Annotated in this window: 51 protein-coding genes (2 of these 51 only partly in view); 27 read left to right on the top strand and 24 right to left on the bottom strand. The window is 65.4% G+C overall.

Features of this window, described 5'->3' with window-relative positions; genetic code table 11:
- From fliI to ACVJ5M_RS39995, 6 genes are all read left to right on the top strand, one after another.
- Window positions 1-501, top strand: partial view of a flagellar protein export ATPase FliI gene (gene fliI, locus ACVJ5M_RS40020; RefSeq protein ID WP_038936482.1) — the end only. Its footprint begins 825 nt before the window's first position; the window shows 501 of its 1,326 coding nt (coding positions 826-1,326); its start codon lies off the left edge, out of view; it ends in the stop codon at window positions 499-501.
- A gap of 121 nt (window positions 502-622) precedes the next feature.
- Window positions 623-1,042: a flagellar export protein FliJ gene (fliJ, locus tag ACVJ5M_RS40015; RefSeq protein ID WP_008138882.1), complete on the top strand. Its 420-nt coding sequence runs from the start codon at window positions 623-625 to the stop codon at window positions 1,040-1,042.
- A 180-nt stretch (window positions 1,043-1,222) separates the two neighbouring features.
- Entirely contained in the window at window positions 1,223-1,768 is a 546-nt protein-coding gene (locus ACVJ5M_RS40010) for a sigma-70 family RNA polymerase sigma factor (protein WP_063985397.1), read from the top strand.
- A gap of 37 nt (window positions 1,769-1,805) precedes the next feature.
- Entirely contained in the window at window positions 1,806-2,867 is a 1,062-nt protein-coding gene (locus ACVJ5M_RS40005; protein WP_063985396.1) for an anti-sigma factor, read from the top strand.
- Between the two features lie 195 nt (window positions 2,868-3,062).
- Complete coding sequence (locus tag ACVJ5M_RS40000) at window positions 3,063-4,022, top strand: helix-turn-helix transcriptional regulator (RefSeq protein WP_063985395.1); 960 nt, start codon at window positions 3,063-3,065, stop codon at window positions 4,020-4,022.
- Window positions 4,023-4,137: 115 nt separating this feature from the next.
- Window positions 4,138-5,358, top strand: a complete 1,221-nt coding sequence (locus ACVJ5M_RS39995; RefSeq protein WP_231144259.1) for an NAD(P)/FAD-dependent oxidoreductase — start codon at window positions 4,138-4,140, stop codon at window positions 5,356-5,358.
- Between the two features lie 270 nt (window positions 5,359-5,628).
- On the opposite strand, the gene ACVJ5M_RS39990 is transcribed toward ACVJ5M_RS39995, so the two are convergent.
- From ACVJ5M_RS39990 to ACVJ5M_RS39955, 8 genes are all read right to left on the bottom strand, one after another.
- The gene (locus tag ACVJ5M_RS39990) at window positions 5,629-5,832 is read right to left on the bottom strand and encodes a hypothetical protein (RefSeq protein ID WP_014497685.1); all 204 of its coding nucleotides are present in this window, start codon (window positions 5,830-5,832) and stop codon (window positions 5,629-5,631) included.
- Window positions 5,833-6,127: 295 nt separating this feature from the next.
- Complete coding sequence (gene flhA / locus ACVJ5M_RS39985; protein ID WP_063985393.1) at window positions 6,128-8,269, bottom strand: flagellar biosynthesis protein FlhA; 2,142 nt, start codon at window positions 8,267-8,269, stop codon at window positions 6,128-6,130.
- A gap of 358 nt (window positions 8,270-8,627) precedes the next feature.
- Complete coding sequence (locus ACVJ5M_RS39980; protein ID WP_028158911.1) at window positions 8,628-8,930, bottom strand: copper-binding protein; 303 nt, start codon at window positions 8,928-8,930, stop codon at window positions 8,628-8,630.
- 14 nt (window positions 8,931-8,944) lie between these two features.
- Window positions 8,945-9,400: a cupredoxin domain-containing protein gene (locus tag ACVJ5M_RS39975; protein WP_063986677.1), complete on the bottom strand. Its 456-nt coding sequence runs from the start codon at window positions 9,398-9,400 to the stop codon at window positions 8,945-8,947.
- A 32-nt stretch (window positions 9,401-9,432) separates the two neighbouring features.
- On the bottom strand, window positions 9,433-10,764 hold the full coding sequence (locus ACVJ5M_RS39970; protein ID WP_283018465.1) for a copper oxidase: 1,332 nt from the start codon (window positions 10,762-10,764) through the stop codon (window positions 9,433-9,435).
- 13 nt (window positions 10,765-10,777) lie between these two features.
- Entirely contained in the window at window positions 10,778-12,202 is a 1,425-nt protein-coding gene (locus tag ACVJ5M_RS39965) for a TolC family protein (RefSeq protein WP_063985392.1), read from the bottom strand.
- Window positions 12,203-12,211: 9 nt separating this feature from the next.
- Window positions 12,212-12,496, bottom strand: a complete 285-nt coding sequence (locus ACVJ5M_RS39960) for a hypothetical protein (RefSeq protein WP_063985391.1) — start codon at window positions 12,494-12,496, stop codon at window positions 12,212-12,214.
- Window positions 12,497-12,575: 79 nt separating this feature from the next.
- Window positions 12,576-13,013, bottom strand: coding sequence for a hypothetical protein (locus ACVJ5M_RS39955; protein WP_354099884.1), 438 nt, complete (start codon window positions 13,011-13,013; stop codon window positions 12,576-12,578).
- A gap of 150 nt (window positions 13,014-13,163) precedes the next feature.
- Here ACVJ5M_RS39955 and ACVJ5M_RS39950 point away from each other — a divergent pair, with 150 nt between their 5' ends.
- Window positions 13,164-14,429, top strand: coding sequence for an MFS transporter (locus ACVJ5M_RS39950; RefSeq protein WP_063985389.1), 1,266 nt, complete (start codon window positions 13,164-13,166; stop codon window positions 14,427-14,429).
- Here ACVJ5M_RS39950 and ACVJ5M_RS39945 read toward each other — a convergent pair.
- Together ACVJ5M_RS39945 and ACVJ5M_RS39940 are read right to left on the bottom strand one after the other, a co-directional pair.
- Entirely contained in the window at window positions 14,426-14,833 is a 408-nt protein-coding gene (locus tag ACVJ5M_RS39945; protein WP_063985388.1) for a DUF4864 domain-containing protein, read from the bottom strand. The genes ACVJ5M_RS39950 and ACVJ5M_RS39945 overlap by 4 nt on opposite strands.
- Window positions 14,834-14,898: 65 nt before the next feature.
- A complete protein-coding gene (locus tag ACVJ5M_RS39940; protein WP_187388096.1) occupies window positions 14,899-15,549 on the bottom strand; it encodes a TetR/AcrR family transcriptional regulator in 651 nt (216 codons plus the stop codon).
- Window positions 15,550-15,788: 239 nt separating this feature from the next.
- Here ACVJ5M_RS39940 and ACVJ5M_RS39935 point away from each other — a divergent pair, with 239 nt between their 5' ends.
- The 3 genes from ACVJ5M_RS39935 to ACVJ5M_RS39925 are packed head-to-tail and all read left to right on the top strand — an operon-like array spanning window position 15,789 to window position 19,592.
- Window positions 15,789-16,286 (top strand): (2Fe-2S)-binding protein, encoded by a 498-nt coding sequence (locus ACVJ5M_RS39935; RefSeq protein ID WP_354099883.1) that lies wholly within the window; start codon window positions 15,789-15,791, stop codon window positions 16,284-16,286.
- Window positions 16,283-17,338 (top strand): FAD binding domain-containing protein, encoded by a 1,056-nt coding sequence (locus ACVJ5M_RS39930; protein ID WP_063985386.1) that lies wholly within the window; start codon window positions 16,283-16,285, stop codon window positions 17,336-17,338. Before ACVJ5M_RS39935 ends, ACVJ5M_RS39930 begins: the two co-directional genes overlap by 4 nt.
- Window positions 17,331-19,592, top strand: a complete 2,262-nt coding sequence (locus ACVJ5M_RS39925) for a xanthine dehydrogenase family protein molybdopterin-binding subunit (RefSeq protein WP_456679609.1) — start codon at window positions 17,331-17,333, stop codon at window positions 19,590-19,592. The genes ACVJ5M_RS39930 and ACVJ5M_RS39925 overlap by 8 nt, the downstream gene beginning before the upstream one ends.
- 43 nt (window positions 19,593-19,635) lie before the next feature.
- Here the strand turns inward: ACVJ5M_RS39925 and ACVJ5M_RS39920 are convergent, their stop codons facing one another.
- The gene (locus ACVJ5M_RS39920) at window positions 19,636-19,788 is read right to left on the bottom strand and encodes a hypothetical protein (protein ID WP_166082130.1); all 153 of its coding nucleotides are present in this window, start codon (window positions 19,786-19,788) and stop codon (window positions 19,636-19,638) included.
- Between the two features lie 146 nt (window positions 19,789-19,934).
- Window positions 19,935-20,483, bottom strand: a complete 549-nt coding sequence (locus tag ACVJ5M_RS39915; protein WP_231144261.1) for a cupin domain-containing protein — start codon at window positions 20,481-20,483, stop codon at window positions 19,935-19,937.
- A 149-nt stretch (window positions 20,484-20,632) separates the two neighbouring features.
- On the opposite strand from ACVJ5M_RS39915, the gene ACVJ5M_RS39910 reads away from it, so the two are divergent.
- The gene (locus ACVJ5M_RS39910) at window positions 20,633-21,961 is read left to right on the top strand and encodes an aspartate aminotransferase family protein (RefSeq protein WP_063986675.1); all 1,329 of its coding nucleotides are present in this window, start codon (window positions 20,633-20,635) and stop codon (window positions 21,959-21,961) included.
- A gap of 70 nt (window positions 21,962-22,031) precedes the next feature.
- Window positions 22,032-23,297: a D-amino acid dehydrogenase gene (locus ACVJ5M_RS39905; RefSeq protein WP_063985383.1), complete on the top strand. Its 1,266-nt coding sequence runs from the start codon at window positions 22,032-22,034 to the stop codon at window positions 23,295-23,297.
- A 159-nt stretch (window positions 23,298-23,456) separates the two neighbouring features.
- Here the strand turns inward: ACVJ5M_RS39905 and ACVJ5M_RS39900 are convergent, their stop codons facing one another.
- Entirely contained in the window at window positions 23,457-24,098 is a 642-nt protein-coding gene (locus ACVJ5M_RS39900) for a helix-turn-helix domain-containing protein (protein WP_063985382.1), read from the bottom strand.
- Window positions 24,099-24,277: 179 nt separating this feature from the next.
- Between ACVJ5M_RS39900 and ACVJ5M_RS39895 the strand changes: the two genes are divergently transcribed.
- Genes ACVJ5M_RS39895 through ACVJ5M_RS39880 form a run of 4 tightly spaced genes read left to right on the top strand, consistent with a single transcriptional unit; the run spans window position 24,278 to window position 27,743 of the window.
- A complete protein-coding gene (locus ACVJ5M_RS39895; protein WP_063985381.1) occupies window positions 24,278-25,036 on the top strand; it encodes an ABC transporter substrate-binding protein in 759 nt (252 codons plus the stop codon).
- Between the two features lie 26 nt (window positions 25,037-25,062).
- Window positions 25,063-25,716, top strand: a complete 654-nt coding sequence (locus ACVJ5M_RS39890; protein ID WP_014497665.1) for an amino acid ABC transporter permease — start codon at window positions 25,063-25,065, stop codon at window positions 25,714-25,716.
- Window positions 25,713-26,444 (top strand): amino acid ABC transporter ATP-binding protein, encoded by a 732-nt coding sequence (locus ACVJ5M_RS39885; RefSeq protein ID WP_063985380.1) that lies wholly within the window; start codon window positions 25,713-25,715, stop codon window positions 26,442-26,444. Before ACVJ5M_RS39890 ends, ACVJ5M_RS39885 begins: the two co-directional genes overlap by 4 nt.
- 12 nt (window positions 26,445-26,456) lie before the next feature.
- A complete protein-coding gene (locus tag ACVJ5M_RS39880; RefSeq protein WP_063985379.1) occupies window positions 26,457-27,743 on the top strand; it encodes an NAD(P)/FAD-dependent oxidoreductase in 1,287 nt (428 codons plus the stop codon).
- Between the two features lie 56 nt (window positions 27,744-27,799).
- On the opposite strand, the gene ACVJ5M_RS39875 is transcribed toward ACVJ5M_RS39880, so the two are convergent.
- Window positions 27,800-28,030, bottom strand: coding sequence for a hypothetical protein (locus ACVJ5M_RS39875; RefSeq protein WP_283018467.1), 231 nt, complete (start codon window positions 28,028-28,030; stop codon window positions 27,800-27,802).
- A gap of 91 nt (window positions 28,031-28,121) precedes the next feature.
- Window positions 28,122-29,711 carry a gamma-glutamyltransferase family protein gene (locus ACVJ5M_RS39870; RefSeq protein WP_283018468.1) on the bottom strand — a complete coding sequence of 530 codons (1,590 nt, stop codon included), beginning with the start codon at window positions 29,709-29,711 and terminating at the stop codon, window positions 28,122-28,124.
- A gap of 119 nt (window positions 29,712-29,830) precedes the next feature.
- Between ACVJ5M_RS39870 and ACVJ5M_RS39865 the strand changes: the two genes are divergently transcribed.
- Window positions 29,831-30,604: an enoyl-CoA hydratase-related protein gene (locus ACVJ5M_RS39865; RefSeq protein ID WP_063985377.1), complete on the top strand. Its 774-nt coding sequence runs from the start codon at window positions 29,831-29,833 to the stop codon at window positions 30,602-30,604.
- A gap of 21 nt (window positions 30,605-30,625) precedes the next feature.
- On the opposite strand, the gene ACVJ5M_RS39860 is transcribed toward ACVJ5M_RS39865, so the two are convergent.
- Together ACVJ5M_RS39860 and ACVJ5M_RS39855 are read right to left on the bottom strand one after the other, a co-directional pair.
- On the bottom strand, window positions 30,626-30,802 hold the full coding sequence (locus tag ACVJ5M_RS39860) for a hypothetical protein (protein ID WP_187387812.1): 177 nt from the start codon (window positions 30,800-30,802) through the stop codon (window positions 30,626-30,628).
- Window positions 30,803-30,811: 9 nt separating this feature from the next.
- Entirely contained in the window at window positions 30,812-31,045 is a 234-nt protein-coding gene (locus tag ACVJ5M_RS39855; protein ID WP_014497658.1) for a DUF6894 family protein, read from the bottom strand.
- A gap of 207 nt (window positions 31,046-31,252) precedes the next feature.
- Between ACVJ5M_RS39855 and ACVJ5M_RS39850 the strand changes: the two genes are divergently transcribed.
- The 3 genes from ACVJ5M_RS39850 (at window position 31,253) to ACVJ5M_RS39840 (ending at window position 35,371) form a co-directional block, all read left to right on the top strand.
- Window positions 31,253-33,319 (top strand): PQQ-dependent sugar dehydrogenase, encoded by a 2,067-nt coding sequence (locus ACVJ5M_RS39850; RefSeq protein ID WP_063986673.1) that lies wholly within the window; start codon window positions 31,253-31,255, stop codon window positions 33,317-33,319.
- Window positions 33,276-34,217, top strand: coding sequence for an SMP-30/gluconolactonase/LRE family protein (locus ACVJ5M_RS39845; RefSeq protein ID WP_063985376.1), 942 nt, complete (start codon window positions 33,276-33,278; stop codon window positions 34,215-34,217). The genes ACVJ5M_RS39850 and ACVJ5M_RS39845 overlap by 44 nt, the downstream gene beginning before the upstream one ends.
- 128 nt (window positions 34,218-34,345) lie before the next feature.
- The gene (locus tag ACVJ5M_RS39840; protein WP_063985375.1) at window positions 34,346-35,371 is read left to right on the top strand and encodes a histone deacetylase family protein; all 1,026 of its coding nucleotides are present in this window, start codon (window positions 34,346-34,348) and stop codon (window positions 35,369-35,371) included.
- Between the two features lie 116 nt (window positions 35,372-35,487).
- Here ACVJ5M_RS39840 and ACVJ5M_RS39835 read toward each other — a convergent pair whose 3' ends face one another.
- Entirely contained in the window at window positions 35,488-36,327 is an 840-nt protein-coding gene (locus ACVJ5M_RS39835) for a Crp/Fnr family transcriptional regulator (protein WP_371496430.1), read from the bottom strand.
- A gap of 87 nt (window positions 36,328-36,414) precedes the next feature.
- Window positions 36,415-36,669: a hypothetical protein gene (locus ACVJ5M_RS39830; protein ID WP_187387811.1), complete on the bottom strand. Its 255-nt coding sequence runs from the start codon at window positions 36,667-36,669 to the stop codon at window positions 36,415-36,417.
- Window positions 36,670-36,688: 19 nt separating this feature from the next.
- Between ACVJ5M_RS39830 and ACVJ5M_RS39825 the strand changes: the two genes are divergently transcribed.
- The 3 genes from ACVJ5M_RS39825 to ACVJ5M_RS39815 are packed head-to-tail and all read left to right on the top strand — an operon-like array spanning window position 36,689 to window position 39,694.
- The gene (locus ACVJ5M_RS39825; RefSeq protein WP_187388095.1) at window positions 36,689-38,053 is read left to right on the top strand and encodes an ABC transporter substrate-binding protein; all 1,365 of its coding nucleotides are present in this window, start codon (window positions 36,689-36,691) and stop codon (window positions 38,051-38,053) included.
- Window positions 38,054-38,057: 4 nt separating this feature from the next.
- Window positions 38,058-38,858, top strand: coding sequence for an ABC transporter permease (locus ACVJ5M_RS39820; protein ID WP_063985374.1), 801 nt, complete (start codon window positions 38,058-38,060; stop codon window positions 38,856-38,858).
- Window positions 38,855-39,694, top strand: a complete 840-nt coding sequence (locus tag ACVJ5M_RS39815; RefSeq protein ID WP_063985373.1) for an ABC transporter ATP-binding protein — start codon at window positions 38,855-38,857, stop codon at window positions 39,692-39,694. Before ACVJ5M_RS39820 ends, ACVJ5M_RS39815 begins: the two co-directional genes overlap by 4 nt.
- On the opposite strand, the gene ACVJ5M_RS39810 is transcribed toward ACVJ5M_RS39815, so the two are convergent.
- From ACVJ5M_RS39810 to ACVJ5M_RS39795, 4 genes are all read right to left on the bottom strand, one after another.
- Window positions 39,691-40,671 carry an LLM class flavin-dependent oxidoreductase gene (locus ACVJ5M_RS39810; RefSeq protein WP_063985372.1) on the bottom strand — a complete coding sequence of 327 codons (981 nt, stop codon included), beginning with the start codon at window positions 40,669-40,671 and terminating at the stop codon, window positions 39,691-39,693. The genes ACVJ5M_RS39815 and ACVJ5M_RS39810 overlap by 4 nt on opposite strands.
- Window positions 40,668-41,399 (bottom strand): 4'-phosphopantetheinyl transferase family protein, encoded by a 732-nt coding sequence (locus tag ACVJ5M_RS39805; RefSeq protein WP_014497649.1) that lies wholly within the window; start codon window positions 41,397-41,399, stop codon window positions 40,668-40,670. The genes ACVJ5M_RS39810 and ACVJ5M_RS39805 overlap by 4 nt, the downstream gene beginning before the upstream one ends.
- 233 nt (window positions 41,400-41,632) lie before the next feature.
- Window positions 41,633-41,803 (bottom strand): hypothetical protein, encoded by a 171-nt coding sequence (locus tag ACVJ5M_RS39800; RefSeq protein ID WP_014497648.1) that lies wholly within the window; start codon window positions 41,801-41,803, stop codon window positions 41,633-41,635.
- 142 nt (window positions 41,804-41,945) lie between these two features.
- On the bottom strand, window positions 41,946-48,389 hold the full coding sequence (locus tag ACVJ5M_RS39795; RefSeq protein ID WP_063985371.1) for a non-ribosomal peptide synthetase: 6,444 nt from the start codon (window positions 48,387-48,389) through the stop codon (window positions 41,946-41,948).
- Between the two features lie 135 nt (window positions 48,390-48,524).
- On the opposite strand from ACVJ5M_RS39795, the gene ACVJ5M_RS39790 reads away from it, so the two are divergent.
- The 3 genes from ACVJ5M_RS39790 (at window position 48,525) to ACVJ5M_RS39780 (ending at window position 53,835) form a co-directional block, all read left to right on the top strand.
- Entirely contained in the window at window positions 48,525-51,995 is a 3,471-nt protein-coding gene (locus ACVJ5M_RS39790) for an ATP-binding protein (RefSeq protein WP_063985370.1), read from the top strand.
- A complete protein-coding gene (locus tag ACVJ5M_RS39785) occupies window positions 51,992-52,786 on the top strand; it encodes a protein-L-isoaspartate O-methyltransferase family protein (protein ID WP_063985369.1) in 795 nt (264 codons plus the stop codon). Before ACVJ5M_RS39790 ends, ACVJ5M_RS39785 begins: the two co-directional genes overlap by 4 nt.
- 95 nt (window positions 52,787-52,881) lie before the next feature.
- Window positions 52,882-53,835, top strand: coding sequence for a DUF6492 family protein (locus ACVJ5M_RS39780; protein WP_063986670.1), 954 nt, complete (start codon window positions 52,882-52,884; stop codon window positions 53,833-53,835).
- A 9-nt stretch (window positions 53,836-53,844) separates the two neighbouring features.
- Here the strand turns inward: ACVJ5M_RS39780 and ACVJ5M_RS39775 are convergent, their stop codons facing one another.
- Window positions 53,845-54,912 (bottom strand): endo-1,4-beta-xylanase, encoded by a 1,068-nt coding sequence (locus tag ACVJ5M_RS39775; RefSeq protein ID WP_063985368.1) that lies wholly within the window; start codon window positions 54,910-54,912, stop codon window positions 53,845-53,847.
- A gap of 353 nt (window positions 54,913-55,265) precedes the next feature.
- On the opposite strand from ACVJ5M_RS39775, the gene ACVJ5M_RS39770 reads away from it, so the two are divergent.
- Window positions 55,266-56,288: the 5' portion of a lipopolysaccharide biosynthesis protein gene (locus tag ACVJ5M_RS39770; RefSeq protein WP_063985367.1), read on the top strand. The gene runs 414 nt beyond the window's last position; 1,023 of the gene's 1,437 nt are visible here — the first part of the coding sequence; its start codon is at window positions 55,266-55,268; its stop codon lies off the right edge, out of view.

The following is a 56,288-nucleotide window of genomic DNA, read 5'->3' as shown; positions in this document are numbered from 1 at the left end:
GCCAAGGGCTATACGCCGACCGTGTTCACCGAGCTGCCGAAGCTTCTGGAGCGCGCGGGGCCGGGCCTGGGCGAGGGGGCGATCACCGCGATCTTCACGGTGCTGGTCGACGGCGACGACCATAACGAGCCGATTGCGGATGCCGTCCGCGGCATCCTCGACGGCCATATCGTGATGCAGCGCTCGATCGCAGAGCGCGGCCGCTACCCCGCCATCAACATCCTCAAATCCGTCTCCCGCACCATGCCGAAATCGGCCGATCCGCAGTTCTGGCCGACCATCCAGCGGGCCCGCCAGGTGATGGCGACCTATGCCGACATGGAGGAATTGATCCGGCTCGGGGCCTACCGGGCCGGCTCCAGCCCCGAGGTGGACGAGGCGATCCGGCTGCACGAGCCGCTGGAGGCGTTCCTTCGCCAGCGCAAGGACGAAAATGCATCACTGGCGGACGGCTACCGCCAGTTGGCGCAAATCCTCGGTGATTTGGAAACGGAACGCTAACTTTGTCAGGTCATCATCCGCTCTCACAGAGTAGCAGAGCCGGTCTTGGCCTCAATCGGGCCTGTGGGGAGACCGGTGACGTCCCACGTGCAGCCAGGGGACTTCTGGGGAGTATGAGTCGATGAAGTCACGTGATACCCTCATCCGCCTGAAGAAATTTCAGGTCGACGAGAAGCGCCGCCGGGTCACCCAGATCGAGACCATGATCGCCGACTTCCAGCGGATGTCGACCGATCTTGAACGCGAGATCACGACCGAGCAGGAGCGTGCCGGGATCAACGATCCCTCGCACTTCGCTTATCCGACCTATGCCAAGGCCGCGATTCAGCGCCGTGAGAACCTGACCCGCTCGGCCGACGAACTGAAGGGCCAGCTCGACGAAGCCAAGGCCGCGCTGGCCGAAGCCTTCGAGGAACTGAAGAAGGTCGAGCTCCTCGACGAGCGTGACCAGGCCCGCGAGCGCGCCGAAGAAAACGCCCGCGAGCAGGCCGACCTCGACAGCATCGGCCTGATGCGCGCCCGCATCGGCGCCGTCGCCTGACGACGCAGCCAGCGGTCCAACAGCCGAGAATTCGTCGAACCCGGACCCGCAAGGTCCGGGTTTCGCGTTTGCTATCCACAGTGTGGCGCGCCGCCCCTTGGTGATGGGCTTTGCCGCGCGCTATGGTAGCGGAGTGCCAGGGCCTGCGCCGAACGCGACAGGCCGTGTGTGGGGGGCTGAATGCTGACGCCAGCAGAGCTGGTCGGGCTGATTGAGGCGGTCGCCAGGGGCGATCAGGCCGCGTTCGAGCGCCTCTACGTCGCCACGCGCGCGAAACTCTACGGCGTTGTGCTCCGTATCTTGCGCCGACAGGATCTCGCAGAGGAGGTCATTCAGGAGACCTACGTCAAGATCTGGAACGGCGCCGGCCAGTTCAATCCGGCCTTGTCGTCACCGATCACATGGATGGCATCGATCGCGCGCAACCGCGCCATCGACATCGTGCGCAAGAAGACGGAAGTCTCTATTGAGGAAGAGCCGCAGGCAATGGAAGTCGCTGCCGACAGCCCCGATCCGCTGGCGCGGAGGGAGATGACCGAGGAGTTGAAGCGGCTCCTGGAATGCATCGGCCGGCTCGAGCCGGATCGTCAGAGGCTCGTGCTTCTCGCCTATTACAACGGCTGGAGCCGCGAGCAATTGGCGGAAAAATTCGCCGCGCCCGTCAACACGGTGAAGACGTGGCTCCGGCGCAGCATGTTGGATATCCGCGAGTGCCTCGGACTATGAGGGCTCGCATTGTGAGGGTGGTTCTGGACTGGAAGTGATGGCCTACACGGAGGACCATATCGCGCTCGCCGCGGAATATGCGCTCGGTACGCTCGACGCCGATGAGCGCGCGCAGGTCGAGACCATGATGGCCGTGGACAAGGCGTTCGCCGATGTCGTGCAGGCCTGGGCTTACCGGCTCGGCGTCCTCAACCAGATGGTCGGCTCGGTCGAGCCGCGTCCGATCGTGTGGGAGAACATCCGGTCCGAGCTTGCGCGGACGGACTTTGCGCAGGAGACGCCTGCGCCGGAAGCTTCGCCGCCGCCGCCACCTGTGCCCGAGTCCTCCTCGATCGAAGCTGCACCGCCTGAGCTGGCGCCGGACGCCGTGCCGCAATCGGAGCTGCAGCCTTCCGAAGCAGAGCAGCCCGGGACGGCGCGGCCGGCACCCGATGCGCTTCCCGACATCGCGCCGATATTCATGCCGCAGGTCCATGCACCCGATCCTGACGTCGCGCGCGCGCCGCCGGCGCCGGTCGCCGACAACAGCAATGTCATCCGGCTCGAGGGCCGCGTGAAACGCTGGCGCACGATCGCCTCCGCGGTGGGCGCGCTTGCGGCTGCACTGCTGGTGACGCTGTCGCTTCAGATCTTCCAGCCCGATGCGCTGCCGGGCGGCTTGCGCCCGGCGCCGCGCATCCAGACGGTGGAAGTGAAGACGCCGGCGGCGCCGCTCACGGCTGCTGCGCAATATGTCGCGCTGTTGCAGGGCCAGGGCGGCGGTCCCGCCTTCATCCTCACCGTCGACGGCGCGACGCGGAATTTCACCGTGCGCAAGGTGGGCGCGACTCCGGAGGCCGGCAAGAGCTTCGAGCTCTGGCTGATCTCCGACAAGCTGCCGCGTCCGCGCTCGCTCGGCGTGATCGGCGCGGGCGATTTCACCGCGCGCCCGGTGCTCGGCTCCTTCGATCCCGAGGTCGTCAACGGTGCGACCTACGCCGTCACCGTCGAGCAGGCCGGCGGCTCGCCCAACGGCCAGCCGACCTCGGCTCCGGTGTTTTCCGGCAAGCTGATCGAGACCGTGCCGCCGTCTCAGCCGCAGGCGCCCGCGAAGAAGTAGGTGTCGTGGCGCCGTAGCCCGGATGGAGCGCACACGGCGCTCGACCGTCGCCAAGGTCCGTCCAGCCGTCGCACCCCGACAAGTCCCGCCGAATCCACTCCCGCGTTGAACCTCCCCGCAATCCACGGCGTCAAATGCCCGGAATTTGCAGTCGGCGTCGCACATCATGGCGCCGGAAAAGGGGCTAGAAGTCAGATGGATGCAGCTAAGACGCCGGGCATCTTCGTCCACCAATATGCGGGCCTTCCGCATGGTCCGGCCTTCGAACATTGGCGCGAGCGGGCCTTCGGTCCCTGCGGTCTCGACGTCGGGCCGAGCCATGGCGACAGCATCGATTGCCGGCTCCAGGTCAGCGTGGTCGACAATATCGCGTTGGCAATTCCCGAAGGTGCCTCCGCGCAATATTCGCGCACGCAGAGCCATCTTGCCGACGGCAGCGACGATCTGGTCCTGATCGCCGCGCATGCGGGTCTTGTCCGCGTCGGGCAGAACGGCCACACCGTCGAGCTTGCGCCCGCGCAGATGGTGCTCATCGACATGGGCGTCACCGGCACCGTCGGCCACACCCAGGAAGATCGCTTCACCAGCATCCGCATGCCGCGCCGCGCGCTGCTCGACATCAATCCGCGTGCCGAGGACAAGCTGTCGCAAGTGCTCTCGGATGGCGCGGTGGCCGAGACGATCTTCCGCTACCACGCACTCGCCGCCAATCACGCGCCGCATCTCGACGCCGTCGGCCAGCGCCTGACCGCGCAGCACGTGATCGATCTCGTCGGTCTGCTGCTCGGCACCGATGCGGAGCATGCAAGCCTCGCGCGCGGTCGCGGACATGCGGCGGCCCGTCTCGATCTCATGCGTGCCGACGTGATGGCCGCGCTCGGCCGCAACGATCTCTGCCTGTCCGAGATCGCGACGCGCTCAGGGCTCAGCCCGCGCCAGGCGCAACGCTTGTTCGAGCAGGCCGGCACGACCTTCACCGAATTCGTGCTGGAGCAGCGCCTGGTGCTGGCGCGCAAGCTGCTCGGCGATCCCCGCGCGAGGGCGCGCAAGATCAGTGACATCGCGCATTCCTCGGGTTTCTCCGACCTGTCCTATTTCAACCGCGCCTTCCGCAAGCGTTTCGGCGCGACGCCATCGGAGCTGCGCGAGACCTGAGCCGCGATTTTATGCAGCGGAGCGGCGCCGCCGCAGTTGGTCGATCCGGTCGAATGAGCTATATCTGCCTGCGCGGGCAGGCCGCCGGAATTCTTGGACAAAGCAGTAAACGGACATGGCGCGTATCGTCGTGCTCGGCGCGGGGTTTGCGGGTCTATGGGCGGCCATCGGCGCCGCGCGCAAGCGCGACGAGATCGGCGCGGCCGGCCGTGACGTCGAGATCCGTGTCGTCGATCGCAATCCCTATCACAACATCCGGGTGCGCAATTACGAGGCCGACCTTAGCGAGGTCGCACTGCCGTTGCCGCAACTGCTCGATCCGATCGGCGTCACTCATGGCATTGGCGAGGTCGAAGCCATCGACCCGGCACGGCGCGAGATTTCTCTCGTCACGAGCGGGGGCGAGGAGACGCTGAGCTACGACCGCCTGGTGCTGGCGCTCGGCAGCGAAGTGATGCGTCCCGCCATCCCCGGCCTTGCCGAGCATGCTTTCGATGTCGATACCTATGCCGCCGCGCTCATCCTCGAAAATCATCTCGTCTCGCTCGGACACAGCGCGCCCTCGCCGGGGCGCTCGACTGTCGTGGTGGTCGGCGCCGGATTCACCGGCATCGAGGTGGCGGCCGAGATGCCGGACAGGCTGGCGCGCGTCGGCATCACCGGCAGCCGCCGCATCGTCCTGGTCGATCCCAACCCTGCGGTCGGCGCCACCATCGGCGCGCATGCGCGTCCCGTCATCGAGACGGCATTGGCCTCGCTCGACGTCGAGACGCGGCTTGGCGTGCGCGTCGTGTCCGTCGAGGCCGCCGGCATGCACCTGAGCTCGGGCGAGTTCATCCCGGCGCAAACCGTGATCTGGTGCGCCGGGATGCGCGCGAGCCGGCTGGCCGAGAGCTTCGCGGGCGCGCGCGATCGCCTCGGCCGCCTGCTGGTCGATCCTTTCATGCGGGTGGCCGATGTGCCGGGCGTGTTCGCCGCCGGCGACGTCGCCTCGAGCGTGGTCGATGGACTGCACCCGACGGTGATGTCCTGCCAGTTCGCCCGTCCCATGGGCCGCTTCGCCGGTCACAACGTCGTAGCCGATCTGGCGGGCCTGCCGATGCTGCCGCTGCGCATCGATTGTTACGTGACCGTGCTCGACCTCGGCGGCTGGGGCGCGCTCTATACCGAAGGGTGGGATCGCGAGGTTCGCACCACTGGCGCGGCCGCAAAGGCGACCAAGCAGACCATCAACTGCAAGCGCATCTACCCGCCGCTCACCGGTAGCAAGGCCGAGCTCTTCGCTGCGGCAGCACCGACGGTCCAGGCGCCGCCGCCGACTTATGGGGCGCGGTAGATTTTGATCGGGGCTGGTTGGAGGATCGCGGCTGTGCCAATTGCTCCGTCATTGCGAGCGTAGCGAAGCAATCCAGAATCTTTCCGCGGCGACAGTCTGGATTGCTTCGCTACGCTCGCAATGACGAGGTACCCCAGACATGAGAAAGCGCCCGTGGGGGGCGGGCGCTTTCCGTAGTCGACTTGGGGTTGGGGTCGTCTACATATCCACGTGGCGACTTTGGGGGGCTGGTAAAGAGCCGCGTGAATTCACAAAACTCGTCAAATCTCCTTATCGAACGAGGGATGCGTTCGAGCTGGTGATAACAACCGGCTTGCCGGCCTTGATGACGCGGGCGGTCTGGGTCAGACCTTCGTCCGAACCCGTGCGCGCCGCCGTGATGCCGAAGCCTGCCACCGCGATGCCGGCGACGAGGGCTACGACCACGATTTTCAAGTGGGTCGAGCGATCGGCGCTGTAAATCGAGTGGTTCATGGAAGGCTCCTGCCGCCATCTACCCGAAGTAGTCGCTACCCTGTTGGGGGAGGTTCATGCTTCCGGTCCCCAACAACCTAGTATTGGGGGGATTCGTTCCCAAGGGGCGATCACAAGAGCGTGACAGGACGTGAAAGATCGCGATCGAAAGCGACCCCTCAATCGTGCGATTATATAATTATTTCAAAGGTGTAATGTGCTTGCGAGGCGCCTTGTTTGCATTTGGTCGACAAGGCGCCAGGAACTCAAAAACCATTTGCCTGTGGCCCAAAAACATACGGCTTCTTAAGGCAAATCAGATGCTTCCGACCGTTTTCAATCTCGCCCTGGGGTGGATTTCAGCCTGCGACAGCACCGTCGTCTGGGCCCGGAACCGCTCGACGAGGGAGCGTACGAAGGGACGAATTGCCGCAGACGTGACCAGCACCGGCGCCTCGCCTTCGCGCGCGGCGCGCTCGAAGGCCTCGCGCACGCCGGTCATGAATTCCGACAGCTTCGAGGGCTGCATCGCGAGGCTGCGTTCCTCGCCCTGGCCGATGATGGATTCGGCGAAGGCCTGTTCCCACCGCGCCGACAGCGCGATCAGCGGCAGATAGCCGCTGTAGGAGGTGTTCTGCGCGCAGATCTGCCGCGCGAGGCGGGCGCGGACATGCTCGACCATGGTCGCGGGATTGCGCGAGAAGGCGAGCGAGTCGGCGATGCCTTCCAGGATGGTCGAGAGGTCGCGGATCGAGATGCGCTCGGCGAGCAGCAGCTGCAGCACGCGCTGGATGCCGGAGACCGTGACCTGGCCCGGCACGATGTCCTTGACCAGTTCGCCCTGCTCCTTCGGCAGCTCCTTGAGCAGCTTCTGCACCTCGCCATAGGAGAGCAGGTCCGACATGTTGGCCTTGAGCAGCTCGGTGAGGTGGGTCGAGAGCACGGTCGCGGCGTCGACGACGGTGTAGCCCTTGAGCGAGGCTTCTTCCTTGAGGCTGGCATCGACCCAGGTTGCGGGCAGGCCGAAGGTCGGCTCGGTGGTGTGGATGCCGGGCACCTGCACCTGGCTGCCGCCGGGGTCCATGACCATGAACTGGTTCGGCCAGATCTTGCCGGTGCCGGCGTCGACCTCCTTGATCTTGATGATGTAGGTGTTGGCTTCGAGCTGGACGTTGTCGAGGATACGCACCGCGGGCATCACAAAGCCCATCTCGATGGCGAGCGAACGGCGCAGCGCCTTGATCTGCTCAGTGAGGCGGTCGGTGCCATCAGGCCCGTTGACGAGCGGCAGTAGCGCATAGCCGAGCTCGATCTTGAGATCGTCGATCTTGAGCGCGGCGGAGATCGGCTCTTCGGCCGCAGCGGCGCCAGGTGAACCCGGCGTTCCCGGAGCGGATGCGGTCTTTGCAACTTCGTCAGCCCTGGCAGTCGCCCGGTTGCGGTTGCGGGCGTGCCAGGCGAGCGCACCGGCGCCGCCGCCGAGCGCTAGGAAGGGGATGGTCGGGATACCCGGCAGCGCCGCCAGCACCAGCATGACCGCCGCGGACATCGCCAGCGCCTGCGGATAGCCGGAGAACTGTTTCATCAGCGCCTTGTCGGCGGCGCCGGACACGCCGGCCTTGGAGACGAGCAGGCCGGCCGCGGTCGAAACGATCAGCGCCGGCACCTGGGTGACGAGGCCGTCACCAACGGTCAGCAGCGTGTAGCTGCGCCCGGCATCGGCGAAGGAGAGGCCCTGCTGCGCGACACCGATGATCATGCCGCCGACGATGTTGATGAAGACGATCAAAAGGCCCGCGATGGCATCGCCGCGGACGAATTTGGAGGCACCGTCCATGGCGCCGAAGAAGCCGCTCTCGTCCTCGAGGTCCTTGCGCCGCTGCTTGGCGACCTTCTCGTCGATCAGGCCGGCGGAGAGATCGGCGTCGATCGCCATCTGCTTGCCGGGCATGGCGTCGAGGTGGAAGCGGGCGGCGACTTCGGCGATACGGCCCGAACCCTTGGTGATGACGACGAAGTTGACGATGATCAGGATGGCGAAGACGATGATACCGATGACGAAATTGCCGCCCATCACGAAGCTGCCGAAGGCTTCGATGACGTGACCGGCGGCATCCGTGCCCTCGTGCCCGTGCGACAGGATCAGGCGGGTCGAGGCCATGTTCAGCGACAGGCGCAGCATGGTCGAGATCAGGAGGACGGTCGGGAAGGCGGAGAATTCCAGCGGCGCCTGGATGAACAGCGACGTCATCAGGATCAGGATCGAGAGCGTGATCGAGATCGCTAGGAACAGGTCGAGCACGATCGCGGGCAGCGGCAGGATCAGCACCACCAGGATGGTGAGGACGCCGAGTGCCAGCGCGATATCGCCGCGCTTGAGGATGTTGCCGATCTCGGTGAGGGTCGGGAAGCCGGCGTTCGTGCTGCCTACGCCCTGTCCCGCGGTGACGTCGACCATGGTAGCTGCTCCCCCGCGCGACTGCCGTCCGCGCGCCCCAAATGTCTGCGCGGCGGCCGAAGGGCCGCCGTTTCGAAAGTGAGGCACCGCACTGGCGTCCACGGGGGACCTCCCGTTCTACGCGGCTGACGACACTCGACTTCACCCGGCAATTCTTGCCGGGTGTATGGTTAGCAAAGGGTTAACGCAGGGTGCGGCAGGAGGTCAGACCGGGGTGTTTCGGGCACCTGGCAGGGACGAAGTCGTCATGCCCGGGCTTGTCCCGCCTGCGCGGCCGAAGCCGTGGATGGCCGGGACGAGCCCGGCCATGACGCTGTGGAAGCGTTTGGCGCCGAAATCAGCTGCGGAGGACGTAGCCCTACTTCGCCTTCTGCATCGTCGTCACGGTATACCCCGAAGCCGCCTCCTCGGCCTCGAAGGTCACCTTGTCGCCGACCTTCACCTGCTTGAGCAAAGCGGGGTCCTTGACGCGATAGACCATGGTCATGGGCTCATCCATGCCGAGGCTTTTCGCCGGTCCGTGCTTGAGCGTGATCTTGCCGGCGCCCTCGTCGATCTTCTTGACCTCGCCGCTGATCGCGGCGCCCTGGGCCGCGAAGGCTTCGGCGGCAAGGCCGACGGTCAGCGCCAGCGCTGCGGCGATACGGATGGTGCGGTTCATGGGAGTCTTCCTTGTTACTTCACGGTGACGTGGCCGACCATGCCGTAGTCGCGGTGGTCGGGAATCAGGCAGGAGAATTCGAACGTGCCGGCCTTGCTGAACTTCCAGAGGATCTCGGCCGTCTTGTTCGGTGCGAGCCGGACACCGTTGGGATCGTCGTGCTCCATGTGCGGATGCTTCTTCATCTCCACGGCATGCGCGAGATTCTCCTTCGTCGTGGCGAGCAGGAATTCATGGTCCTCCTTGCCGACGTTGCGCAGCACGAAACGAATCTGCTCTCCGCGTTTGACCTCGATCCTGGCGGGCGCGTAGTCCATCTCGTTCAGCAGGACCTCGATCGTGCGCGCGGGCTTCCTGGGATCGCCGGGCTCGCCGGCCGAAAAGGTCCCGTGCCCGTGCTGGTCGTGGGCAAACGCCGGTGCGATCGAAAGTGCAGCCAGCGCAAGTCCGAGTTTGATCGTCTTCTTCATCTTGTTCTCCAGTTGGTGGTTCATCGAAACGCTCACATCTTCATGTTCTTCATCGGCGCGCCTTGCTGCCGCGCCGGCTCTGCGGCCGGCGGCGTGACCTCGTAGGCGACGGTGCCTTGCGGGAATTTGTAGGGGCCGGGATCGCGATAATCGTCGCGCGCGAGGTCCTCGCGGATCTTCATCACGGTGAACATGCCGCCCATCTCGATCGGCCCGAACTGACCGGTGCCGGTCATCATCGGCAGCGTGTTGTCGGGCGCGGGCATCTCCATGTTGCCCATGGCCATGCCGGTCGAGCCCATCGCCATGGCATCGGGCGCGAGCTTGCCGACCGCCCTGGCGAGATCCTTGCGCGACACGCCGATCAGGTTACGCACCTCGTGCCCCATTGCGTTCATGGTGTGATGTGACTTGTGGCAGTGGAACGCCCAGTCGCCGGGATTGTCGGCGAGCACGTCGAACACCCGTACCGCGCCCACGGGTACATCGGTGGTCGTCTCCGGATATTGCGCGCTCTCCGGAATCCAGCCGCCATCGGTGCAGGTCACCGCAAAGCTGTGGCCGTGCAGGTGGATCGGATGGTTGGTCATGCTGAGATTGCCGATGCGCACGCGCACCTTGTCGCCGAGCCTGACCGGCAAGGGATCGATGCCGGGAAACACCCGCGAATTCCAGGTCCACATGTTGAAGTCGGTCATCTCGTTGACCTGCGGCAGGTATGTGCCGGGATCGACGCGATAGGTGCTCATCACGAAGACGAAGTCGCGGTCGACCGGCCGGAAGCTTTGATCGCGCGGATGCACGACGACCATGCCCATCATGCCCATCGCCATCTGCACCATCTCGTCGGAATGCGGGTGGTACATGAAGGTCCCGCTCTTCTTCATCTCGAACTCGTAGACGAAGGTTTTTCCCGGCTGGATGTGCGGCTGCGTCAGTCCGCCGACACCGTCCATGCCGCTGGGAATGATCATGCCGTGCCAGTGCACGGTGGTGTATTCGGGCAGTCTGTTGGTGACGAAGACGCGGACCTTGTCGCCTTCGACCGTCTCGATGGTCGGACCCGGCGACTGGCCGTTATAGCCCCACAAATTCACTTTCATGCCTTCGGCGAACTCGCGCACCACGGGTTCGGCGACGAGGTGGAATTCCTTCCAGTCGCCGTTCATGCGGAACGGCAGCGACCAGCCGTTCAGCGTGACCACGGGGCGATAGTCCGGGCCGCTGATCGGATGCAGCGGCGGCTGCATCACCACCTTGTCCATGTGAGGCGCTTCCGGAATGGACGCGGCCTGCACACGGCCGCTGACGGCTGACGCGCTGGCAAGCGCGGCGGTGCCCAAAAATCCTCGGCGGGAATACATGTTGGCCTCCATCTCAGTGACCGCCATCGGCAGGCGCTGCCGCGGCGATGGTGGTTGAAGTGTCGCCGCCCGACGCAGGCGCGCCGCCGCCGTTGACGGCGGTCTGGAGGTCGGACTGGGCGAGGAAGAATTTTTGCTTGGCATCGATCGCGCCGCGCAGCGACGCCAGGCGCTGCCGCGCTTCGGTGAGCAGCGCGAAAATATCGACCTGCATGCTGGAGAAGCGCAGCTGCATCTCCTCCGTGATGATTTTTCGCAAGGGGAGGATTTCGCGCTGATAGTGGCTGGCGATGTCGTAGGTCGAGCGATAGACGCGATAAGCATCGCGCGCCTCGGAGCGGACGTTGACGGCGCGCTCGGTCAGGCGGTTGAAGGCGAGATTGTAGGTCTCCGCCGCTTGCCGCACCCGCACCTCGCCGCCGTCGAAGATCGGGATCTGGAACTGCACGTCAAAACCGCGTTCGCGGAACGGCGGGCCCTCGGGATCCTGGGTGCGGCGGGAGATGCCGGCGAGGTCGAGCAGCGTGACGAAGCGCGTCGCCTCGGTGAGGTTGAGTGACTTTGCCAGCGCCGTTAGCTCCAGCCGCGCGGTCTGAAGATCGATGCGATGGGCCACCGCATCGGCCTCGATCGAGGGCAGTGCCTGCGGCCGGCGCGGCAGCGGCGGCAGTTGATCGGGCAGACGGAAGTCGAGGCCGCCGTCCCACAGCCCCATCAGGCGCGCGAGCCTTTCGCGGACGCTCGTTGCCGCCTGCCGCGCGGTTGCGAGGTCGGCCGTGGTCTCGGCATAAAACACCTGCTCGCGGGCCTGGTCGAGCTTGTTGATCGAGCCGGTCTCGCCGAGTTTGACCGCGAGCTGCGCCGTCGATTCCGCCGTCGCCTTCGCGTCGGTGAGCAGCGCCACCATTTCGTTGCCGGCGACCGCACGGACATAGGCGCGCCGGACATCTGCGGCCAGCCGCAGCGTCGCCAACGCCGCGCGCAATTGCGCCTGACGGAAACGGTCGCGGGCGATGTCGGAGCGGAACGGCAGGGTGGCCAGCGCGAGGATGTCGCCAACTACCTGACGCTCTATCTCGCTCGCGCCATTGCCTGCGATGCGCGAGATCGAAAACACAGGATTGGGCGGCAGGCTCTGCTCGACCAACTCGGTCTCGGCCAGCGCCAGCTCGTTATAGGTCGCTTGCAGTCCCTTGTTGTTGAGCAGCGCGATCTGCACGGCCGTCTCGGTGGTCAGCGTGCGTGCCAGCAAGCGGCGGACGGCCGCGTTGACGGCCTCCGCGCCTTCGGCCGTTCGCACGAAGGCGACGTCCTTGTTGATGGTCTGGCTGGTGAGGTCCGAGACCGTCGTCATGCCTCCGTCCGGCGAGAATGCCATGCAGCCGGAGAGTCCCAGCGCAGTGAGCACGAGCAGGCCCCGCGCAAAATGATGCGTCATGGCGCGCCCCTACCGGTCTTGCTTCGGCTGCGGTGCGACAGCGTCGTTGCGGTCGCGCCATGGCCCCGGCGTCGCGGGCCGCAGGCTGGTGTAGGGCGCAATCGTCGAGCGATAGCCGACGCGTGCGACCTTTGCCGCAGGATCGGCAGGATCGGCGCCGGCAATTTGCGTCGTTGCTGGCATGCAGCCCGACAGCGCGAGTGCAAGCACGGCCAGCAGCGGCCATTTCAATGGAAAGTGTCGTCCACGCGCCGCGGATGCGGCGGCGAACTTCGCCCCGGAAAGCGTAAGCATGAGTCATCCTTGATCTGTCGTAGAGACCACAGGTTCGCGCGCGCGGATGCACGTGCGGCCCTGACGTCGTCGCGTCAGATCAGGCGATGGGAGGGCGGTAGTGCTGAGACGGCGCCGCGCTGTGCAGGCTGACCACGATCTCGGGCGCGCAGGCGGAAATCGGCTGCAGCGGCTTGGCGACGCCGGGCAGGTCGGCCGGCAGCGCGCTCACGCACATCATCGCGCAGCACGGGCCAGCCTTGCCGTCATGGTGATGTTGGGCGGGCGCATCCTGTGCGGCAGTCTGGTGATGCGCGTGCATGCCTGCGTGGTCATGCGGCACACCGTCATGCACGTCGCCGGCCTGCATCTGGTGATGCACCGGCACGAGATCGGCGAGGAGCGCGTCGTCGAGGCACGGCGCCGGGCCGCTGCCCCAGGCGAGGGCTGCTGCCGGAGCGAGCACGCAGAACAAATAGGCGAGGGCGATGATCCGCCCCACCCTGATCCGCATCGATCGCGTTAATCGCAACAGCATTCCGCCGACAGGCTCCTCGCGCGGCAATCTTGCACACGCAGATTGCAAACTAATGGCAAAGCGCGGCTTCGCCAAGCATCTTCTTACCGCAGTGCACCGCGCATGCCCAATATCGCGGCACGATGCTTGACCGCGCGGCGATCAGCGAACATGGTCCGGCCCGTGCACGCGCCAAATCTTCCAGAACAGAGACCGGCCTCATTCACCCCTGATTCGCGTCAGGCTTGGGTGCGGCTGTTGCTTGCGCTGCTGATCGGTTCGATCGGTGGCGTCGGCATGTGGGCGGTCGTCGTGGTGATTCCCGTCGTGCAGACCGAGTTCGCCGCCACGCGAGCAGCTGTGTCGCTGGCCTTCACACTGATGATGTTCGGTTTCGGCCTTGGCGGCGTGATCGCCGGCAAGATCACCGACAAGTTCGGCATCGTGCCGGCGATGGCGATCAGCATCGCTTTCATCGGCGTTGCCAACGTGCTGGCGGGGCTCTCGACCCAGCTCTGGCAGTTCGTCGCGGCCTATTTCCTGATCGGGCTCGGCACCTCGGCGACCTTCGCGCCGCTGATGGCGGAGGCCTCGCACTGGTTCGAACGCTATCGCGGACTTGCCGTGACCATCGTCGCGAGCGGCAATTACGTCGCGGGCACGATGTGGCCGCCGCTCATCAGCGAGGGCATGCAGACGATCGGCTGGCGCACCACGCATATCGGCATCGCCCTCGTTTGCGTGGTCCTGATGACGATCCTGGTGCTGGTCCTGCGCGCACAGATCGGCGACGACAAGGTCCGCAATCACGCCAATGCGCGGCCGCCGCAAGTCGATCTCAAGCTTTCGACCAATACGCTGACCGTGCTGCTTTCGATCGCCAGCATCTCCTGCTGCGTCGCCATGGCGATGCCGCAGGTGCACATCGTCGCCTATTGCGGCGATCTCGGTTACGGCGTGGCGCGTGGCGCCGAGATGCTGTCGCTGATGATGGCCTGCGGCATCGTCAGCCGCATCGGCTCGGGCTACCTTGCCGACAAGATCGGCGGCATCCGCACGCTGCTGGTCGGATCGCTGGCGCAGGGCTTTGCACTGGTGTTCTATCTGTTCTTCGACAGCCTGACTTCGCTCTATCTGATCTCCGCGATGTTCGGCCTGTTTCAGGGCGGCATCGTGCCGAGCTACGCCATCATCGTGCGCGAGGCGATGCCGGCGAGCGAGGCGGCAACCCGCGTCGGCATCGTGATCTTCGCCTCGGTGTTCGGCATGTCCTTCGGTGGTTGGGTGTCGGGCGTCATCTTCGACGCGACGGGCTCCTACGCTGCGGCGTTCGCGAACGGCGTGGCGTGGAATGCCCTCAATGTCGGTATCGTCTTGACGCTGCTGATCCGGTCGCGAATGAACGCGGTCAAGACGGGACCGGGTTTTGCGACCTAGACTTCTCGTCCCACCTTCAGCAGCGAGCAACCGGTGATCTTGTAGCTGCCGTCCGCCTGCTGCTCGAGCGTGTACAGCGCCTCCCAGGCTTCGCCATTGGCATCGATGATGTGGACGTGCTGGGAGATCCAGTTGCCTTCGCTCCTGCTCTCGCCAAATTCAAAACTCTTGTGCCGGTAGACCGGCGCGTAGCCGTTTTGCACCATGGACATGAAGATATCAGGGGCGGGGAATATCTCTTTGATCGCCGGTGCGGCGTAGGAATAGGCCGCCGCAGCATCGTCGCGCGCGAGAGCCTGTTCCTGGGCGCTGATCACGCCTTGCGCCGCCGAGACGTCGCCGGCGCGTGCTGAGACGGAGCTGAAGATAACGCTGATAGCGACGAGCAAGGCGGCGATGCGCATGACAGGCTCTGCGTTGAAATCCCGGCGATGCCAATCCTAGCACGACCTCAGCGAAATACGGCGTGCTATCGCTTCCGTTTCACCGCGGGCTTTGCGGGCTTGGCGGCGCGCGCCTTGGTCTTGGTGCCGGACTTGCCGGCCGGCTGCACCCGCAGCCCGTCCACGAACACGTCGAGCATGCGCAGTACCGAGGATTGCCAGCCGGGCTGGTCGTGCATGTAACACATGCCGACGAGTGCCCTGAGCAGATCCTCCGGGCTGACATCGCCGCGCATCTGGCCGGCCGCGACCGCGCGGTCGAGCAGCGAGCCGATCGCCTTGGTCAGCCGGTCCATCGAGAACGCCGCGAGTTCCGACGAGCTCTGGAACGTCAGCGCCAGCGCGGCCGACATGCCCTTTTTTGTGGCAACGAATTCGACATTGGAGCGCAGCCAGCGCCGCAGCGCGTCGACCGGGTCCTTGGCATTCTTCAATTGCTCAGCGAGCTCGCTGAGCTGCTCGACCTCGCGCCGGTACACCGCCTCGAACAAATCCTCGCGAGTCGGAAAATGCCGATAGAGCGTGCCGATGCCGACGCCGGCGCGTTTGGCGACGGCTTCCAGGCTCGCCTCGGGACCGCCCGCGTTGAACACGATTTTCGCCGCCTCGAGCACGCGCTCGCGATTGCGCACGGCGTCGGCGCGGGGCTTCCGAATCTGGTCGGTCTGGTCGTCCATGGCGGTAATGTAGATCACGAATTGGTTAGATTGAACCCTAGCAAGGCTGCATCGCGTTGTATGCGCACGGGCTTTCGACGAATTCCAAATATTTTCGGGCAGCCCTTGTTAACCGGAGGGTGCCTCCGTATCTTCCTTGAGATGTTGGCCGGGTTCCGCCTGGCCAACGCATATCGACGGCGGCCACGGAGGTGGCGCGCTGGCTGATGACTCATGTCCATATCTGATCGGAGCCTTGTATGAACCACTCCATCAGCCTCACCGTGAACGGTGCGCGGCGCGATTTCGTCCTCGACGATCCGCGCGTCACGCTGCTCGATCTCCTGCGTGAGCGCCTCCATCTGACCGGAACCAAGAAGGGATGCGATCGCGGCCAGTGCGGCGCCTGCACCATTCTCGTCGACGGCAAGCGCATCAACTCCTGTGTTGCTCTCGCCATCAGCCATGATGGCGCCGACATCCTCACCATCGAAGGCGTGGCGCGCGGCGACCAGCTTCATCCCGTGCAGGCGGCCTTCATCGCCCATGACGGCTTTCAGTGCGGCTTCTGCACGCCCGGCCAGATCATGAGCGCGATCGGCATGATGCAAGAGGCGCAAGCCGGCAACGATCCCGAGCGCATCCGCGAGTGCATGAGCGGCAATCTCTGCCGCTGCGGCGCCTATGCCGGCATCGTCGATGCCGTGCTGGAAGCCCAGGCCGGCATGGATGAATCCAATCAGAGGCGCTCCGCATGAAACCGTTCGATTATATCAGGCCGGCCACAGTGGCCGAGGCCGTCGCGGCGGCCGCTCAGCCGGGTACTGCCTATCTCGCCGCCGGCACCAATCTGCTCGATCTGATGAAGGGCGGCGTCAGCCGGCCGGATCGTCTGGTCGATGTCACGCATCTCGATGGGCTCGATCAGATCGAGACTCTCGCTGACGGATCGTTGCGCATCGGCGCGCTGGTGGGCAACGCCGATCTCGCGCATGACGCAAACTTCGCGAAATCCTACCCGGCCGTCGCTGAAGCGCTGCTGTCCGGTGCGTCCGCGCAACTGCGCAATGCCGCGACCGTCGGCGGCAATCTGCTGCAACGGACGCGCTGCGCGTATTTCTACGACACCGCCAGCCACTGCAACAAGCGCGAGGCCGGCTCGGGCTGCGACGCCCGTGAGGGCGAGAACCGCACCCATGCCGTGCTCGGCTGGAGCGAGAGCTGTATCGCCACGCACCCGTCGGACTTCTGCGTACCCCTGCTTGCGCTCGATGCCGTCGTCGAGATCGAGGGCAGGAACGGCCGCCGCGAGATCGCGCTCGACGCGCTGCATCGTCTGCCGGGCAACACGCCCGAGCGTGAATCGGGGCTCGAACCCGGCGACCTCATCGTCGCGGTGCGCCTGCCGCCCGCGGCGCGCGGCTTCGCCACGCATGCGCGCTACCTCAAGGTTCGCGAGCGCACGTCTTACGCGTTCGCCGTGGTCTCGGCCGCGGCGGCGTTGCGGATCGAGAACGGCAAGATCGCGGAGGCGCGGCTGGCGCTCGGCGGCGTCGCCGCAAAGCCCTGGCGTGCCCGTGCCGCGGAAGACGTGCTCAAGGGCGTCGCGCCGACGAGCGACGCTTTTCAGGAAGCCGCCTGGCGCGCGCTTACCGACGCAAAGCCGTCCGGCGACAACGCCTTCAAGATCGAGCTCGCACGCCGCATCGTCGTGCGCGCGCTGACCCTTGCCGCTGCCGGTACGCCCGCGCGTATTCCCGCGCTGCCGGCCTCTCCCTTTGCCTCGACGTCCGGAGCCATCCATGCCTGAGCTTAATCTATCCAGCTCTCCCGCCCATCTGCGCCACGGCTCGAACATCGGTCAGCCGCTGACCCGCCGTGACGGCGTCCTCAAGGTCAAGGGGCAGGCGACCTATGCCGCCGACAACCATCCGCCCGGCATGCTGTTTGCCGTGATGGCTGTCGCCAGCATCGCGCGTGGCCGCGTCACCTCGCTCGATGTCGCCGCCGCAAAACGCCATCCCGGTGTCGTTGACGTCATGACACCAGACCACAAGCCGCAGCTCGCAATCGATCCGGAAATCAAGACCAATCCGTTCGTGTTTCGGATGGAGGTGTTGCAAAGCGACGAGGTCCGCTACGCCAACCAGCCCATCGCCGTCGTGATCGCCGAGACGCTGGAGGCAGCGACGGAAGGCGCGGTGCTGCTGGCGCCGCGCTACGAGACGCTGCCCGCGCTGGTCGGCCTCGATGCCGGCGAGAGTTACGTGCCGCCGGTCGTGGGCGTCGGCAACCCCACCGAAAATCACCTCGGCGATGTCGAGGCGGGTCTTGCCGCGGCCGAGAAGCAGATCGACGCGATTTACGAAACGCCGCCGCAATATCACAACGCGATGGAGCCGCATGCGATTGTGGCCGCATGGAATGGCGACAGTCTGCAGATCGACATGCCGACCCAGGGTCTGATGCTGTCGCTTGCGCGCGTTGCCGAATTGTTCGGCATCGCGCATGACAAGATCCACATCCGCAGCCCGTTCCTCGGCGGTGGCTTTGGCTCGAAGGGGCTGATGGCTGGTCCGCCGGTCCTCGGCATCATGGCCGCAAAGCTGGTCGGCAAGCCGGTCAAGCTCGTACTGCGCCGTGAGCAGATGTACGGCCCGGTCGGTCACCGTGCACCGACGCGTCAGCGGCTGCGCATTGGCACGGATGGCGAAGGGCGCCTGACTGCGCTCGATCATCACGCCCGGACCGTGTCGAGCACGTTCGACGATTTCTACGAGCCCGCGGCGGACGCCTCGCATACACTCTATGCCAGCCCATCAATCCGCACCTCGCATGACGCCGTGCGCGTCAACACCGGTACACCGCTGTTCATGCGTGCGCCCGGCGAGGCCACCGGCTCGATCGCGCTCGAAAGCGCGATCGACGAAATGGCTTGGGCCTGCGGCATCGATCCGCTGGCTTTCCGCCTGAAGAACTACGCCGAGGTCGAGCCGATCACTGGCAAGCCGTTTTCGTCCAAGGCGCTGCGTGCTTGCTACGAGCAGGGCGCGGCGCGCTTCGGCTGGTCGAAGCGTTCGCTCCAGCCGCGGCAGATGCGCGACGATGCTGGCCTTCTCGTCGGCTGGGGCATGGGCACCGCGACCTTCCCGGCGCTGATGTTCCAGGCCGAAGCGCGCGCGGTGCTCCGCCGCGACGGTAGTGGCGCGATGGAGATCGGCGCGCATGACATGGGGCAGGGCGCCTGGACGGCACTCGCGCAGATCGCGGCCGACGAACTCGGGCTCGACATCGACCGTGTCGAGTTCAAGGCTGGTTCATCCGACCTGCCCGACGCGGGCATCGCCGGCGGCTCGGCGCACACCGCGACCGCGGGTGCTGCGATCCACAGTGCCGGTGCGGCCGTCGTCGCAAACCTCGCCGATCTCGCCACCAACGACGAGCGCTCGCCGTTGTTTGGTGCCGGCAATGCCGGCGTGATCGCGCGCGATGGCCGGTTGATCCGGCGCGACGACGAGACCCGTGGCGAGAGCTACGTCGAGATCCTCGCGCGCGCGGGCGTTGCCGAACTCGAAGCCCGCGGCACCGGAGCGCCGAACCCTGCGGCGATGGAAGAGTATGCGATGCACGCGCATGGTGCGGTGTTTGCGGAGGTGAAGGTCGATCCCGAGCTCGGCCAGGTCCGCGTCACCCGCATGGTCGGTGCGTTCGCGGCGGGGCGCATCGTCAATCCGCATCTGGTGAAGAGCCAGCTGTTCGGCGGCATGATCTGGGGCATGTCCTTCGCGCTGCATGAGGAAGCCATCACCGACCGCCGCAGCGGCCGGATCATGAATGCCAATCTCGGCGAGTACCATATCCCCGTGAATGCCGACGTGCCGCCGCTCGACGTGATCATGGTCGAGGAGCACGATCCGCATGTGAATGCGCTCGGCATCAAGGGCGTCGGGGAGATCGGTATCACCGGCAGCGCCGGCGCGGTCGCCAACGCGGTGTGGCATGCGACCGGCGTGCGTGTCCGCCGCTTTCCGATCAAGATCGAGGAGTTGTTGACGCAGCGCTGAGGCAAAAAGGCGGGACGAGATCTTCTCGTTCCGCCGCGTCCTGCTAATGCAGTTTCTTGCGGAGCGCCTTCAGCGCTTCTCGCTGCGTCTCGATGTAGTCGGCAATAGCCTTACGCAGCTCCTGCGAATGGAGCTTGTCGGTGTCGCGCTGCACTTCATCGAGCGCGGCCTCTGCATTGGCGAGCGTGATCTTCATCTTCGAGCCCAGTTATGAAGCGGCGCCGGAATGTCTCTCGGCTTGGGTTCGCAACATATAGAGGGTCGACGCGCGGAGATTGAGATGCCTCAAGATCCGTAAGATACCGGGGCACTCCGTAAGATTCCGGATAATGTCGATGCGCCTCAAAACGTCGGCGGCGTGCAGGCCGAGATCACTTCGCACGGCTTGCCGCCGACGCAGCGGAAGCGATGCGGGCGACGGCTCTCGAAGTAGTAGGCATCGCCGGGATTGAGGATGCGGCGCTCGTCCTCGACGGTGACTTCGAGCTTGCCCGAGATTACGATGCCGCCTTCCTCGCCGTCATGGACGAGGTGAACGCGTCCGGTGTCGCTGCCGGGCTCGTATCGCTCTTTCAAGATCTGCAAGCTGCGGCCGAACAGATTGTCGCCGATCTGGCGATACGAGATCGGCTTCTTGCCGACCTCGGTCAGCTCCTCGGCGCGGTAGAAAATCTTGCGCCGTGACTCCGGCTCCAGCGCGAAAAACTCGGCGAGCCCCATCGGGATGCCGTCGAGGATGCGCTTGAGCGCGCCGACCGACGGGTTCATCTGGTTGGATTCGATCAGCGAGATCGTCGAATTGGTGACGCCGGCGCGCTTGGCGAGCTCGCGCTGCGACAGCTTGTGGTGCGCCCGGATGAATCGCAGCCGTCTACCGATGTCGACGCTCATGCCCCTGGTCCCTGTTGCAGGTGTTGCGGATCGCGCAAATATGGACCGGCAGCCCCAGTGAAATCAATGGCTTGCAGGTGACCAGAAAAGGACTTGTTGCGCTTCCGAAGCCGTGCCTCTGCTATCCCGTCAGCAAAGGAGCGTGGCCCGTGACCCTTCATCAGATTCCGAACACTATCAAGACCGACTCGTTCTGGATGCCGTTCACGGCCAACCGTCAGTTCAAGAAGGCGCCGCGCCTGTTCTCCTCGGCCGAGGGCATGCACTACACCACCGTCGACGGCCGCAAGGTGATCGACGGCTCCGCCGGCCTCTGGTGCGTCAATGCCGGTCACGGCCGCAAGCAGATCGCCGCAGCGGTCGAGCGCCAGCTGATGACGCTGGACTTCGCGCCGTCGTTCCAGATGGGCCATCCGCTGGCATTCGACTTCGCCGAGCGTCTCGCCGAGATCGCGCCGAAGGGCCTCGACCGCATCTTCTTCACTAACTCCGGCTCCGAGTCGGTCGACACCGCGCTGAAGATCGCGCTCGCCTATCACCGCGCCAACGGCCAGGCGAGCCGCACCCGTTTGATCGGCCGCGAGCGCGGCTATCACGGCGTCGGCTTCGGCGGCATGTCGGTCGGCGGCATGGTCGCCAATCGCCGCGCCTTCGCCACCCATCTTCCGGGCGTCGACCACATCCGCCACACCCACGATCTCACCCGCAACGCCTTCGCCAAGGACCAGCCTGAGCATGGCGCCGAGCTCGCCGACGATCTCGAGCGTCTGGTCGGCCTGCACGGCGCCGAGACGATCGCGGCCGTTATCGTCGAGCCGGTGCCGGGCTCGACCGCGGTGCTGCCGCCGCCGAAGGGCTATCTCAAGCGCCTGCGCGAGATCTGCGACAAGCACGGCATCCTCCTCATCTTCGACGAGGTCATCACCGGCTTCGGCCGCCTCGGCACGCCATTCGCCGCCGACTTCTTCGGCGTCACGCCGGACCTGATGACGACGGCCAAGGGCATCACCAACGGCACCATTCCCTGCGGCGCGGTGTTCGCGAGCCGCAAGGTTCACGACGGCCTGATGGTCGGCCCGGAGAACCAGATGGAGCTGTTCCACGGCTACACCTATTCGGCGCATCCGACGGCCTGCGCCGCCGGCATCGCGACGCTCGACATCTACAAGGACGAGGGCCTGCTGACGCGCGGTGCGTCGATTGCCGAATACTGGGGCGATGCGCTGCATTCGCTGAAGGGTCTGCCGAACGTCGTCGACATCCGCAATTGCGGCCTGATGGGCGCGGTAGAGCTGTCGTCGCGTGACGGTGCGGTCGGCGCGCGTGGTTACGACGTCATGGTCGATTGCTTCAATCGCGGTCTGTACTTCCGCATGAGCGGCGATAGCTTCGCGCTGTCGCCCCCGCTCATCGTCGAGAAGAGCCATATCGACGATATGGTCTCGATCCTCGGCGACGCCATCAAGCGGGTGGCCTGATAATTGCTCTCGCCGTTGCGGAGTTTGTTCTTGCAGCGGCGAGCGTGATGCCGCGGGAGTTTGACGAAGCGTGAAAGTTCTGATCCTCGGCAGCGGCGTCATCGGTGTCACCTCTGCCTACTACCTTGCGCGTGCCGGTCATGAGGTGACGGTCGTCGACCGTCAGCCCGAGCCGGCGCTGGAGACCTCTTTCGCCAACGCGGGCGAGGTGTCGCCCGGCTATTCGTCGCCCTGGGCCGGTCCCGGCGTGCCGGTGAAGGCGATCAAATGGCTGCTGATGAAGCACGGCCCGCTGGTGATCCGGCCGAAGCTCGATCCTGTCATGTGGGTCTGGCTCTCCAAGATGCTGCGCAACTGCACCAGCGCGCGTTACGCGGTCAACAAGAGCCGGATGATCCCGATCGCGGAATACAGCCGCGATTGCCTGCGCGACCTGCGCCGCGACATCGGCATCCAGTATGACGAGCGCTCGCAGGGCACGCTGCAGCTTTTCCGCCACCAGGCGCAGCTCGATGGCACCGGTGAGGACATCGCCGTGCTCAAGCAGTATGGCGTTCCTTTCGAGGTGTTGAGCCGGGAGGGCTGCATCGCGGTCGAGCCGGCGCTCGCCGCCGTGAAGGAGAAGTTCGCCGGCGGGCTTCGCTTGCCGCAGGACGAGACCGGCGACTGCCACATGTTCACGCAGGCGCTGGCCAAGCATGCCGAAGCGCTCGGTGTGCGCTTCATGTTCAACACCGGCATCGATCGCATCGTCACGGATGGCGCGCGCGTCAGTGGTGTCGTGACCAGTGCGGGCTCGTTGCAGGCCGATGCCTACGTTCTCGCGCTCGGAAGCTGGTCGTCGCGGCTCGTTGCACCGCTTGGCATCTCATTGCCGGTCTATCCGGTGAAGGGCTATTCGATCACGGTGCCGATCAAGGACGCCTCCGGCGCGCCGGAATCGACCGTGATGGACGAGAGCTACAAGGTCGCGATCACCCGCCTCGGCAATCGCATCCGCGTCGGCGGCACTGCCGAGATATCCGGCTATTCGAGCCAGCTCTACGACGCCCGCCGCGCCACGCTCGATCACTCGCTGACCGATCTGTTCCCGCGCGGCGGCGATCTCTCCAAGGCGACGTTCTGGAGCGGCCTGCGTCCGATGACGCCGGACGGCCCGCCGGTGATCGGCCCGACGCAATACGGCAACCTCCACCTCAACACCGGCCATGGCACGCTCGGCTGGACCATGTCCTGCGGCTCCGGCCGCGTGCTCGCGGACATGCTGTCGGGCAGGAAGCCGGAGGTCGATGTGAGTGCGCTGACGGTGGACCGGTACAAGTATCGGTTCGGCTAAGACTCCATCCGCCCGTCATTGCGAGGAGCGAAGCGACGAAGCAATCCAGAGTGCCTCCGCGGAGAAAGTCTGGATTGCTTCGCTTCGCTCGCAATGACGATGTGGAGACGTCGCGGCTTTTCTTACTTTCGCCGTGCGCGGTGGAAGGTGAGCACGGGCTTACCCCGCGCCCGTCACGCAATTCACCCACAGCACCACAGCCTTCGCATCATTGGCCGGATTGGAAAACCGGTGCGGCCTTCGGCTAGCGAACCGAAAACTGTCGCCCGTCTTCAGCGACCACGTCTCGCTGTCCACCGTCAGCATCATCTCGCCTTCGAGCACGAGGCCGGCTTCCTCGCCGTCATGGGTATAGAGTTCGTCGCCCGCGGAGCCGCCGGGATCGATATGCACCAGGAACAGGTTGAGCCGGTTGTCGCTGCCCGCAGCGCTCAGCAGTTGCTTCGAAATTCCGCTGCGCCAGAGTTTCAGTTCCGGCCGCTGAAGCCCGCGCGTCACCACCTGGTCGGAGGCACCGTCGGGACTTGGGCTCGCACCGAACAAAGCGGCCATGCCGACGCCGAGCACGTCGGAGAGCGTTGCCAGCACGCGCAGCGATGGCGACGACAGGCCGCGCTCGATCTGGCTGAGGAAGCCGATCGACAGGTCGGTGCGCGCCGCGACGGTCTCGAGCGAGAATTGTCTGACACGCCTGAGATCGCGGATACGGCGGCCGACCGCGACATCCATCGCGGGCTCGGCCGGCTTGGTGGTAGCCTTGGCTTTCACCTTCGCCGGCTTTGCGGCGGCCGGTTTGCGCATTCTTTTGCCACCGCTCACGTCAAACCGCTTCCTTCATGTGCATGAAAACCGCTTGCATCGCCCGCGAAAGTGTGACCAAATTTTCATATTGGTGAAAATAGGCCGAAACGGCTTGGCCCGCAACGTCTGATCACGACATGCGCGAGCGCCGACATCGGCCAAGCCCAAAGGGGGATGCGATGAAGCGTTTTGGTCTGGCCGCGGTCGCGGCGCTCGCGATTGCAGCGGCGATGCCGGCTTCGGCGCAGCAGGCGTTGAAGGTCGGCTCGACGCCGACAGGCATTCCCTTCACCTTCCTCGACACCAAGACCAACACCATCCAGGGCATCATGGTCGACATCGTCACCGAGATCGGCAAGGACGCCGGCCTCAGCGTGCAGATCGAGCCGATGGCGTTCTCGGCGCTGATCCCGTCGCTCACATCGGGCAAGATCGACATGATTGCGGCGGCGATGTTCATCACCGCGCCGCGCAAGGAGGTCGTCGACTTCTCCGATCCGATCTACACCTACGGCGAAGGCCTGGTGGTCCCGAAGAGCGACACCAAGGCCTATGCCACGCAGGATGATCTGAAGGGCGAGACGGTCGGCGCCCAGGTCGGCACCGCCTTCGTCGATGCGCTGAAGAAGTCCGGCCTGTTCGCCGACGTCAAGGCCTACGACACCATCCCTGACATCCTGCGCGACGTGAACACCGGTCGCCTCAAGGCCGGCTACGCCGACTATCCGATCCTCGCCTACAATCTGAAGCAGGGTGGTTTCCCTGAGGTACGTCTCGTCGACGGCTACAAGCCCGTCACCGTCGGCTCGGTCGGCATCGGCGTCCGCAAGGGCGAGGCCGCGCTGCTCGGCAAGATCAACGCCTCGTTGGCGAAGCTGAAGGCCAACGGCACCATCGACAAGATCCTCGAGAAGTGGGGTCAGAAGGCGCAGGGTTGATCGACAGAGGCTGGTAAGGCTGACCGATGAAAGGCTTCTGGCACGACGCCGTCGAATTCTTCCCGATCCTGATGAGCGGTGTCGCGCTGACGATCGTCGTCACCATCGGCTCGCTGCTGCTCTCGACGGTGCTGGGTCTGATCTGGGCGATGATGCGGGTCTCCGGCATCAAGGTGCTGTCGATGCTCAGCGCCAGCCTGATCAACGTGATCCGCGGCATCCCGATCATCGTGCTGTTGTTCTACCTCTATTTCGTGATGCCGGATCTCGGCGTCACGCTGTCGGCCTTGCAGGCCGCGATCCTCGGGCTCGGCATCGCCTATTCGGCCTACCAGGCCGAGAATTTCCGTGCGGGCATCGAGGCGATCGACAAGGGCCAGATCGAGGCGGCGCAGTCGATCGGCATGGGCTGGTGGCTCACCATGCGCCGCGTGGTGTTGCCCCAGGCGGTGCGCATCGTGCTGCCGCCTTATGGCAACGTCATGATCATGATGCTGAAGGATTCGTCGCAAGCCTCCACCATCACGGTCGCCGAGCTCGCGTTGCAAGGCAAGCTGATCGCATCCTCGACCTTCAAGAACACCAATGTGTTCACGCTGGTGGCGCTGATGTATCTCACCATGAGCATCCCGCTGATCCTGCTGGTCCGTCACTTCGAGAAGCGGGCGGGCAAGAAATGATCGAGCTCACCGACGTCCACAAGAGCTTTGGCCAGAACGAGGTGCTCAAGGGCATCACGGCCTCCGTCCAGAAGGGTGAGGTGGTCTGCATCATTGGCCCCTCGGGCTCCGGCAAGTCGACGATCCTGCGCTGTATCAATGGGCTGGAAAGCTACGACCGCGGCGAGATCAACGTCGAGGGACTGAAGGTCGACCGCGATGCGTCCTCCATCGTGAAGGTCCGCACCCAGGTCTCGATGGTGTTCCAGCGCTTCAACCTGTTCCCGCATCGCACCGTGCTGGAAAACGTCGTCGAAGGCCCGCTCTTTGTAAAGAAGGAGCCGCGTGCGCAGGTGCTCGAGCGCGGCCGCGCGCTGCTCGGTCAGGTGGGCCTCGCCGAAAAGGCCGACGCGCATCCGCCGCAGCTCTCCGGCGGCCAGCAGCAGCGCGTCGCCATCGCGCGCGCGCTCGCGATGCAGCCAAAGGCGATCCTGTTCGACGAGCCGACCTCGGCGCTCGATCCCGAACTGGTCGGTGACGTGCTCGGCGTGATGCGCAAGCTCGCCGATGACGGCATGACCATGGTCGTCGTCACCCACGAGATGGGCTTTGCCCGCGACGTCGCCGACCGCGTGCTGTTCATCGACGGCGGCGTCATCGTCGAGCAGGGCGCGGCGAAGGCCGTCCTCAATCAACCCCAGCACCCGCGCACGCAGGACTTTTTGCGCCGCGTGCTGCATCCGCTCTGATCGGTCCTCGTCATGACTACGCGCCTGCCTCTGCCGCCCTCGCTCTATGCCGACACCGCCGTCGCGCCGGTTGCCACGCCGCCGCTCGACGCGGACAAGACCGTCCCCGTCGCGATCGTCGGCGGCGGCTACACCGGTCTGTCCACGGCCTTGCATCTGGCGGAGCGAGGTGTCGAGGCGCTGGTGCTGGAGGCGCAGGAACCTGGTTGGGGCGCATCGGGCAATAATGGTGGTCACACCAATCCCGGCTTGAAGCATGACCCCGATCAGATCGAGGCCGATTTCGGCGCCGAGCTCGGCCGCCGCATGATCGACTTCTCCTACGGCACGACCAATTTCACGCACGACCTGATCCGCCGTTACCAGATCCCCTGCGAAGCGCGGCAGAATGGCACGCTGCGCGCGGCCTACAACGAGGCCAGCGCCGCCGCGATCGAGAAGACGGCGCAGCAATGCATGCGCCGCGGCATGCCGGTGCAATATCTGAACCGCGAGCAGTTGCGCGAGATGACCGGCACGGACCGCTACATCGGCGCCATGCTGGACTCGCGCGGCGGCGATCTGCATCCGCTCAGCTACGCCCGTGGCCTCGCGCGCGCCGCGATTTCCGCGGGCGCGAAGGTCCATGGCGAAACGCCGGCGCTGTCGCTGCGTCGCGACGGCGCGCGCTGGCGCATCGAGACGCCGCGCGCGGTGGTGCATGCCGACAAGGTCCTGCTCGCCACCAACGGCTTCACCGACGATCTCTGGCCGGCGCTCCGCCGTACCATCGTGCCGGTATTCTCTTCGATTGCCGCCACCGCGCCGCTCTCCGACGCGGTCGCCCGCTCGATCATGCCGACACGGCCGGTGCTCTACGAGAGCGGTCATATCACCGTCTATTATCGGATCGATCAAAACAACCGCCTGCTGATGGGCGGCCGCGGCCCGATGCGCTGGATCAAGTCGCCCAACGACGTCGCCTATCTCATGCGTTATGCCGAGCGGCTATGGCCGCAGCTCAAGGGCGCCGCCTGGACGCATGGCTGGAACAGCCGGCTCGCCATCACCAAGGATCATTATCCGCATGTGCACGAGCCGGCGGAGAGCGTCCTGATCTCGCTCGGCTGCAATGGCCGCGGCGTCGCGCTCTCGACCGCGATGGGCGCGCAGCTCGCGCGCCGGCTGATCGGCGGTGCCAAGGCTGAGATCGACATGCCCGTCACGGGTATCAAGCCGATTCCGATGCACGCATTTTGGCCCTTGGGGGTTGCGACTGCTGTGATCACGGGCCGGGTGCGGGATCGGCTGGGCGTTTGAAGAAGAAGGCGCCGCCCCGTCAGGAGCGACGCCTTGCATGACTTGCAGATAGGGCGTCAGCAGCGACCCTGTTTCCACAGGCCGGGCGGGCAGCCCCTGCCGCGCCAGCCGACCTTGCGCCCGTGGTGCCATCCGAGATGAGTGGCATGGCGATGTCCATGGTATCCGCCATGATGGCCGTGGCCATGGCCATGACCATGTCCGTGGCCGCCCCTGGCGAATGCGGCGTTTGGCATGGTGAAGCCGGCCGCGATGATCAGTGTTGCGGCGAGCGCAAGTTTCTTCATCCGAAATCTCTCCTGTTAGGCACGCATCTGTCCGTTCGACGAACGAACATCGATCGCGGTGTCGCGTGCAAATGCGGAGGAGTCGTGACGCTCAGGATTCGGCGACAGCGTCGGCCCAGGGCTGGAAGATCTCGACCGCGCCCGAATTCGTATCGTCCTCGCGCATCACCACGCTGGGGCAGGCGAACTTCTGCGGCAGGGCCTGCACTTGCGTCTCTTCATAATCGAAGCGTGCGGCAAGTGTCTTGCGCACGTCTGCCGGCAGTCTGATATCGCCGATCACGACCGCGCCTTCGCTTGCGTCGATCCGCGGCTGGTGGATGGCCGTGTCGAGGTCCATGCCGTAATCCATCGCAAAGGACACGAGCTGCATCACCGACGGCAGGATGCGGCGGCCGCCGGAGGCGCCGACCGCGAGACGCTTGCCGTCCTTCGTTTCGGCGATGACGGGCGTGTAGTTGCAGAGACAGCGCTTCCCGGGAGCGAGCGAGTTGGTGGTGCCCGGCGTCGGGTCGAACCACATGATGCCGTTGTTCATGGCAATGCCGGTGTGCGGCGTCACGTATTTCGAGCCGAAGGACGAGAGCAGCGTCTGCGTGACCGCTGCGATGTTGCCGTGGCGGTCGACCACGGAGAAATGCGTTGTGCAGGCGGGCGCCAGATATTCGGCGCCGAGCGATCGCTTGCCGTCGGCATCGCCCATGTCCTTGAGCCGCTCGCGGAAGGCTGCTTGCAGCGCCACCGCATATTCGCTGTAGGTGGTCGCGTCGGGTGCGCTTCCCGGCTTCAGACTCTGCTGCAACAGCCGCAGCGCATGCGCCATTGTCGGTCCGGCCGTGAGCTCCGGCGTCGCATACACCTTGCCGCCGCGATAGGGGATCGCCAGCGGCTCGCGCAGATGGGCGCGAAACGCGGCGAGATCCTCCACCGACAGCGAGCCGCCGTCGGCCTTGATGTCGGATGCGATGCTTTTGGCGAGATCGCCCTGGTAGAAATCGCGCGGACCGGCAGCGGCGAGGTGCGACAACGTCGCCTTCAACGTGGCCAACGGCAGCCGCGTCTCGGACTTGATGCCCCACGGCGCGCTCGGCGGCAGGCCATCCTTCAGGAAGGTGGCCGCGCTCGCGGGATAGCGCCTGAGATCGGCTGCCGATGCCGCGATCGTCAGCGTGGTCCACCAATCGACCAGCAGGCCTTCGCCGGCGAGCGCGGCGGCCGGCGCGACCAGATCCTTCCACGGCATCTTGGCGTAGCGGCGATGTGCCTCCTCCATGCCGGCGACGACGCCGGGCACGGCGACCGAGCCGGGGCCGTGAATGTTGCGATCGTCCTTCACCCGCGGCCAGGGAAACAGATCGGAGGCCGCGCCTTCGCCGCTGAGCGGGTAGTCGGTGGTGCGCAGGCTCTGTGGCGCGCACATGCCGTAGTCGATCACCTCGGTGCGATTTTCCTTGGCGCGGTAGAGCACCATGGCGCCGCCGCCGCCGATGCCGCTGTTCCAGGGCTCCAGCACGTTCAGCGCAAAGGTGGTCGCGACGATCGCGTCCACGCAGTCGCCGCCCGCCGCCAGCACCTGCGCGCCCACTTCGGCCGCCCGTCGCGATTGCGAGGCGACGATGCCGCCCTTGGATGTGACGGCGGGTTTGCGGACGGCTTGGGCGAGGCTGAACTGATGAGGCATGATGTCGTCTTGATCTCTGGATTCGGTTGTTCTGGCTTCACGCGGAAGCTGCAGCATTGGCGGGGCGTGCGAAGGATGGCACATTGCCGCCAACGAGAAAATCCAAAGGGAGACGAGACATGGCAGGTGTGAAACAGGCGCGGGATGGCGCGGTTGGGATCTTGACGCTCGACGAGCCGGCGAGTCTGAACGCGATGACGCCGGACCTGCTCGGCGCGCTCGCCGCCGCCGTCGCCGAGATGACTGGGGATGAGGGCATTCGCGCACTGATCCTCACCGGCGCGGGGCGCGGATTTTGCTCAGGACAGAATTTGAAGGCATCGGAAGCGCTGGGCGAGGACATCGCCGCCGGCGTGATGCGGTTCTACTGGCCCGCGTTCAAGGCGTTGCGCGAATGCCGCGTGCCTGTCGTGGTCGCCGTCAACGGCGTCGCGGCCGGCGGCGGCTTCAGCCTTGCGATGGCCGGCGACATGATTGTTGCGGCGCGGTCGGCGAGCTTCATCCAGGTGTTCAGCCGGATCGCCCTGGTGCCCGATCTCGGTTCGACCTGGCTGTTGCCGCGGCTGGTCGGTCGGCAGCGCGCGCTCGAGCTGATGTTGCTGAACGAGCCCCTGACGGCCGAACGTGCGCAGGAGATCGGCCTGGTGCGGCAGGTCGTCGACGACGCGAAGCTGATGGACGAGGCGCTGGTCCTGGCGCGCCGTTTGGCGGACGGCCCGACGCGCGCTTTGGTCGCAACGCGTGCGCTTGTCGAGGAGAGCGAGCATGCGGCTTACGAGGCGCAGTTCCGCCGCGAGATCGAGGTTCAGGCCACGATCCGCAAGAGCGCCGACGCCATCGAAGGCCGCACCGCCTTCGTCGAGAAGCGCAAGGCGAAGTTTACGGGGAAGTAGAGGAGCAGCCGCGGACTGCGCTCAGAGCCCGCGGTCCAGCCGGCTGGCCTGATATTTGGCGTGCCATTTCGGGCCAGGCCCGCGCATGTAGTGAAGTTCGGGGCGGTAGGGGTTGCCTGCGATCCGCACCAGCTTCTGCCACTTGGTGGCGACGAAGTTGAGGGGCTGGCAGAGCAGGGTTAATGAAGCGAACAGCACGGCATCACCTCAATGCGGCTTGCCGAGCATGGCGGTGAAGGGAAGGTCGAAGATCTCCTCGCCGTCGGAGCCGCTGACATGGATCACCCAGTCGCGCCAGTCTTCGGCACCCGGGGTGTAGATCATCGAGTGCATGATCTGGGCCGCACGGTCACGCGCCTCGGTCAGGCTGGCCACCGCGGTGCCGCTGCGATCGATCAGCGTGCCTTCGGTGTTGGAGCAGTGAAAATAGACCTGGACCATATGCGTCTCCTGTCGGGAGCGACTGGGATGGCAAACCGATACCACCCGAGGCCTTCGCGAAACATTCGGGGCGAGCCCGGTAAGGGAATCTACGGAGATTGGTCGCTGCGAAGGCCCGAGCGGGTTTGATCACAGGGGGGTGATGATCAACTGGACGGCGTTCCCATGGCATGGAACAACTTTGGACCGAAAGTCCGGGGGATCGCCGTGAACCAGCTCACATTCTGGCATGAACGCCGAAGCTTGTTTGCGGCGATCGTCGCCGGAGCGCTGTTCGGTCTTGCCCCGGGAGCCTCCTCCGAGCCGGTGAGGAAAAGCGGCTACGCGATCGGCACGGAAACCTGTGGCAGCGGCGATCTCGCCTTTCCCAGAATCCAGATCGACATGAAGGCGGGATTCTGCGCCGGTCTCGTCGCCAGCGAAGAGGATCGCCTGAAATTTCCGCGCTCGATCATCCAGGTGCCAGGCCGTGACCTGTTCGTGGTCGCCGACATGGGGGGCTGGGGCCACACCGATGGACGGCTGCTGCTGCTCGATCCGCATGCGCCGCAGGGGCAGCGGTTCAAGGAGCTGCTGACCGCAATCGAATATCCGTTCGGTCTCGTGATTGGCCCGGACAAGAAGCTGTACGCCTCGACCGCGGAGACGATCTTCCGGTTCGATCCGCTCGCCGACAATCCCCGCAGCACGGTCGAGACCATCATCCGGCACATGCCCGGCCGCCGGATCACATTGCCTGACGGCACCAGGCTCGACGAGAGTGCCCATCCGCTCAAGCAGTTCGCCTTTGACGGGAACGGGCGGCTGTTCGTCAATGTCGGCTCGCACAGCGACGACTGCATCACGTCGGCGCCGATCACAAAACCATGCGCGGCGGCCGAGGGCGCGTCCGCGATGGCCTCGATCTGGCTGTTCACACCGCCCGCAGGCGGCATCTTCCCGGCGCTGAAGCCGGCCGATCCCGACCCGCCGCACACCGTCTATGCGCGCGGCCTGCGCAACTCGATGGCGCTGGCGCTGCATCCGAATTTTCCCGATCCTGGTTACGCCTTCCTGCAGGGCGAGAACGGCCGCGATCTGCCCGACATCTTCAAGCCGAACGAGGAGATCAACGCGATCGAGCAGGGCAGGCATTATGGCTGGCCTTATTGCTACGACCTGTCGACGCCGAGCCCCGAATTCAAGCCCGTGCTGCAATCCGGGGTCTACAGGTCGCTCTGCACGGCCAATGCGCTCTACAAGGCACCGTTCTCTCTGATGCCGCCGCACGGCGCGCCGCTGGCGATGCTCTATTATCACGGCGCGAAATTCCCGGAGCTGGAAGGCAAGCTGCTAGTCGGCCTGCACGGCTATCGTCCGACCGGCAGCCGCGTCCTCTTCTATGACGTCGACGACCATGGCTTCCCGAAGCCCGCCCCGGCGCCGGTGCGTTACCACGTCAGTTGCGCGGCAGATCCGACCCACAGCTTTCAGACCGACGCCGGAGAAGTCGCCGCCGCGCCATTCGACGAACTGATCGCAGGCTGGCACCGCGTCAACGGCGCGCGGCCGCAAGGAGCGCCCGTCGGCATGACGGTCGCAGAGGACGGCGCAATCTGGCTGGTCGAGGACAAGAACCAGACGGTAATCCGCATCGATCGCGCTGCTGGCGATCCGCCGCCGTTGCCTTGCGACATGCGCAGCCAGGCGATGATCGACCAGCTCGCGGCCTTCGTCGCCAAAGACGCGCAGAACAGTGTCCGGCTCACCACGCTGCGCAAGGGGCTCGTCGAAAAGCACTGCGTCGGCTGCCACTCGGATTTCGGCCTGAAGGCAGGGCAATCGGATGCGGAAAAGGACGCGACGGTGCTGCGCTTCATGCTGTCGCAGGACGGCTGGATCTATCCGGGCGATCCAGACTCCGGGAAGCTGCGCACGCGGCTGCGCGGTATCGGCGCCGAGAAGCTGATGCCGCCGGGCGGCGAAAGCCTGCCCAGGACCGAACCTGGCTACACGCGCCTGCTCGATACCGCGGACCTGCTGGTTGCGAAAATGGTTCCGGGCACGCGGATGCGGATCAAGTCCGGCCCGCCGCAGCGCAAGTTCTTTGGCAAGACCAACAAGGAATGCGGCGAAATACCGGCCGGCAAGGTCGTTGTCGTGACACAAAGGAGCGCTGTAGACAAACCCGGCTTCAGCCGATTCTTCCGGCCTGCCGATCCCTATCTGAATGGCGAGTGCAGCGACGACGATGGCTATTACATTCGGCAGGAATTTCTGGTGCCTGTGCAGTAGCCTCCTTCTCGTCATCGCGGCATCGCCGGCCCATGCTGAAACAAAGCTGTTCGAAAGCGTGCAGGTGACGCCGTCGGGCGAATACACCTTCGGCATCGAAGGGCCGGCGGCCGATCTCGACGGCAATCTCTTCGTGGTCAACTTTGGCAAGCCCGGCACCATCGGCAAGCTGCCGGTGGGCGGCGCGGCTTCGGAGCAGTTTACGGCACTGCCCGCGGGCAGCGTCGGCAACGCCATCCGCTTTGCGCGTGACGGCACCATGTTCATCGCCGACTACAAGAAGCACAACATTTTCGCGATCCCGAAGGGCGCGAGCGAGCCCGTCGTCTGGTTTCATTCCGACGAGATGAACCAGCCCAACGACATCACGGTCGCGCGCGACGGCACGATCTATGCGAGCGATCCGAACTGGAAAGGCAGGGAAGGCCACATCTGGCGCATCGCCAAATCTGCGGACGGCACGGTGCAGGGGCAGGTGATGCCCGCGCCGCGCGCGATGGGCACCACCAACGGCATCGACCTCAGCCCTGACGGCAAGACGCTCTATGTCGGGGAATCCAGCAGCGGCGAAATCTGGTCCTACACCGTCCGCGGTAACGAGCTCACCGGCGCAAAACTCGTCAAAGCCTTCCAGCCCGACACCGTCGACGGCCTGCGCACCGACGTCGCCGGCCGTCTCTATGTCGCGCGCATCCTCAAGGGCACCATCGCGCTGATGAAGCCCAATGGTGCGGTCGAGCGGGAGATCGCGCTGAAGGGCAAGGAGCCGACCAATCTCGCCTTCGGCGGCAGCGACGGCAAGACCGTCTTCGTCACCCAGCGTCAGGGCGGCTTCGTCGAGTCCTTCCGCACCGACCAGCAGGGCCGCGAGCACTGCCTCCAGCGCGGGCGCTGCTAGAGCATCACGGGCGGTCTGCCTCCGGCGCAGAGCAGCACCAAAGCGGCGGCATTCTTCTTGCTTGCATCTGGCCGCCGCAGGCATTTAGACATCTGTGGGCACCGTCAACGCGACCACGGAGTGTTTGAGTGAAAGCCGTCCATACCGAACTGCATCGCAGCCACGATCCGCAATTCTTCCTGGTTCGCGGTGTCGTCAAGCGCACCACGGAGCAGCCCGAGCGCGCCGATCGCCTGCTCAAGGGGTTGAAGGACGGCAAGCATCAGCTGGTCGAACCGACGACATTCGGGCAGGGGCCGCGTGCGCGGATTCACAGCCCGGAATATCTGTCGTTCCTCAGCGAAGCCTGGGACGCCTGGACCGCGCTCGGCGATTCCGGCCCGGAGATGATCGGCAACATCCATCCCGTGCGTCATGCCGCGACCTATCCCACTCATATCGTCGGCAAGCTCGGCTGGCACACCGCCGACACCGCGGCGCCGATCGGTCCCGGCACCTGGGCCGCGGCCTGCGCTGCCACCGATGTTGCGGTCACGGCAGCGCAGATGGTGATGGACGGCGAGGATGCGACCTATGCACTCTGCCGTCCGCCCGGCCATCACGCCTACCGCGACATGGCCGGCGGCTTCTGTTTCCTCAATAACAGCGCGATCGCAGCCGCGCATCTGCGGCTCAAGCATGAGCGCGTCGTGATCCTGGACGTCGACGTCCATCATGGCAACGGCACGCAAGGAATCTTCTACGCACGCCCTGACGTCTACACGGTGTCGATCCACGCTGACCCCATCGCGTACTATCCTTATGTGTGGGGCTACGCGCATGAGCGCGGCGAAGGACCCGGCCTCGGCGCCAATCTCAACATCCCCCTGGCCATCGGCACCGGTGACGACGGCTACATCCAGGCGATGGATGTCGCGCGCAAGGCGATCGAATCCTTTGCACCCGGCGCCCTCGTCATCGCGCTCGGCCTCGATGCCTCCGAGCACGATCCACTGAAGGGCCTCGCCGTCACCACGCCGGGCTTCCGCCGCATCGGCCAGGCGATCGCGAAGCTGGGCCTGCCGACCGTGTTCGTGCAGGAGGGCGGCTATCTCTCGGATATTCTGGGCGCGAACCTGACCTCGGTGCTGGCCGGGTTTGAAGAGGCGCGGTGAAGTTTACCTCTCCCCGCTTGCGGGGAGAGGTCGGAATTTGCGTAAGCAAATTCCGGGTGAGGGGGACTCTCCGCGAGTTCGACTGTCACCGTGCGCACGGAGACAACCCGCCGCGCCTAATCCTTGAACAAAATCTGCTCCAGCAGGTCGATCCGCCTGATCTGGATGGTGCTGCCGTCGATGGCGATGATGCGGCGGTTCTGGAAACGCTTCAGCATCATCGTCACCCATTGCCGGGTCGAGCCCACCATGGCCGCGATCTGGTCATGGGTGATCTTGCGGTTGATGACGATGGTGTCGCCGTCGGCCGTGCCATGCAATTCCGACAGCGTGAGCAGGAATTGCGCCAGCCGTTCGATCACCGATCGCGTACCGAGGATCTGCGCCATCGAGGAGTAGCATTTGCCCTTGGCGATGAGGCCGTCGATCAGCGCCAGCGCGAAGCTCGGCATGCTGGTCAACAGCTTCTCAAGCGCGGGGCCGGAGAGTGTCGTAATCTCGCAGGCCTCGATGGCGATGCCCGACCACATGTGAATGCCACCGCCGGATATCTCGGGGCCTCCAATGAAATGTCCCGGCGTCCAATAGGCGAGCGTGATCTCGCGGCCCGACGGCGCGGTGTAGTAGACCCGCACCTGTCCGCGGCGGATGATGAAGATGCCGTCGTGGCCATCGCCCTGGCTGAATACCATTTCGCCCTGCGGCACCGTGATGATGCGGCCGGCCGCGTGCACGCGCGCCTGCTCCGACGCGGACAAACGGTCGAGGAAATGCGCGCCGGCATTCAGCCCGTCGATCGTCTCGCTCATGAACAGCGCCGAGCTTGCGGGCCTCGCGCGTGTGCTGCGGACCCGCCGCGTCTTCTTGTGGTCGGTCCAGTCGAACGGAACGCCTGCATGAGGCCGGTCGGCGAAAGCGGCAGGCTCGGTCGCGGCAGCTTCCTTGAGTATGGTCATCGCAATCCGTCAGCTCTCCAGGGGCTTGCGAATAGGTAAGTGCGGCGGTGGTGCGATGTCCATCTCTTTGCGATCGTTCCAAATCACTTAGCAAAGCTTGATGTGTGCGGCGACCGGCAGCGAAACGATTCCTCTGTCCATGGCTCCGTCCTGAGAAAATCCTTTGCGTCGTTGCGCGACGGAATCATGACGCGAACGTCCTGCGACAGCGACGCAAGTAATTGCTTCAAGCGTTGCGCCGCGCCTTCGATAGTGCCGGCCAGCGTTGCCGCCGGCACGCGCCCGGCCTCCCGAGGACAGTTCGATGATCGAATTCAGCTCTTTGAGATTCAGTGTGGCCATTGTGGCCATCACTGTTGCGATGTTCGCGCCGACCCAGGCGGAGACGATCCGTGTGGCAGTCGGGACGCAGGACACGACGATCAATTGCGCGACCGGCGGACTGCTCATTCGCGAGCTCAAGCTGCTTGAGAAATTTCTGCCACATGACGGCAAGTACAAGGATGTCACCTACGACATCCAGTGGAAGAATTTTACGAGCGGCGCGCCGCTCACCAACGAGATGGTCGCAGGCAAGCTCGATTTCGGCGCGATGGCTGACTTTCCGGGCTCGCTGAACGGCGTGGCGTTCCAGAAGGCCGGACGCCGTAGCCTCTTCATCAGCGTGCTGTCCGGCAGCACCAAGGGCAGTGGCAACGGCATCGTGGTGCCGTCGAGCTCGCCGGTGCAATCGCTCGATGAGCTCAAGGGCAAGACCATCTCGGTTCCCTTCGCCTCGACCTCGCACGGCATGCTGCTCCGCGCGATCGAGGCCAAGGGCTGGAATCCCGAGACCGACGTCAACATCATCACGCAGGCGCCGGAGGTTGCGGGGCCGGCCTTGCAGGCCGGCAAGATCGAGGCGCATGCCGACTTCGTTCCGTTCGCCGAACTGTTCCCGTGGCGCGGCTTCGCGCGCAAGATCTTTGACGGCGCGCAGGCCAATGCCCCGACATTCCACGGCGGGCTGGTCGATGCCGATTATGCCGAGAAATATCCCGAGATCGTCGTCGCCTATCTGCGCGCAGCGCTGGAAGCGGATCGCCTGATCGCGGAAGAGCCGGAGAAGTACAGCGAACTGATCGCGAAGGTGACCGGCATCGAGGCGGAGGTCGACTACCTCTTTCACGGACCGCTCGGTCTCCAGACCCGCGATGTGACCTGGAAGCCGGAGTACCGCCAGGCGGTCGCAACCTCGATCAAGACGCTGAAGCTGCTCAAGCGCGCGGACAGTGATCTCGATATCAACCAGTTCGTGACCGACAAGTTCATCCGTATCGCGGCGGCGCAGGCGGGACGCGATTACGACTCCGAACTGAAGAACTACGCGCAGCTTCCGCTTCGTGCCAAGGACGCCGCAACGGGCGACCAGATCAGCGACTTCAGCCGCGTCGCGCAGATCTGGGTCAAGGACGAGGCTCATGTACGCCACTATGCCTCGCCCGAGAACGCGCTCAAGGCGCTCGCCGGCCTCGAGAAGGACGGCAAGACCATCCGCGTCGTCTACGCTCAGGATCGCGAGAGCGGCATCAAGCTGTTTGCAAACCAGGCCTGGTTCGTGCGGTCGTCCAAGGGCGAGCTGAGCGCGTTCCTGCTCAAGCAGGCGGCCGAGGGCTGGTCGAAGAAGAACGGTGGCGCGGTGCTCGACTTCGCGGCCGCGCGCGAGTCCCTCGTCGCGAGCCGGTGAGGCGATGGCCACCGCTATCCCGGCGCGACCTGCGGGCATCCGCTGGATGGTCCGCGGCCTTTCGATCCTGGCCTGCATCGCCCTTTGGCAGGTCGCTTCGACCACGCATCTCAATCTGGGGATCGTGACCTTCCGCAACGTGCCGCCGCCGGTCGAGGTCGCTCAATCCGCGCTCGCCCTGTTTCGTTCGCCGAAATTGACGGCACATATCACCAGTAGCCTCTGGCGGGTGTTCGCGGGCTACGGGGCGGCGGTCGTGATCGGCGTGATCCTTGGTTTTGCCATCGGCCGGTCACGCGCCGCGAGCGATCTTTTGCTGCCGCCGCTGGAATTGCTGCGGCCGATACCGGCGGTGGCATGGATACCGCTGTCGATCCTGATCTTTCCGTCGTCCGAACTCTCGATGATCTACATCACCTTCATCGGTGCCTTGTTTCCGATCGTGCTGAACACCGTCCACGGTGTCGCGAATGTCGACCGCCGGCTGGTTGCCTCCGCCCGCAGCCTCGGCGCGGGGGAGTTGGCGATCCTGAGGGAGGTCGTGCTGCCGGACGCCGCGCCCAGCATCGTCACCGGGCTTGCAATCGGCATGGGCACCTCGTGGTTCTGCCTCGTCACCGCGGAGATGATCTCAGGCCAGTTCGGCATCGGCTATTACACTTGGGAAGCCTACACGCTCCAGAACTACGCCGACATCATCGTCGGCATGCTGATCATCGGCCTGCTCGGCATGGGATCGAGCTGGCTGCTGACGACGGCCGGGCGGCTTCTGATGCCCTGGCGTAGCCCGAAGGTGGCGCGATGAACATCCGGGTCGCGGATATCGGCACGAACAGCGTCGGTCGGATCGACTTCGCCGATGTCTCGATTTCGCTCGGATCGGGCGGCGATGCATTCGAAGCGGTCAGCGGTCTCGATGTCGCGATTGCGCCGGGCGAGCTCGTCTGCATCCTCGGTCCCTCCGGCTGCGGAAAATCCACGCTGCTCGGCGCGCTGGCCGGGCATTTGCCGATCACGGCTGGCCGTCTCACGGTCGACGGCCAGCAGGTCCAGAGCCCGAGCCCGGACCGGGGCATGGTGTTTCAGCAGCACACGCTGTTTCCCTGGAAGGGGGTGCGTGACAATGTCGCCTTCGGCCCGAAGATGCGGGGTCTCGGGAGGAGGGAGCGCGACCGCGCCGCCGACGCGATCCTGAAGCTGGTCGGCCTTTCCGGCTTCGAGGCGTTCTATCCCGCGCAATTGTCGGGCGGTATGCAGCAGCGCGTGGAAATCGCGCGGGTCCTGATCAACCAGCCGCGGGTGCTGCTGATGGACGAGCCCTTCAGCGCGCTCGACGCGCAGACGCGCGGCATGATGCAGGAGGTCCTGCTCGACATCTGGAGCAAGATCCCGACCACCACGGTCTTCGTCACCCACGACATCGACGAGGCATTGTTTCTCGCCGATCGCATCGTCGTGATGAGCGCAAGACCCGGCCGGGTGATCGAGGACATCGTGCTGCCGTTTGCGCGGCCGCGGAGCCACGATCTCGTCACCGAACCCGAATTCGTGCGCCTGAAGCGGCATGTCATGCAGCTTTTGCGACGGCCGGAAGGCAGCGAGCCGCTGGCACGGCTCAGTCCGCTCGGCGTGACGTCCTAGAACATCCCGCTCGCCGCGAGCGCCTTGCGGACGTGCTGCATCTCGGCCTCGTCGGCGACCATGTCGAGCATGATCGTGGTCAGGCCCTTCGCCGCAAAATCCCTCAGCTTTGCGCCGATCTCGGTGTAGCTGCCGACGAGATAGGGGCAGTCGGCCTGGAAGGTGAGGTACGGCAGCAGCCAGTAGCCATTGTCGGCGAGCTCGCCGCTCTGGCCGTCATAGAGCCGCCGCTTCCACACGGAATCGCTGTTCTCCACGGTGAGCGCGAGCAGCTCGCGATCATCGGCATTGTCACGGAAACGCGCCGTTGCCGCCTGCCGTGCCTCGTCGCGTCCCTCGCGGGCGAAGATGCCAAAGTTCATTCCGGGCGCATCGAGGCCGCGATCGAGATCGGGCGGCAGCATCTGCATCTTGATGCAGCCGGTCTCCTTCGCCACGCGCTGCGCCGCCTCCGACTGGCCCGCGACCAGGAATTCCGGCATCAGCTCCGCCGGCAGGCGCGGGCGAAGTTGCAGATTGCTTGCGCGGTAGAACCGGCCGTCGAAATTCACCGGGCGAGGGCTTTCCAGCAATTGGCGCATCAGCGCGACGAATTCGCCGAGCCGGACGTAGCGGTCCGCATGCGACTGCTCGTCGCCCAGCCCCTGCAAATCGCTGACCGCGGTCCCCGTGATCATGTTGAGATAGACCTTGCGGCCGTGGAGCTGCGCAAAGGACGAGACGAATTTTGCCGCGGCGAACGGGTGCATGTAGACCGGATTGACCGCGATCAGCGGCGAGCTTCGCGTGGTCTCACCCATGATGTGCTGGGCCATCGCCCAGGGCTCGACGAACACGTCGTTGCCTTCGAACAGCAGGATGCCTTCGAAGCCGTTGCGGTCGGCGAACTGTGCCACCCGCATCAGCTCGCCGACATATTTCTTGGGATCGCGGTTGCGCGAGATCGCGGGAAAGACGCGCAGCCGCGGGGGCGTCATTCAGCCGCTTCCTGGAACGGCCAGGAATTGCGGGTGATGGGAAGGCCGCCGTGCGCGCGGGAGCCGTCGGCGATCGCGAGGCGATGCGAGGGCGACGGCGAGCACAGCGAGAAGCGCCATGCATGCGGATCGTCGGCGATATCGGGCTTGAAGCTGATCTCGATGGCCTCGCGGGACACCTGCATCGCGAAAGCGTCGAGCGGCAGATTGAGCCCAAAGCCCCTTGCCTTCAGATAGGCCTCCTTGAGCGTCCAATAGTCGAAAAAGCGCTCGATCGCGGCGGGCTCCGGCAGTCCGCGCAACGTTTCGACCTCCTCCGGCGCAAAGAAGCGAAGCGCGGTGGACAGTGGCGCGACACGCCGTGACACGGTTTCGACGTCGACGCCGACGGTCTCATGCCCGGAGACGACGCAGGCAACGCAGCCATCGGCATGGGACAGGCTGAAATGCAGCGCGGTCGAGGTCGCGGGCGCCGCGACAAACGGCCGCCCGTAGCGACCGGCCCCGAAGGACCAATCGGTGGGTGCGACGTTCGGCGCGGCCTGCGACAGCGCCAGGCGCAGCATCGCGTGCGCGAAGATATACTGCCGCCGGTGCCGCTCGAACATGAAGCGGTCGGCGCGGATCCGTTCGTCGACCGAGAGTAGGCGCCGGCACGCATCGACTGCGCCCGGAGCGTCAATGGTCTCGATCAGTCCGACAAACAGTTCAATTCTGTCGTCTGCCATCAATAAGGCCCATGGCGTCAGGCGGAGGCCAAGTCTCCGGCCCTGACGGAAGAATCAACTGAGCAAGAATCAACTGAGCGGACCGCTTCTAACGGTCCACCCGGGCAATTTCTTGTCGATTTGCAGGCCAGTTTACAGGCGCAAGCTTGTGCGAGACCCCAACTCGACAAGCGAGCGGCCCATATCCGGAAAGTGAAGCCTGAGGATTCGTGCGGCGTCCCGGCCGACGATCCTTACTTCTTCTTCTTCTTGGCTTTCTTCGCTCCGCCCAGCATCGAAAGGCTGGCATCGACATCCTTGAGCGCGGACTGGAGCTTCTTCTTCTCGGCGCCCAGCAGCTTTTGCAGGGCCTTGCGGTCCTTGTCGCTCAACGAGGTACCCTTGGTAAATTTGATGAAACCCATAACATACTCCCCCGGTTGAAAATAATCGTCCAAATCAAATCGAGGGAATAATCTTGCGCGCTGGCGCCAAATAATCAAGATGCAACTTGGTCATGCACAGCTTTGGCGAGTGAACCTGTGTTCTCCCGTCCCGTACAGCCGGTCATGCCGCCCTGCGAGCGAGTAATCGGCCGAGCGGTGTGTTGGGGTGGGCGACGGCCGCATCCAGCAGCGCGACGAGATGCGCCATCCACTCACCGATCCTGCGGCCATCGAGCAGCTCGCCCTTGTAATTGCATGAGCCGGTGATTCCGGTGGGGCGTTCCTTGAGCATCAGCGACAGCCAGGTCTGGTCGATCGGCAGCACCGGCTGGCCTTCGCGCGCGACGTTGCCGATCGATTCGATCGTGACGTCAGCCAGATCGAGCGGCTGGCGCAGCGGATTTTGCAGGGTGAAATAGACTTGGAGCAGCGAGGCCGGATCGATCCCCTCCTGCTCCAGATGGTCGGCCAGGATGTTGAACGGCAGCTCCTGGCGCGCATGCGCGTCGAGCACGCTCTGGCGCACCCGGGCCAGGGCTTGCGCGAATGACAGCTCCGGCGTGATTCGGGTACGGACGATCACCGTGTTCTCGAACGGACCGACGATCCGGTCGGTATCCGGCTGGGCACGATTGGCCATGGCGGTGGCGACCGAGATGTCGTTGCGGCCGCTCTGCGCCAGCAGCAGGGCTTTCAGGCCGGTGAGAAGGCACATGAACAGCGTGCTGTTATGCCGGCCGGCGAACGCCGTGAGCCGGCCGATCAGCTCGCGCTCGAGGCTGACGGGGTGATGCCCGGTGGACGCGCCGGGGCTTGCTTCACCGTCGAAGACGGGGGTCGCGCCGCGCAGATTCTCCGTCCAGTCGGCGGCCTGGCGGCGGGCGGCGTCCGTGCCGCGCCACCAGCGCTGCCAGCGGGCGACGTCCGAAAAGGCCAGCGGTAGTTTCGGCAGCGGCACGGACGGACGCCCGGCCAGCGCCGCATAGCGGTTGGACAGCTCCTCGAACAGCACGCCGATCGACCAGCCGTCGGCAATGGCATGATGCAGCGTCAGCAGCAGCACATGATCGTCGGCATGGAGCCGCAACAGCCGCGCCCGCAACAGCGGCGGCCGCGCAGTGTCGAACGGGGCGTAGGTCTCCTGCTCGATCAGGAGGTCGATCTTCCTGAGTTCGAGGGCTTTGCGCCGCTTGTTGTCGTGGGGACGTCCGTCGCCGATGACCTCGATCGTGAGGGCCGGTCCGAGCTCGCCGGGTGTGGCGATGCGACTGACGGGCTCTTCGCCGCTCCGGCCGAACCCGGTCTGCAGCGATTCGTGGCGGCGCACGATGTCGCCGAACGCCTGCGCGAGGGTGGTCGGATCGAGCGGGCCCTGGAGGCGGAAGGCAAAGGGCAGGTTGAACAGCGGCAGGCCCGGCAGGTTCTGCTCGATCCGCATCATCTGGTCCTGTGCGATCGAGAGCGTTGGGAGCCCGCTTTCAGCAGGCCGCAGCATGCCTGTTGCCGGCTTGCGCGGCTTTGCTGCCACGGCCTCGTCAACCCGCCGGGCGAGTTCTTCGATCGTCGGAGCCTCGAAGATGGTCTTGATCGGCAGCGACACGCCGAGCGCACGGGCGACGCGCGCCATCGCCTGGCCCGCCAGCAGCGAATGGCCGCCGAGATCGAAGAAATTATCGGTCACGCCGAGGCTCTCGACCTTCAGCAGGTCGACCCAGATGTCCGAGAGCACTTTTTCGGTGAAGTGCCGCGCCGGCACGGCGGCGTCCGGTCCGGAGACGTCCTGCTGCGCGGGCGCCAGCAGCGCCGACCGGTCGATCTTGCCATGGGCATTGAGCGGCATCTGGTCCAGGAACAGGAATGCGGACGGGATGGCATGGCCCGGCAACCGGCTCTTCAGGAAGTCGCGCAGCTCGCTGGCGCTGCTCTGGCTGCCGGCCCTTGCGACGATATGGGCAATCAACCTGACATCGCCGCTCGCCTCGCGGCGCGGCTCGACGATGCCGGCGCGCACCGCAGGATGGTCGGCAAGCGCGTTCTCGATCTCCTTGAGCTCGATACGGTAGCCCCGGACCTTGACCTGATGGTCGGCGCGGCCGAGGCATTCGATGGTGCCGTCGGCGCGGCGGCGTGCGAGGTCGCCGGTCCGGTACAGCCGCCCGCCGGCCTGGCGTGCGAACGGATCCGGCAGGAAGCGCTGCCGGCTCTGCGCGGGATCGTTGATGTAGCCGCGGCCGACACCGGCGCCGCCGACGCAGAGCTCGCCGGTCACGCCGACCGGCAGCGGCTGGAGGTTTTGATCGAGCACATGGAGCTGGGTGTTGGGCAGCGGCGCGCCGACCGGGACGTTGCTCGTCGTCGCCGCCGGCGCCTTGGTCAGGCGATGCAGCGAGACGTCGTCGGAACATTCCGACGCGCCATAGGCGTTGATCAGCGGCACCTTCGGGCAGCGGGCGAACCAGGCGCGGCAGAGATCGACCGGCAGCGGCTCGCCGGTCGAGATCAGGAGCCGCAATCCCGCAAAGGCGCGCTGGACCTGCGCGTCGTCCATGCGGTCGAGGATCACCCGCAGCAGCGACGGCACGATCTCGAGCACGCTGATGCCTTCACGCTCGATCTCCCGCGCGAGCAGGATCGGGTCCTGCACGATTGCGTGGGCACAGACATGGACGCGCGCGCCGACCATGGGACCGGCAAGGAACTGCCAGACCGAGATGACAAAGCTCTGCGGCGCAGTCTGGGCGATCACGTCGCTCGCCGTAAGGCCGAGCTCGGAAATGAGCGACGCCAGATGGTTCGACAGCCCGCGCTGCTCGATCATGACGCCCTTCGGCGCGCCGGAGGAGCCGGATGTGTAGATGAGATAGGCGAGGCTCGCGGCTGCGCGCCGCGCGGCGCGGGCAGGCCTGGTCGATCCGGGTGCGATCGCGTCCTCGAGCTCGGCGACATGGATGCGCTCGACCAGCGGTCCGAGCAGGGCCTCGACCATGGCCGACTGGGCGCGCCCGGTCAGCAGCATGCGGGCGCAGCTCGATCCGAGGATGGTCGCAAGCCGCGCCGGCGGCTGGTCGGGATCGAGATTGAGGAAGGCTGCGCCCACGCGCTGCGCGGCGATCATCGCGGCGAGCAGGTCGGGCCCGCGATCCGCAAGCAAGGCGACAACGCTCTCGGCGCCGACACCTTCGCGCGCGAGCCAGCGTGCGGCCGCTTGGCTGCGGCGGGCGAGCTCCCGATAGGTCAGGGAGGTGTGTCCGTCCGTTACCGCGATTGCGTTCGGTGTCTTCTTCGCCTGGCGCTCGAGGCGCTCGCAAAGATTGCCGCGCGCGGTGAAATTGGCCACCACGCCCTGGCCTTTCGCCAGCAACTGCCGGCGTTCGGCCTCCGTCAGGAGCGGCAGGCGCGAGATGCGCTGCTCCGGATTGGCGATCACGGCCTTGAGCAGGGTCTTGAACTGAGCGGCCATGCCTTCGATGGTCGCCGCGTCGAACAGATCGGTGGCGTATTCGAAGAAGCCGGTGAAGCGGCCGTCGGCCTCGACCAGTTCGAGCGTGATGTCGAAGCGCGCGACCTTCGGGTCGACCTCCAGCCGCCGCGTCGACAGGCCGGGGAAACGTGCCGCCTCGATCGAGGCGTTCTGGAGGATGAACATGATCCGGAACAGCGGATTGCCATCGCTCCGGCGCGCGATCTGCAGCGCGCGCAGCACTTCCTCGATCGGAAGGTCCTGGTTGCGGTAGGCATCCAGCGTGACCTGCCGTACCCGCCGCAACATCTCGCCAAAGCCCGGATCGCCGCCAAAATCGTTGCGCAGGATCAGGGTGTTGGCGAACAGCCCGATCAATCGCTCGCTCTCGATCTGGTTGCGGTTGGCGATCAGCGATCCCGTCGCGACATCCTCGTGTCCGGTGTGGCGGAACAGCAGGCACTGGAAAGCCGCGAGCAGCGTCATGAAAGGCGTGACGCCCTGGTCCTGGCTGAGCGCGCGCAGATCGGCCGACAGTGCCTTGGAGAATTCGAGATAGTGACGGGCGCCGTGACCGCTCCAGACCTCCGGTCGTGGCCGGTCGGTCCGCAGCGGCAGCGTGGTGACACCGTCGAGCTGGGTCCGCCAGTAATCGAGCTGCTCCTTCGCCGCCGGCGTCTGAGCCCAGCTCTGCTGCCATAGCGCAAAGTCGCGATACTGGAAGGCGGGCGAGGGTAACGTCACGGCGCTTGCCTTGCGTGCAGCGGAATAATGGGCGGCAAGCTCCTCCCAGAACAGCCGTTGCGACCAGCCGTCGGTGACGAGGTGATGGACGTTGACCACCAGCGCGTGGCTGGATTTGTCGAACGACAGCAGGGTGACCTTCAGCGGCGGCTCACGCGCCAGGTCGAACGGATATTGCGCGAGCTCAAGCGCCTCGCGCCGGATGATTGCGCCCTGCTTGTCCGCGGCGCAGGGCTTGAGCTTGATCCGCTCGAATCGCGGTGGTGATTGCAGCACCCGCTGCGCCGGCTCGCCCTCGCGTTCGATGAAGACCGAGCGCAGCGCCTCGTGGCGCGCGCAGATCGAGGCGAGGCTCGCAGAAAGCGCGGCGACGTCGAGCAGGCCCTTGAGAACCGCGACTTCGACGACGTTGTAATTGTAGCGGGTCGGATCGAGCCGCGAGAGCACATACATCCGCTGCTGCTGGAACGACAGCGGCGCGTCTGCTGCCGCCGCCTGGCGCCATGCGGGCACCATCGTCTCGCGATGGGTTGTGGCGGTCTCGATCCGGGCCGCAAGCGCCGAGACCGTGGCACAATCGAAGATGTCCTCGAAGGAGAAGTCGACATTGAAGCGTTCGCGCAAGCGCGAGCGCATCTGCGTCGCCGCGAGCGAGTCCGCGCCGAGCGCAAAGACATCCTGATCGATGCCGACCTGCGGCAGTTCCAACAGACCGGCCCAGATCCCCGCGAGCTGGGTCTCCAGCGCGTTGCGCGGCAATTGCGCTTCGACGCCATGCTCCGCGGTTGCGATCAGATCGGCCAGCGCGTTGCGCTTGACCTTGCCGCTCGCGCCTTTCGGCAGTGCGGCCACGCCGCGGATCAGGCTCGGTACCTTGTAGGCCGCAAGTCGTTTGCGCGCGAACTGCCGAAGCTGGTCCGGAGTTGCTTCGGAGTTCGGGCGCAGCACCACGACGGCGGCGACGTTTTCGCCGAGCTTCTGATGCGGGACGGCGAACACGCCGGCCTCCAGCACCGCTGGATGGCTCAGCAGGACCTCTTCGACCTCCAGGGGCGAGATCTTCTGCCCGCCGCGGTTGATGACGTCCTTGATGCGGCCGACGATGAAGAGGTAGCCGTCGGCGTCGAGATAGCCGAGGTCGCCGGTCCGGAACCAGCCGTTGCGGAAGGCGGCCCGTGTCGTCGCCTCGTCATTATAATAGCCGCGGCTCATGTTCGGCCCGCGCAGCATGATCTCGCCATGCTCGCCGCTCGCAAGCGTGCGGCCCGCCCCGTCCATGATCGCGATCTCGGGGCCCGCAGCGCGGCCGACCGATCCGACCTTGCGCAGCTCGAACGGATTGGCGGAGATCTGCGAGGCTGCTTCCGTCATGCCGTAGGTCTCGAGCACGGGAACGCCGAACATCGCCTCCAGCCCGTTCAGGATCGCAGGCGCGAGCGAGGATGAGGCCGAGCGGATCACGCGCAGCGACGACGACCGGGCGCGGTCCGGGTCGGCCTCGGCCGCCGTCAGCAGCGCGCGATGGATGGTCGGCACCGCCGTGTACCAGGTCGGTCGCAGCTCCCGCATCCAGCTGAAGAAGGACAACGCGTCGAAACCGTTGGTGCAGATCACGCTGGAGCCCGCGGCCAGCGCCGTCAGCAGGCCGGAGATCAGACCATGGGCGTGAAACAGCGGCAGGGCGTTGAGCAGGCGGTCGTGGGCTGCGAGCGACAGCACGCGGCCGGCATTGTATGCGGACAGGCACACATTGCGCTGCGTCAGCGGCACCATTTTCGGCCGCGCCGCCGTGCCTGACGTCAACAGGATGAAGGCGTCATCGTCGCCGCGCGAGGCGCCGCTCGTGCTGGCCGGCCCGACTGCCGGGCCGATGAACGCGCAGCCGCCGAGATTGTCGTTCGGCCCCGGCACGAAATCGATCACCGCGATATCGAGTGCCTTGGCAACGTCACGACTTGGTGAATTCATGTCGGCCCGGGTGACGAGCGCGGTCAGCTTCAATTCGCTGAAATAGCGCTGCAGCTCGTCGGCCGTCAGATCGGGATTGACGGGGACGCAGGCGCCGGCCGAGGCGACCGCGATCAGCGCCAGCGCGCTGTCGGCGCCGCGCGGCAGCGCAACGGCAATCCGGTCGGCAGGGGCAATGCCAAGCCCCCGCAGGGTGCGGACCAGTTGCTGGATCAACTCACCCAGCTTGCCGTAGGTGAGGGCCGGCCGGCCCGGCGCGAGGAGAGCTGGTGCCGACGGGGTCTTGCGCGCATAAAAGTCGAGAAGGCCGCCGATATCGGCAAACGTCCTGGTTTCGGCGCCTGCGCTGTCCGAATCCTCTCCCGCTACGGATGCAATGTGGGACAATGCCATTCCCTTTTGATCTGATTGAGCTATTCTTCCCAAGACTTAGGGAACGCGTCCAGTCTGAGGTGAAGTTCGGGCCCCAAAATCTGTGGTTGAGGGGCCTAAAGCCCTTCGACGGAGTGAAGGTCGGGCAGAATCACCATGCTGGAGAATGAACCTGTTACGGGGACGGAAGGCGGGTTGAAGCGCTGGCTCGAAGGCGTCGGTCTTGGACATTACACCGATCTCTTCGCGCAGCACCGCCTCGATCTCGATGTGATGGGGGACCTGACGGAATCCGACCTGGTCGAGCTCGGATTGCCGCTCGGCGATCGCAAGCGGCTTCAGCGCGCGATGTCGGCGCTATTCCACGCTGAGACCGCCGAGAAGCCCGATACGGCCGCGCGCCCGCAAGTCCGGGCGGAAGTCGGTGCCGAACGGCGTCAGCTCACCACCATGTTCTGCGACATGGTGGATTCGACCTCGCTGTCGGTGCAGTTCGATCCGGAAGACGTGCGCGACATGATCGCGAGCTTTCGCGAGACCTGCGTCCGCGTGGTGAAGCATTACGAAGGGTTTGCCGCGCGCTTCGTCGGCGACGGTATCCTTGTCTATTTCGGCTATCCGACCGCGCATGAGGACGATGCCGAGCGATCGGTGCGCGCCGGGCTCGAGATCGTGCGGGTGCTGTCGACCGCGCGCGCGATCGAGCCGCGCGGTGCGCTGAGCCACGCCCCCGCCGTCCGCATCGGGATCGCAACCGGTCTCGTCGTGGTCGGCGACCTCGTTGGCCAAGGCACCGAGGAGCGCGATTCCGCGGTCGGAGAAACCGTCAATCTCGCCGCACGCCTGCAAGGTCTGGCGCCGCCCAACGGCGTCGTGATCTCGGCCTCGACACAGTCGCTGCTGAAGGGCAAGTTCGACTACCGCAATCTCGGTGTCCATGCGCTGAAGGGCATCTCGGAGAAGACGCAGGCCTGGCACGTGGTGCGCGCCTCGCGGGCGGAGACCCGCTTCGCCGCTTCCATGGGCGGGCGGTTGACGCCGCTCGTCAACCGCGAGGAAGAGATCGCGCTGCTGATGGGGCGCTGGCAGCAGGTCAAGGACGGCGACGGCCAGGTCGTGGTCAAGTTCGGCGAGCCCGGCATCGGCAAGTCGCGCATCATCCAGGAGATATTCGACCGGATCGCGGGCGACCGCCATGGACACGTCTCGTTCCAGTGCTCGCCCTACTACACCTCCACGGCGTTCTATCCGTTCTCCGAGCAGCTCAAATTCTCGCTCGGCCTCGACCGCGAGGATCCATCCGCGACGTCGCTGGCGGGTCTGGAGACCGCGATCGCCGCCGCCCATGGCGACATCGAGCAGGTCACGCCGCTGTTTGCCGCGCTGCTGTCGATCCCGACCGGAGACCGCTATCCGCCGCTCGACCTGTCACCGCAGCAGCAGAAGGATGCGACCGTCGCCGCGCTGGTCAATCATTTCCTCGGCCTTGCGCGCGACATGCCGCTGGTGATCGCGCTTGAGGATCTGCACTGGATCGACCCGACCTCCCGCGAGGTGATCGACCTCCTCGTCGCCCGGGTGCAGAACCAGCCGGTCCTTGTCATCATCACCGCGCGCTCCGAATTCCAGCCGAGCTGGAACGCGCATTCGCACATCACCACGCTGGTGCTGAACCGCCTGAGCCGGCAGCTGCGCACGACGCTGGTCGAGCGCGTCGCGGGCCGCGAGCTTCCCAAGGAGGTGGTCGAGGAGATCATCGTCAAGACCGACGGCGTGCCGCTGTTCCTGGAAGAGCTGACCAAGACCGTTCTCGAATCCAACCTCCTGACCGAGCGGCACGGGCGCTACGTGCTGTCGGGCCCATGGCGGCAGCTCGCGATCCCGGCGACCCTCACCGACTCGCTGATGGCGCGGCTGGACCGGATGGGACCGTTCAAGCGCATCGCGCAGATCGGCGCCACCATCGGTCGCGAGTTCTCCTACGCGACGCTGCACGCGGTCGCCAATACGCCGGCGGAGCAGATCGAGGCCGCGCTCAATCATCTGGAGGAGGCCGGGTTGATCATGCGCCGCGGCCATCCGCCCGGCGCGCTCTACTCCTTCAAGCACGTGATGATCCAGAACGCCGCGCACGACAGCCTGCTGCACAGTGAGCGGCGCAAGCTGCATTCGCGGATCGCGCAGGTGCTCGCCGAGATGTATCCGGAGAAGACCGAGCGCGAACCGGAGCTGCTGGCCCATCACCTCACCGAATCCGGCCAGAGCGAGGGCGCCGCCAGCTTCTGGCTCAAGGCCGGCAAGCAGGCGGCCAAGAGCGGCGCCAATCTGGAGGCGATCGGGCATTTGCGCCGGGGCTTGAGCGTCGTGCAGGCCAATGCGCGCATGCAGGGCGCCGACGAGATGGAGCTGGAGCTGCGCATCGCGCTCGGCAACGCTTTGATTGCCGCCAAGGGCTACGCCGTGCAGGAGGTCGAGGAAAACTACATCCGCGCGCTCGAGCTCGGTCAGCAGCTCGACGACGACGAGAAGGCCTTCGCCGCCACGCGTGGGCTCTGGGTCTGCCATTTCATCCGTGCCGATCTCAGCCGCGCGCACGATCTCAGTGTCGAGCTGTTGAAGTTCGCCAAGCGCGAGCGGCTGAACGAGCGCACGCAGCCGGCGCAGCAGACCGGCTATCTGATCGAGGCGCACCGCTCGATCGCGATGACGATGCTCTATCGCGGCCGTTTTGCCGCCTCCCAGCACCATCTGCACCGCTGCATCAACCTCTACAGTCCCGATCTGCACTCCGATCTGATGGAGCGGCACGGTACCGATCCCGGCGTCGTTTCGCTGTCCTATCTCGGCTATCTCCTCTGGTTCCTCGGCCGGCCGGACGCGGCGCGCCAGCACAGCGAGCAGGCGATCGCGAATGCCGAGAAGATCCGCCATCCCTTCACGCTCGCCTTCGCGCTCGTGTTCGGCGCCTATCTGTGCCAGCATTTGCGCGACGTCGAGGGTACGCGCGACCACGCCAACCGCGCCATGATCATCGCCACTGAGCACAATTTCCTGCACTGGAAGCAGCAGGCGGCGATCCTGCGCGGCTGGGCGCTGGCCCAGCTCGGCGAGGCCGACGAAGGTCTCAGCCAGATGCGCCTCGGCCTCGACGAATACGAGGCGATGGATTCCTGGCTCGCCGGCTGCTGGTTCCGCTGCCTGCTTGCGGAAGCCTATGCCAAGGTCGGGATGCGCGATGCCGCCTTGCGCGCGCTGGACGGCGCGCTCGCGACCGCGAGACGGACCGGCGATCACTCCTATCTCGCCGAGGTCTATCGGCTGCAGGGCGAGATCACGATGTCGGACGGTGATCCGGCATCGGTGCAGGAGGCCGAGGACCTGTTCGCCCTGTCGCTGGAGACCGCGCGCAAGCAGGGCGCGCTGTCATGGGAGCTTCGGACCGCCGTCAGCCTTGCGCGGCTGTCGCACCAAGCCGGCAAGCGCGAGCACGCAAGTCTTCTGCTTTTGCCGATCGTCGGCAAGTTCAGCGAGGGCTTTTATACTCCGGACCTGAAGCAGGCGATGCAGCTCCTCAGCGAGCTCGGCGGAGACGTGCCCGTCCTTGAACAGGCCGATGCGATGAAATGAGCGATCTTGCCGCCGCGCGTGCGCGCTACGTCGAGTTGATTGCGAAGCGAGAGCGGATCTCCTCACCACGCCTGCTCGAAGCGCTCGCCGCCATCCCGCGCGAGGATTTTCTGGCGAAGGGACCCTGGCGTATCAAGAGCGAGGCGGCGCGCGGCTACCGGCTGACGCCGGATGCCGATCCCGTTCATCTCTACGACAATGTGCTGGTCGCGATCGATGCGCGCCGCAAGCTCGACACCGGGCTGCCGAGCCTGTGGGCGCACTTCATCGATCTGCTCGACGTCGGGGAGAAGGACCGCGTGGTCCAGATCGGCTGCGGTCTCGGCTATTTTTCCGCGGTGTTGTCGAAGATCGTGGGGCCCAAGGGCACGGTGCATGCAATCGAATGCGACGGGCGGCTTGCGGCGCGTGCCGCGAATTACCTTCGCCCCTATCGCAATGTCGAGGTCGTGCATGGCGATGGATGCGAGGAGATCGGCGAGCCCGCCGACGTGATCATCGTGCATGCCGGCTTCCCGCACCCGCATCCGCTCTGGCTTCAGTCGCTCCGCCCGCACGGCCGCCTCCTGGCGCCGCTGACGCAGCGCGACCGCGAGGGCGCCGCCCTCAAGATCACGCGCAAGGGCAGGGGGTTCGAGGCCGAGGCGGTGCAGCAGATCCGGATCTTCCCCGGCCAGGGTCGCGGTGTGACCGCACTGGACGACCGCGTCGCCGACTGGTGGCAGCGCGCCTCCGCGCTGGCGCCACTGCGTTTTCGCGCCATCGAGCAGGGGCTGCCGTCGGATGGCTAATGCTTGGTTTCGTTTTACCTTGATTCCGTTTGTGAGTTTCCAGCATCTCGCGGTGCGGCTATGAGTGCGGCTTGATGGCCATTCGAGCGCGCTCCATGCATTCCGTTGCCCTGCTGACCGCCAGCTACGCCAAGGATATCGAACGCTTTTCGCTGCTCAGCGAGAGCATCGACACCTGGCTCTCGGGATACACGCGGCATTATGTTCTCGTTAACGATGAGGACGTGCCGCTGTTCGCGCGGTTCGCGTCCGACAAGCGCGTCATCGTTCCGGCCTCGAATTATCTGCCGAAATGGCTGTGGGCGCTGCCGCCGGCGCTTCAGTTCCTCAGCAAGCGCCGGGTCTGGCTGTCGCTGCTGTCGTCGCCGGTGCATGGTTGGCACATCCAGCAGATCCTGAAGATCGCCGGCGTGCTCAACGCATCCGAGCAGCGCGTCTGCATCCTGGACTCGGACAATCTGTTCTTCCGCGAATTCGACGTCGGCCAATATGCCGGCGCCGAGAAGACGCCGCTGTTCGTCACCCCGAAGGACATCGGCGCCGACCATCCGTTGCACGGCCTGTGGCTGCGCACTGTCGATCAGCTTCTCGGTATCAAGGAGCGCTCGTTCCCCGCCGACGACTATGTCGGCAACGCGCTGGTCTGGGACCGGGACACCGCGCGCGCGATGACCGACGCCATCAAGGCGGCGACGGGCTTGAACTGGGTTCTGGCGCTGTGCCGGAAGAAGAAGTTCTCGGAGTATCTGATGTACGGACACTTCGTCGCGAACTCGCCCGCGCATCTGGCCACCCATCGGGTCACCGAAGACAGCATTGCGGTCTCGCATTGGGACGACACGCCCCTCGACCGTCCCGCCATCGAAGCGATGATGGGCGCGGCCTCGCCCGAACAGGTCGCGCTCTGCATCCAGTCCTATTCGTCGACCTCGATCGACGACATCCGCGACGTGTTCCGCCTTAGCTCGCGGGATCGACGCAGCCCGAGCCTGTCTCCTGAAGATATGGGTGATGCGGCCGAATTCGAAGTGCCGGCGAAGACGCGCTAAGGCCGCGTCTCAGGCGTCTCTCGTGAACTTGCTGATGACGTCCATGAACGGCTTCGGCTTGAACTCGCCGTCGAGCGGCAAGGGGCGGTTCGGCTGCTTGTCCGCGCGGGCGAAGGTGCCGTTGATCCAGCTATAGCGATCCGAGAGGCCCCAGGTCAGGATCGAGCGCACCGGGCCGCTGGTCGAGATCGCGGTCAGGAGGTCGTCGACGCGCTTGGCGACGATGGCGTCGCGCTCCGCCGGATTGCCTGTCAGCTTCTGGTCGTCGACATCGAGCTCGGTGACGAGCACATCGAGGCCCCAGGAGCGCAACTCGGTGACGAATTCGGCGAGCCCATGCGTGTCGATCTCGAGCTCGGCATGCAGATGCGATTGCAGGCCTACGGCGTGCAGTGGCACGCCCTGGTCGAGCAGGTCCATGATCAGGTTGCGGTACGCCGCGCGCTTGGCAATGAACGAGTCCTTCGCCGACTCGATGTCATATTCGTTGATCGCGAGCTTGACGAAGGGATCGGCCGCGGCCGCTGTGCGGAAGGCCAGCGGAATCCAGCGGTTGCCCAGATGCTGCGTCCAGAACGTGTCGCGCCGGTCGGTGATCTTCTTCGGATTGTCCGGGATCGGCTCGTTGACGACGTCCCACGACGTCAGCTTGTCCTTGTAATAGGACACGACGGTGCCGATGTGGTCGACATAGGCGCGCTCGACGTCCTTGGTGTCCTTGATCTGCTTGGTCCAGTCCGGAATGTCGTGATACCAGGCGAGCGCGTGGCCGCGCATCGTCAGATCGTTCTCCCTGGCGAAATCCAGAATCGCGTCGGCGCGCTCGAAGTTGAACGTGTGCGCGTTCGGCCGCAGCATCGGCCATTTCAGCTCGAGCACCGGCACCACCTGGGTGCAATAGGTGCTGATGGCTTCGCCGAGCCTGGGATCGGCTTGCAGGTCCCAGAGCGTCGCCGCAGCGCCAAAGCCCGGACGGCGCTGCGCGAGTTTTGATGCCGGTGCGGCGGACGCCGATGCCCCCGCCGCGAGTGCTGCGGCGCTGCCGAGGAGAAATTCGCGTCTGTCGAGCCTGGTCACGGTGGGACGTTCCTTTGGGAACCAACGCGCCATCGTACCAAGCGGCGCCTTGCGACGCCGGGGTTTCCTGTCGTTGGGTTAACCTTTGCGGATGTCCGGTGCGCAACGCGCGTGGCGCTGCATCGCTGTTCCAGTCTGGATCAGGGTTTCGTGTCGTGATCGCTCGAACCGCCCCAGGGAAAGGACAAATTTAACGCTAACGCGCGAAAGCGGCCTTCCAGCCTCATTCGCCGCCCGATCTGCAGACTTATGTGACACTCTTGAGAGATGCTGCGGCGCAGTTTGTTCGCCCCGCCAAGGTCATTGATTAACGGCCGTCACCATCGCAACACCGTTGCCGGTCCTGTGCTCGCATGCTGAACCGCCATTTCTCGATTTATCTCGTCGCCTACATCCTGCCCGCAGCGGTGGGTTTCTTTGCGGTCACGGCCTACACGCGGCTGCTGACGCCGGCCGAGTACGGCGTTTATGTCGTCGGCATCAGCCTTGCCGGCATATTGGGCGCGATCTTCTTCGCCTGGATCAAGCTGTCGGTGTCCCGCTATCAGGCGATGTCGGCGGAGGTTGATTTTCGCGGCACGGCGATGGTCGCCTTCGGGCTGACGGCCGCGGTCCTCTGCGCCACCACGCCGCTGGTCATTCTGTTCCGCAGCGACCTCAGCGTCGAGCTGCTGCTCGCCAGCATGTTCGTGGCGATCATGGCCAATGCCGTCGATGTCGGCCAGGAATTCGAACGCGCCAAATTGCGCCCCTATAGGTTCGCGGCGATCTCGATCGTCCGCAGCGTGTCGAGCGTCGGCTTTGGCCTGCTCGGCATCTGGCTCGGCTGGGGTGGGTTGGGACTGCTCGCCGCGTTCGGTCTGGGCTCGCTCACCGGCATCATTCTCAATCTCGTCGGCGACCGCACGAAGATCGCGCGCTTCCAGCGCAGCCAGTTCATGCAGCTGGCGCGCTACGGCCTGCCGCTGACGCTGGCCGGATTGTCCGTTGCGGTCTATTCGGCCTGCGACCGGCTCATCGTAGCCTATTTGCTCGGCAAGGACGCCGCCGGCATTTTCGGCGTCGCCGCCGATTTGCCGCGCCAGTTCATGGTGATGATCGCCTCCAGCGTCGCCGCGGCAACCGTGCCGCTGGTGTTCCGCTCACTATCCGAGAAGAACAGCGAGACGACGCGGGAGCGGCTGAGCGAGAGCCTCGAGTTGCTGCTCGTCGTCGTCGCACCCGTCGCCGTCTGGCTCGCGCTCGCGGCCGACCAGGTCGCGGGCACGCTCGTCGGCGTCGATTTCCGCGCCGGCGTGTCGGCGCTGCTGCCGACGCTGGTGCTCGCGCGCTTCTTCGGCATCGCCAATCAATTCTATGTGCAGATCAGCTTCCAG

Source organism: Bradyrhizobium sp. S3.7.6 (genome assembly GCF_054061875.1).
This window is presented reverse-complemented; position numbering and strand designations above follow the sequence as displayed.

Bases quoted from the DNA above. Each gene is read 5' to 3' on its own strand.
- ACVJ5M_RS39890 (WP_014497665.1), top strand. From the start codon at position 25,063: ATGAAAGGCTTCTGGCACGACGCCGTCGAATTCTTCCCGATCCTGATG.
- ACVJ5M_RS39975 (WP_063986677.1), bottom strand. From the start codon at position 9,400: ATGAAGAAGACGATCAAACTCGGACTTGCGCTGGCTGCACTTTCGATC.
- ACVJ5M_RS40010 (WP_063985397.1), top strand. From the start codon at position 1,223: ATGCTGACGCCAGCAGAGCTGGTCGGGCTGATTGAGGCGGTCGCCAGG.
- ACVJ5M_RS39920 (WP_166082130.1), bottom strand. From the start codon at position 19,788: ATGAAGATCACGCTCGCCAATGCAGAGGCCGCGCTCGATGAAGTGCAG.
- ACVJ5M_RS39965 (WP_063985392.1), bottom strand. From the start codon at position 12,202: ATGACGCATCATTTTGCGCGGGGCCTGCTCGTGCTCACTGCGCTGGGA.
- ACVJ5M_RS40005 (WP_063985396.1), top strand. From the start codon at position 1,806: ATGGCCTACACGGAGGACCATATCGCGCTCGCCGCGGAATATGCGCTC.
- ACVJ5M_RS39805 (WP_014497649.1), bottom strand. From the start codon at position 41,399: ATGGCAGACGACAGAATTGAACTGTTTGTCGGACTGATCGAGACCATT.
- ACVJ5M_RS39835 (WP_371496430.1), bottom strand. From the start codon at position 36,327: ATGACCATACTCAAGGAAGCTGCCGCGACCGAGCCTGCCGCTTTCGCC.
- ACVJ5M_RS39955 (WP_354099884.1), bottom strand. From the start codon at position 13,013: ATGCTGTTGCGATTAACGCGATCGATGCGGATCAGGGTGGGGCGGATC.
- ACVJ5M_RS39915 (WP_231144261.1), bottom strand. From the start codon at position 20,483: ATGAGCGTCGACATCGGTAGACGGCTGCGATTCATCCGGGCGCACCAC.
- ACVJ5M_RS39970 (WP_283018465.1), bottom strand. From the start codon at position 10,764: ATGTATTCCCGCCGAGGATTTTTGGGCACCGCCGCGCTTGCCAGCGCG.
- ACVJ5M_RS39785 (WP_063985369.1), top strand. From the start codon at position 51,992: ATGAGCGATCTTGCCGCCGCGCGTGCGCGCTACGTCGAGTTGATTGCG.
- ACVJ5M_RS39855 (WP_014497658.1), bottom strand. From the start codon at position 31,045: ATGGTCCAGGTCTATTTTCACTGCTCCAACACCGAAGGCACGCTGATC.
- ACVJ5M_RS39900 (WP_063985382.1), bottom strand. From the start codon at position 24,098: ATGCGCAAACCGGCCGCCGCAAAGCCGGCGAAGGTGAAAGCCAAGGCT.
- ACVJ5M_RS39950 (WP_063985389.1), top strand. From the start codon at position 13,164: ATGGTCCGGCCCGTGCACGCGCCAAATCTTCCAGAACAGAGACCGGCC.
- ACVJ5M_RS39795 (WP_063985371.1), bottom strand. From the start codon at position 48,389: ATGGCATTGTCCCACATTGCATCCGTAGCGGGAGAGGATTCGGACAGC.
- ACVJ5M_RS39815 (WP_063985373.1), top strand. From the start codon at position 38,855: ATGAACATCCGGGTCGCGGATATCGGCACGAACAGCGTCGGTCGGATC.
- ACVJ5M_RS39935 (WP_354099883.1), top strand. From the start codon at position 15,789: ATGAACCACTCCATCAGCCTCACCGTGAACGGTGCGCGGCGCGATTTC.
- ACVJ5M_RS39940 (WP_187388096.1), bottom strand. From the start codon at position 15,549: ATGGACGACCAGACCGACCAGATTCGGAAGCCCCGCGCCGACGCCGTG.
- ACVJ5M_RS39830 (WP_187387811.1), bottom strand. From the start codon at position 36,669: ATGGCCACACTGAATCTCAAAGAGCTGAATTCGATCATCGAACTGTCC.
- ACVJ5M_RS39790 (WP_063985370.1), top strand. From the start codon at position 48,525: ATGCTGGAGAATGAACCTGTTACGGGGACGGAAGGCGGGTTGAAGCGC.
- ACVJ5M_RS39820 (WP_063985374.1), top strand. From the start codon at position 38,058: ATGGCCACCGCTATCCCGGCGCGACCTGCGGGCATCCGCTGGATGGTC.
- fliJ (WP_008138882.1), top strand. From the start codon at position 623: ATGAAGTCACGTGATACCCTCATCCGCCTGAAGAAATTTCAGGTCGAC.
- ACVJ5M_RS39925 (WP_456679609.1), top strand. From the start codon at position 17,331: ATGCCTGAGCTTAATCTATCCAGCTCTCCCGCCCATCTGCGCCACGGC.
- ACVJ5M_RS39870 (WP_283018468.1), bottom strand. From the start codon at position 29,711: ATGCCTCATCAGTTCAGCCTCGCCCAAGCCGTCCGCAAACCCGCCGTC.
- ACVJ5M_RS39845 (WP_063985376.1), top strand. From the start codon at position 33,276: ATGGCTATTACATTCGGCAGGAATTTCTGGTGCCTGTGCAGTAGCCTC.
- flhA (WP_063985393.1), bottom strand. From the start codon at position 8,269: ATGGTCGACGTCACCGCGGGACAGGGCGTAGGCAGCACGAACGCCGGC.
- ACVJ5M_RS39800 (WP_014497648.1), bottom strand. From the start codon at position 41,803: ATGGGTTTCATCAAATTTACCAAGGGTACCTCGTTGAGCGACAAGGAC.
- ACVJ5M_RS39895 (WP_063985381.1), top strand. From the start codon at position 24,278: ATGAAGCGTTTTGGTCTGGCCGCGGTCGCGGCGCTCGCGATTGCAGCG.
- ACVJ5M_RS39995 (WP_231144259.1), top strand. From the start codon at position 4,138: ATGGCGCGTATCGTCGTGCTCGGCGCGGGGTTTGCGGGTCTATGGGCG.
- ACVJ5M_RS39990 (WP_014497685.1), bottom strand. From the start codon at position 5,832: ATGAACCACTCGATTTACAGCGCCGATCGCTCGACCCACTTGAAAATC.
- ACVJ5M_RS39980 (WP_028158911.1), bottom strand. From the start codon at position 8,930: ATGAACCGCACCATCCGTATCGCCGCAGCGCTGGCGCTGACCGTCGGC.
- ACVJ5M_RS39930 (WP_063985386.1), top strand. From the start codon at position 16,283: ATGAAACCGTTCGATTATATCAGGCCGGCCACAGTGGCCGAGGCCGTC.
- ACVJ5M_RS39960 (WP_063985391.1), bottom strand. From the start codon at position 12,496: ATGCTTACGCTTTCCGGGGCGAAGTTCGCCGCCGCATCCGCGGCGCGT.
- ACVJ5M_RS39810 (WP_063985372.1), bottom strand. From the start codon at position 40,671: ATGACGCCCCCGCGGCTGCGCGTCTTTCCCGCGATCTCGCGCAACCGC.
- ACVJ5M_RS39885 (WP_063985380.1), top strand. From the start codon at position 25,713: ATGATCGAGCTCACCGACGTCCACAAGAGCTTTGGCCAGAACGAGGTG.
- ACVJ5M_RS39865 (WP_063985377.1), top strand. From the start codon at position 29,831: ATGGCAGGTGTGAAACAGGCGCGGGATGGCGCGGTTGGGATCTTGACG.
- ACVJ5M_RS39945 (WP_063985388.1), bottom strand. From the start codon at position 14,833: ATGCGCATCGCCGCCTTGCTCGTCGCTATCAGCGTTATCTTCAGCTCC.
- ACVJ5M_RS39875 (WP_283018467.1), bottom strand. From the start codon at position 28,030: ATGAAGAAACTTGCGCTCGCCGCAACACTGATCATCGCGGCCGGCTTC.
- ACVJ5M_RS39880 (WP_063985379.1), top strand. From the start codon at position 26,457: ATGACTACGCGCCTGCCTCTGCCGCCCTCGCTCTATGCCGACACCGCC.
- ACVJ5M_RS39825 (WP_187388095.1), top strand. From the start codon at position 36,689: ATGTTCGCGCCGACCCAGGCGGAGACGATCCGTGTGGCAGTCGGGACG.
- ACVJ5M_RS39780 (WP_063986670.1), top strand. From the start codon at position 52,882: ATGCATTCCGTTGCCCTGCTGACCGCCAGCTACGCCAAGGATATCGAA.
- ACVJ5M_RS40000 (WP_063985395.1), top strand. From the start codon at position 3,063: ATGGATGCAGCTAAGACGCCGGGCATCTTCGTCCACCAATATGCGGGC.